This is a genomic window from Streptomyces hygroscopicus subsp. hygroscopicus (assembly GCF_001553455.1).
Classification (GTDB): domain Bacteria; phylum Actinomycetota; class Actinomycetes; order Streptomycetales; family Streptomycetaceae; genus Streptomyces; species Streptomyces hygroscopicus.
The window spans coordinates 1-48,859 of record NZ_BBOX01000153.1; the positions used below are offsets into that span (position 1 = coordinate 1).

The following is a 48,859-nucleotide window of genomic DNA, read 5'->3' on the forward strand; positions in this document are numbered from 1 at the left end:
CGGACCGTCGGGTGCGGGCAAGTCCACCCTCGGCCGACTGCTCGCCGGGATCGACGCGCCGCGCACCGGTTCGGTGACCGTCGGCGGGGTGCCGCTCGCCGGGCTCTCCCCGGAGCGGCTGCGCGGGCAGGTGGCCCTGGTGACCCAGGAGACGTATGTCTTCTCCGGGACACTCCGGGACAATCTGCTCATCGTCAGGCCCGAGGCCGCCGACGCCGAGCTGGAGCGGGCCCTGGACGCGGTCGGGGCCCGGGAGTGGGCCCTGGAGCTGGGGCTGGACGCACGGGTGGGGGCGGGCGGCGCGGCCCTGGCGCCGGACCGGGTCCAGCAGCTGTCCCTGGCCCGGCTGGTCCTGGCCGATCCGCACACCCTGGTGCTGGACGAGGCCACGTCGCTGCTCGATCCCCGTGCGGCCCGCCGCTTGGAGCGCTCCCTCGCGGCCCTGCTCGAGGGGCGTACCGTCATCGCCATCGCGCACCGGCTGCACACCGCGCACGACGCCGACCGGGTGGCGGTCATGGCGGACGGGCGGATCAGCGAACTCGGCACGCACCACGAACTAGTGGCGCGCGGGGGTGCGTACGCCGCGCTCTGGGAGTCCTGGCACGGCCGCGCATGAGGAGGTACGGATACGGGCGGCCCGAGGTGCGTACGGCGGTCCCCGGCCTGCGTACGGAAGTCCCTGGCCTGGCGTGTGCATGGCCGGGGCGCACCTGGCGTGTGTACGGCCGGGGCGTACTTGGTTTGCGTAGGGCCGTCCCTGGCGCGTGCATGGCCGGGCCGCAGCTGGTTTGCGTACCGGTCGCCCCTGGGCTGGCGTGTGCGCGGCTGGGGCGCACCTGGTTTGCGTACGGCCTTCGCGTACGGCCGTACCTGGACGTACCCGGCATGTGCGCGGCCGTCCCCGGCGTGTGCATGGCTGCGACGTGCGTACGCCGCTGATGGCTCACGGGTCCGGCGCCACCCGCCCGCCCGGCCGACCGTGACCGCGCAGGAGAGGGCGACGGACCGTCGGCCTCTCCAGCGCATGAGGGGCCACGGCCGTTCACCGGCGTGTGGTGGTCACCCGCCCTCCACGACGGTGATCTCGACCCCCTGGGCGCGCAGCGCCCGGATCTCGGCCGCGTCGGCGCCGCCGTCGGTGACCAGGGTCCAGCCGGGCGGCAGCCGCACCCAGGTGTGGAAGGGGCGGCGGCCGATCTTCGCGGAGTGCGCCAGTACGTACACCGTCTCCGCCCGGCGGGCCATCAGCTCCTTCAGCCGGGTCTGGCGCAGGTCCGCCTCGCAGATGCCGTGCTCGGCCGTCACCCCGTCGGCGCCCAGGAAGACCCGGTCGAACGTCATGCGTTCCAGAGCGGCCTCGGTGAGCGGGCCGAGGAAGCTCTGGCTCAGCGGTCGGAGCGTACCGCCGAGACATTCCACCCGCACGGTCTCCACATCGGCGAGCTCCTGGAGTGCGGTGAGCCCGGTCGTGGCCACCGTGAGCTCCTCGGCGGTGCGCAGCTCATGGGCGAGGGCGCCGACGGTGGACCCGGCGTCGAGCAGCACCGTCTCCCCGGTGCGGACCGTCGACGCGGCCCACCGCGCGATGGCCCGCTTGGCCTCGAACGCCTCGCCGGTGCGCTGGCGCAGCGATGCCTCCGGGTGGGCGACCAGGGCCATCGCCCCGCCGTACGTCCGCGCCAGCCGCCCGTCGGCGGTGAGCTGGGCGAGGTCACGGCGGATGGTGGAGGCGGTGACGCCGAAGGTGCGGGACAGCTCCTCCACGCTGGTCAGGCCCGTGGTCGTGGCGAGGTGGACGATCTGGTCGCGCCGGGCCCGCGCTCCGTTCACCGGCATATCACTCGCGTTCCTCAACGGGGGCTCGATGTCAGCGGGCGGGGGTCGGCGCCATCTCGGCGGCCTGCCGCAGCGCCTCGATCATGCTACCGGCGTCGGCCGTGCCGGTACCGGCGATGTCGAAGGCGGTGCCGTGGTCGACGGAGGTGCGGATGACGGGCAGACCCACGGTCAGGTTGACCCCGGCCTCCAGGCCCAGCACCTTGACCGGGCCGTGCCCCTGGTCGTGGTACATCGCCACGATCAGGTCGTAGTCGCCGCGCCCGGCCAGGAAGAAGGCGGTGTCGGCGGGAAGCGGGCCGCGGGCGTCGATGCCGTCGGCGCGCAGCACCTCCAGCGCGGGCACGATCTTCTCCTCCTCCTCGCCGTAGCCGAACAGGCCGTTCTCCCCGGCGTGCGGATTGATCCCGCACACCCCGATCACCGGCTCCGGGGTGCCGGCGCGGACCATCGCCTCGTGGCCGCGGCGCACGGTGCGCTCGACCAGGCCCGGCTCGATCTTCCGCACCGCGTCGATGAGTCCGATGTGGGTGGTGACGTGAATGACCTTCACGGTGGGGGTGGCCAGCATCATCGACACCTCCTCGACCCCGGTGAGCTGGGCCAGCAGTTCGGTGTGGCCGGGGAAGACATGGCCGCCCGCGTGCAGCGCCTCCTTGTTGAGCGGCGCGGTGCAGATGCCCTGCACCTCACCGTTCATGGCGAGTTCGGCGGCGGCCCGTACGTACTGGTAGGCCGCGTCCCCGGCCACCGGGGAGAGTTCGCCCCAGGGCAGGTCGGCGGGGAGCAGCCCGAGGTCGATGACGTTGATCCGGCCCGGGGTGAACACCGCCTCACCGGGCGTGGCCACGGTGACGACCTCGCAGCTGACGCCGCGCAGCCGGGCGGCCTGCCGCAGCCGCTCCGCGTCCCCGATCACTACCGGGCGGCAGCGCCGCAGGGTGTCCTGGTCGAGCAGCGCGGGGACGACCACCTCGGGGCCGATACCGGCGCCGTCGCCCATGGTGACCGCGATGAGCGGAATCGCGGCATCCGCGTCCGCACCAGCGGCCCCGGTGGGGGCGAGGTTGGTGGAGGGGTTCATGAGGTGACCTTCCGTTCGGTCGGGTGGGGGCGCAGCGCCTGGACGATGTGGCGCAGGGAGTCGGGATCGCCGAAGCTGCCCGGTCGGGTCACGACGGATCGGCCGTCGGGGGTGGAGAGGTGGACGGCGCCGTGGTGCACCTGGCCGACCGGGTCGAGCTCGGTCACCGCCAGCGCGTCCAGCACCCGGCGTGCGGTCTCACCGCCGGTCAGGACGAGGTCGAGGGCGCCGGGGTGCGCGGCGACGGCGTCGCGGACGGCGCGGGCGAGGCCGTGCACCAGCCGCCGTGCGGACGGCCGTTCCGGCCCCCGGTCCGGCCCCCGGTCCGGCTCTGTGTGATCCGGGCCCGCGGGATCCGGTTCTCTGAGATCAGGTCCTGCGCGATCCGGTTCTCTGAGATGGGGTTCCGTGGGATTCGGACCCGTGTGATCCGGACCCGCGCAATTCGGACCCGTGGGATTCGGACCCATGCGATCTGGTTCCGTGCGGTCGTCGGCTCCGCCGCCGGACGGTGGTGTCGCGGCGGACAGGGGGCCGCGTGCGGTGGCCTCGGGCGCGGGACGGGGCGAGGGGAGGGCCGCCGCGCCGGGCGCCGGGGCGGCGGTGGGCGTGTGCGGCGTCGCCGGACCGGGAGCCGCCGGCGGGGGGCCGGACGGGGCGGAGAGGGAGACGACCGTGACCGGGGCCGTCATCGGGGGCAACCGCACCGGGGGGCCGTCCGCCATCAGCGCGTCGAGCGGGAGCGGGTGGTGGATCGCTCCGTCCTCGACCAGGCGTCGGATCTGTTCCACGGCCGCCGGTTCGGCCGTGCCGACGACGACCAGCACTCGGCGGCCGGGGCTCGGTGACGGTGGGGTGGCGGGGAGGGCGCCGGTGTCTGGCCCTGGTGACGGTGGGGTGGTGTGGGACGCGGTGTCCGGCCCTGGTGGCGGTGGGTTGGCGGGGGCCGCGGTGTCCGGTGGCGGCGCCTGGTTGGTGGCGCCTGGCGTGGTGTTCGTCGTCGCGCGGGTGGCCGCGTGGGCCGCGGTGTCTCGTGGCGGTGCGGGGGTGGCCGCGGTGGGCGTGGTGCTCGGTGACGGTGGGGTGGCGGCGGGGGCGGCGGTGCCCGGCCCTGGTGACGCCGGGTTGGCGCGGGACGCGGTGTCCCGTACGGGCGCCTGGTTGGTCGCGCCCGGCGTGGTGCTGGTCAGCGCCGAGGTGGCCGTGCCGGGCGTGGTGCTCCTCGGCGCCAGGGTGGCCGCGCGGGTCACGGTGGGCGAGGGCGTCGCCGCCAGCCGGCGGCCGAGGGCCAGCGCCAGTCCGCCGGAGCCGACCAGCCGCAGGCGTGGCCCGACGGCGAGCGACGCCTCGACGATCGCGTCCAAGTCGGCGTCGGTCTCCGCGTCGCACACCGCCACCCGTCCGTCGTCCGTGGCCGTCCGCAGCGCGGACAGCAGCCAGTGGCCGGGAGCCCGTACGGTGCTGAGCGGGATCGGCGTGGTGGGGAGCCCGTCGAGAGCCTCCGCGATCGAACGCGGCGCGGGCGTGGCCTCCAAGCGCCATGCGTCGCTCTCGTGGAGCGCCACCCCGTTGACGTACACCACCCCCGAGCGCACCACGCGCCCGCCGACCGGCAGCGCGGGGGCGAGGACCACGCCCGCGCCGTCCTCGGCGAGCGCGCCGATCTCGGCGGCGAGATTGCCCCGCAGCAGTGAGTCGATCTTCTTGAGGACCAGGGTGTCCCCGTCGGGCGAAGACAGCCGCAGCGCGTCGCGGACCGCCTCGGCCGCCTCGGCGGCCGGTCGATAGCGGGAGTCGAGGTCCAGGACGGTCGCCTCGCCGGGGTGTGGCGGGCGCGATGCCGCCAGCGCATCGTTGTGCCCATGTGGCGGGTGCGCCGCCGCCGGCGCACCGCCGTCCCCCTCGCCGGGGTGTGGCGGGTGCGCCGCTGTCGGCGCACCCCCGTCTCCTTCGCCGGGACGTCGTGGGCGCGGCGCCGCCGGCGCACCGCCGTCCCCCTCACCGGACCTGCCAACGAGCAGAACCCGGCTGCGTGTTGTGCGCGAGTGAAGGGCGGCGGCCGTCTCGGCGGCGCCGGACAGGTCATCCGCGATGGCCAACAGCATCCGACCGGTCGTCATGCCGGTACCTCCTCGAATGACCATGACGGGCGGGGTGATCCGACGTCGTGGACGTCGGCTCCGCGGTCTCGATGATGATGACATACGTTGCGCGAAGTGCGCGAGGAGTATTGCGTAAATCGCGCAGTCGTGTCACGGTGACCGCCGCGACACCTTGACCCGTACGGCCCGCCAGCCCGGCGCCGCACGGGTCGAGCGAGCCGGTCGCTCGCCTCAGAACCGCCGAGAGGTCAACGATGACCCGTATCGAGACCCGTATCCCCTTCGGCCCGGCCCTCAGCCGCCGGTCCGTGCTGCGCCTGGGAGCAGGCGCTTCCGCAGGTATCGCCCTTGCCCCGCTCGCCGGGTGCGCGGGTCCCACCGGCGCCCCCGGGCCCGGCGCCATCAGCCTCGGGCTGAACCGCTCGCTGGTCAGCCTGGACAACAAGCTCAACCAGTTCGACGCGGCGGTCACGGTGCAGCGTGCGGTGCGCCAGGCGCTGACCCGGATCGGCAAGGGGCTCCGGCCCGAGCTGGTGCTCGCCGACCGCTTCGAGATGACCGAGCCCACCGCCTGGACGGTGCGGCTGCGCCGGGGGGCCCGCTACTCCGACGGCACTCCGGTCACCGTCAAGGACGTCTCGACCGCGCTGAAGATGTACGCGGGCGTCAACGGCTCGTTCATCGTCGGGCTCTTCCCCGAGATGCCCACCGTCGAGCCGGTCGACGAGCGCACCTTCCGGCTGCACACCGAACGCCCGGTCCCCATCCTCGACCAGCTGATGGCCAACATCCTGATCAGCCCCGCCGCCGCGAACCGGCCCGGGGAGCTGTCCGGCGGTGTCGGCTCCGGCCCGTACGTGGTCACCTCGGCCAACTCCGGCACCGGGGAGTACTCCCTGGCCGCCAACCCCCGGTACTGGGGGCGGCGCCCCGCCGTCGAGCGGGTCCGGGTGCGCTTCGTCCCCGAGGAGTCCAGCCGTGTCGTCGCCGTGCGCAGCGGTGAGCTGGACGTCATCGACACCATCACCCCCGACTCGGCCGAGCAGCTCAAGGGGCTGCCGGGGGTACGTCTGGACCGCACCTCGGGCACCCGTGTCAACCAGCTGTTCTTCAACTTCCGCAAACCGCGCGGCCATCCGCTGGCCGATCCCCGGGTGCGCGAGGCGCTCAGCTACGCCATCGACGGCGAGTCCCTGGTGCGCGATGTGCTCACCGGTTCCGCCCAGCAGGCCGAGGGCGTGGTCCCGCTCGCCCTCAAGGGCTCGGTGCGCACCGGCCGTTATGTCCATGACCCGGGCAAGGCCCGCAAACGCCTCGCCGCGCTGGGCGCGAGCGATCTCAAAGTGAAGATCATCTGGGAGTCCGGGGAGTTCCCCGCGGACACCTCGGTGATGGAGGCCGTGCTGGAGATGCTGCGCGCGGTCGGCGTCCGCGCCACCCTCCAGCAGTTCGAACCGGGCGGCGACATCCTGCAGTGGCGGCAGGGCCGCCGGGGCGACTGGGACGTCCTCGGCAACGGCTTCTCCGTTCCCACCGGCCACGCCTCCACCAGTCTCCAGGGCATGTACGGCGGCACCCCGGAGAAGGAGAAGACCCGGGACACCTACCAGGGCTACGTCTTCCCCGAGATCGCCGCCCGGCTGGCCGACGCCTCCTCGGAAACCGACGAGAAGGCGCGGAACGAGAAGCTCGCCGCCGTCCAGAAGCGGATCTGGGACACCCGGCCCTGCCTGTGGGCCTTCGTCCCCGATGTGGTGCTGGCCCGCCGCACCCGGGTGCGCGACGTGGGCCTGCTCCAGCTCAACTCCTACGACCTCGCCGCCGTGCGGCTGGAGGGCTGAGCCGTGACCCGCTATCTGATACGCCGCCTGGGCCAGAGCGTCCTGACCGTCTTCCTGACCCTCTCCACCGTCTTCGTACTGGTCCGCATGGCACCCGGCGACCCCGCCTCGGCCCTGGCCGGGCCCAACCCCACCAGCGCGGACCTCGCCCGGATCCGCGAGCAGTTCGGCCTCGACCGTGGACTGCTCACCCAGTACGGGGTCTTCCTGCGCGATCTGTTCACCGGCGACCTCGGCACCAGCTACTCCTTCCACGCCCCGGCCCTGGACGTGGTGCTCGACCGGGTGCCGTACACCATCACCCTCTCCCTCTCCGCGATCGCCCTCACCGCGCTGGTGGCCGTGCCGCTGGGCGTGTGGATGGCCCGCCGCGCCGACACCAAGCGGGAGCTGGGCGCCAATGTGCTGACCATCGCCGGGCAGTCCATGCCGGACTTCTGGATCGGTGTGATGCTGCTGACCGTCTTCGCCGTGCTGGTGCCGGTGCTGCCCGCCTCCGGCTTCACCACCTGGGGCGGACTGGTGCTGCCCACCGTGACGGTGGCGATCCTCCAGATGGCGCTGATCTCCCGGCTGGTCCGCCGTGAGATGGTGGCGGCGCTCGCCTCGCCGTACGTCACCGTCGCCCGCTCCCGCGGTGTCTCGACCCGGGCACTGACCTGGCGCTACGCCATGGGCAACTCCGCCATTCCGGTGCTCACCGCGCTCGGCACCCGCTTCGCCGCGATGCTCAACGGCGTGGTGGTGGTCGAGGTGGTCTTCGGCTGGCCCGGTGTCGGCTCGCTCGTCGTGCGCGCCCTGGAGACCCGCGACTATCCGCTGATCCAGGCGACCGTCCTGGTCACCGCCGCCCTGGCGGTCCTCGTCCAACTCCTCATCGACCTGGCCTACCCGCTGCTCGACCCGCGGGTGCGCCTGGGAAAGGCGGCCTGAGATGAAAGGCGCCCCCGAACCCCCGGCCGCCGCCGAACCCCCGGCCGTCGCCGGGACCGGCCCCGCGCCCCGCCCCAGCGCGGTCACCGCCAGGGACCTGGCCCGTGCCACCGCCACCCGGCGCCGCCGCGGCGCGCGCCTCAAACTGTGGGTGGGCGCGGTGTGCACCCTGCTGGTGGTGGTGCCCGTGGCCCTCGCCCAGGTGCTGCCGCTGCCCGGCGCGAACGACCAGGACCTCTCCCGGCGGCGGCTCGCCCCGCTGACCGACGGCCATCTCTTCGGCACCGACCAGCTCGGCCGCGATGTGCTCTCCCGGGTGCTGCACGGCGGCCAGGTGTCGCTGTCGGTCGGCGTGCTCGCCGTCGTGGTCTCCGGCCTCATCGGCGTCGTCGCGGGCGCCGCCGCCGGGTACTACGGCCGCTGGGTGGACACCGTCGTCTCCCGGCTGCTGGAGGCCCAGATGTCGCTGCCGCTGCTGATGATGCTGCTGCTCGTCGTCGCCCTCTTCGGCCCCTCCGTCACCGTCATCACCTGCGTCATCGCCATCGCCCAGTGGCCCGAGGTGGCCCGGCTGACCCGGTCGCTGGTGCTGGTCGAGCGGGAGAAGCCGTACGTGGCCGCCGCCCGGGTGCTGGGGCTGCCCCGGATCGCCGTCCTGACCCGCCACGTCATCCCCAACATCGTCCGCCAGGCGTCGCTCGTGGTCCTGCTGCTGCTCGCCCAGGCGGTGCTGCTGGAGAGCGCCCTCAGCTACCTCGGCGCCGGTCCCCAGCGGCCGTTCGCCACCTGGGGCCGGATCATCTCCGACGGCCAGGACTACATCACCACCTCGTGGTGGCTGGTGACCCTGCCCGGCCTCGTCATCGTGCTGCTGGTGGTCGGGGTCAACCTGCTGGGCGACGGACTGCGCGACCGTACCCGCCGACGTGCGACGGAGGGCTCCCGATGAGTGACACCAGCGCCACCACCCCCCTGGTGGAGGTCGAGGACCTGCAGATCGAGCTGATCACCGACCGCGGTGTGGTGCGCGCGGTCGACGGGGTCGGCTTCACCATCGGCGCCGGCGAGACGGTGACCATCATCGGCGAGTCCGGCTCCGGGAAGTCCACCACCGCGATGGGACTGCTGCGGCTGCTGCCCGAAGGGCTCGCCGTCCTCTCCGGAACGGCCCGGATCTCCGGCGCCGACGTCATCGCCGACCCCGAGGCGGCCGGCCGGATCCGCGGCCGCGGGGTCTCCCTGATCCCCCAGGACCCGATGACCGCGCTCAGCCCGGTGCACACCATCGGCCGCCAGCTGGGCGAGGCGCTCCGGCTGCGCCACCCGGGGATGTCCCGCGCCGACGCCCGCGCCCGGGGCGTCGAACTGCTCGGCCGGGTACGGATCCCCCACCCCGAGACCCGCTGGGGCGCCTACCCCCACCAGTTCTCCGGCGGCATGCTGCAACGCGTCCTCATCGCCATCGCGCTGGCCGCCGAGCCCGAGCTGCTGGTGGCCGACGAGCCGACCTCGGCGCTGGACGTCACCGTCCAGGCGGGCGTCCTCGACCTGCTGATGGAACTCCAGGAACGCACCGGTGTGGGCATCTTGATGATCACCCACGACCTGGGCGTGGCCCGGCTGGTGTCCGACCGCATCCACGTGATGCGCGGCGGCCGGTTCGTGGAGTCCGGACCGGTCGAGCAGATCGTGGACCACCCCCGCGAGCGCTACACCCGCGACCTGCTCGCCGCCGTGCCCACCCTGGGCCCCTGGGACGAGGCCCCGGCCGCCGCTGCCGCCAAGGAGGCGCTGTGACCACACCCCTGCTGGCCGTCGAGGACCTGGTGGTGGAATACCCGGTCGCCGGCGGTGTCTTCCGCGCGGTGGACGGCGTCAGCTTCACCGTGCCGCCCGGCGGCGCGCTCGGCGTCGTCGGCGAGTCCGGCTGCGGCAAGTCCACCATCGCCCGCTCCATCGTCCGGCTGCTGCGCCCCACCCGGGGGCGGATCCTGCTGGACGGAACCGATATCGCGGGCCTGCCCGAGCGGCGGCTGCGCCCGCTGCGCAAACGGGTGCAGATGGTCTTCCAGGACCCCTACGGCTCCCTGGACCCGCACCTGACGGCCGAGGAGATCGTGGCCGAGCCGCTGCGGCTGAACGGCATGCGCTCCCGGGCCGAACGGGCCCGCCGCGCCGCCGCCCTCATCGACCAGGTGGGGCTGGACTCCACCGCGCTCCGGCGGCGCCCCGCCGAGTTCTCCGGCGGCCAGCGCCAGCGGATCGGCATCGCCCGCGCCCTGGCCAGCGGCCCCGAGCTGCTGGTGTGCGACGAGGCCACCTCCGCGCTGGACGTGTCCGTCCAGGCCCAGGTGCTCCAGCTGCTGCGGGAGCTCCAGGCCGAACAGGGCCTCGCCTGCATCGTCATCTCCCACAACCTCGGCGTGGTCCGCGAGATCAGCTCCGAGGTGGTGGTGATGCGCGGCGGGCGGATCATCGAGTCCGGGCCGACCGGCACGGTGCTCTCCGCGCCCGCCCACCCCTACACCAGGGCGCTGCGGCGGGCGGCGCTCGACCCGACGACCATGCGGGGACGCAAACCGCGCGCCCTCGTGTCCGCGATCGCCAGCGACCAGGAACCAGGAGCAACGCAGTGAACGCGCATGCGCCCCAGCCCCACACCACCCCCCAGGAGACGCCCGGCGGGACCGCCCTGCCGGGGATCCCGGTGCCGCTCTCGCGGCTGGTGCTGGGCACCATGACCTTCGGTGACACGGTGGACCGCGCCGGCGCCGCCGCCATGCTGGACACCGCGCTGGACGCCGGGGTGACGGGGGTGGACACCGCGAACGCCTACGCGGGCGGCAGCACCGAGACGATCCTGGCCGAACTGCTCCCCGGCCGCCGCGACCGCGTGGTGCTCGCCACCAAGGCCGGGATGCCGCACCCCGACACCGGCGACCACGCACCGCTGTCCGCCCGCGGGATGCGCGCGGCCCTCGAAGGCAGCCTGCGCCGCCTGGGCACCGACCATGTGGACCTGTTCTACCTGCACCAGCCCGACCGCTCCACACCGCTGGAGGAGACGCTGGGCACGGTCGCCGCGTTCGTCGCCGAGGGCAAGATCCGGGCGCTCGGCGTCTCCAACTACGCCGCCTGGCAGATAGCCGAGGTCAGCCACACCGCCGAGCGGGTCGGCGCGCCGCGCCCGGTGGTGGCCCAGCAGCTGTACAACCTGCTGGCGCGGCGGATCGAGGAGGAGTACCTGGAGTACGCGGCCACCAGCGGACTGCGCACGATGGTCTACAACCCGCTGGGCGGCGGGCTGCTGACGGGACGTCACCAATTCGCGGAACAGCCGCGGTCGGGCCGGTTCGGCGACTCCCGGCTGGCCGCCATGTACCGGCAGCGCTACTGGGACCCCGGGCTCTTCGAGGCCGTGCGGAGCCTGTCCCGGATCGCCGAGGAGGCGGGCATCCCGCTCGTCGACCTCTCGCTGCGCTGGCTGCTCGGCCGGGACGGGGTGGACGCGCTGCTGCTCGGCGGCTCCCGTGTGGAACACCTCCGCGCCAACCTCGCCGCCGCGACCGCGGGACCCCTCCCGGTGGACGTGACGGCGGCGTGCGACGAGGTGGGCGCCACGCTGCGCGGCCCGATGCCCGCGTACAACCGCTGACCGCCCCGGCACCCCGCCGCCCCGGCCGGACCGCGCACCGGAAGGCGCCTCGGCAGCGGCGGGGAGCCGCGCACCCTCCGGCCCGCGACCGACCACGACCGCACCACCCACCGCTGAGGAGAACCCGTGTCCACCGATATCCGCGCACAGGCCGACGGCCGGCTGCGGCCACGGCCCGGCGATCCGGCCCGCCTCGAGGCGTTCCTGCCGGCGCCCGCCGTGCAGAACCACGCCGCCAACCTCACCGTGCTGCCCGGCGGGGACCTCGGATGCGTGTGGTTCGGCGGCACCCAGGAGGGCGTACCCGACATCTCCGTGTGGTTCTCCCGGCTCGCCCCGGGCTCCGACACCTGGACGCGGCCGGTCCGGCTCTCCGACGACACCACCCGCTCGGAGCAGAATCCGCTGCTGTTCCCCACCCCGGGCGGTGAGCTGTGGCTGCTCTACACCGCCCAGCGGGCGGGCGACCAGGACACCGCGGAGGTCCGGCTGCGGGTGTCCGCCGACGCGGGCGCCACCTGGGGCGAGCCGCGCACCCTCTTCCCGGCCACCGCGGCGGGCGGGGTGTTCATCCGTCAGCCGGTGGCCGTACTGGAGTCCGGGCGGTGGCTGCTGCCGGTGTTCCACTGCGTGGCCACCCCCGGTGTGAAATGGGCCGGTGACCGTGACACCAGCGCGGTGATGATCAGTGACGACCAGGGCGGGACCTGGCGCGAGCGGCCGGTGCCGGGTTCGACCGGCTGTGTGCACATGAACGTCCACCAGCTGCCGGACACCACCCTGCTGGCCCTCTTCCGCAGCCGCTGGGCGGACGCGGTGTACCGCTCGCACAGCACCGACGGCGGGGAGACCTGGAGCGAGCCGGTCCGCACCGAACTGCCCAACAACAACTCCTCGGTGCAGTACGTCCCGCTCGCCGACGGACGGCTCGCCCTGGTCTACAACCACAGCAGCCGGGCGGACGCCACGGCCCGCCGGGTCTCCCTCTACGACGAGATCGACGACGAGGGGCGGGCCGGAGAACCCCCCGCCCCGCCCGCCGCACACGACGACACGGCACCCGGCGCCTTCTGGGGCGCGCCCCGGGCCCCGATGACCCTCGCCCTCTCCTCCGACCAGGGCCTGACCTGGCCGGTACGGCGCGATCTGGACACCGGCGACGGCCACTGCCTGACCAACAACTCACGCGACCGGCTCAACCGCGAGCTGTCCTACCCCACCGTCCGGCAGGGCTCCGACGGCACGCTGCACATCGCGTACACCTACCACCGCCAGGCCATCAAGTACGTGCGGGTCGCCCCCGATTGGGCGGCCGGTGTCTGAGCCCCGCCACGCCGTGGTCACCGGTGTCAGCTCCGGTATCGGCGCCGCCGTGGCCGCACGGCTGCTGGACGAGGGCTGGCGGATCACCGGGATCAGCCGCACGGCCCCCGCGCCCGCGGGTCAGGGGCTGCGGTGGATCCCGGCCGACCTGTCCCGGCCGGAGCGACTCCCCGGGGCGCTCGCCCCGGTGTCCGCGGTGGACGCGATCGTGCACGCGGCAGGGGTGCAGCGCTCGGCGCGGCTGGGCGAACTCGACGCCGGGGACGGCTCCCTCATGTGGCGGATCCATGTGCAGGCGGCGAGTGTCCTGGTCGACACGCTGGTGGACCGGGTCGTGGACGGCGGCCGGGTGGTGCTGGTGGGCAGCCGGACGATGACGGGTGTCCCGGGCAAGAGCCAGTACGCCGCGACCAAGGCGGCGCTGCCCGCCCTGGCCCGGTCCTGGGCGGCCGAGCTGGCGCCCCGGGCGGTCACGGTGAACGTGGTGGCACCGGGACCGACGGACACTCCCATGCTGCGGGACCCCGGCCGCAGCCGCACCCCGCCGGTGATGCCACCGCTGGGCCGGCTGGTCCGTCCGGAGGAGGTGGCGGGGCTGACGTCGTTCCTGCTGGGGCCGGAGGGCGGCGCGGTCACCGGGCAGACGCTGGTGATGTGCGCGGGCGCCTCACTCTGACGGGCGTCTCAGGGGCGTCTCACACCGGTGGGCGCCGCACCTCGGTGGGGTTCCACCCGGACGGTGTCTGACTCCGGCGGTGTCCGACTCCGAGGGCGTCTGACTCCGGCGGACGTCTCACCTCGACGGGGCCGTCAGGGGCGTCTCACCCCGACGGGCGTACGACTCCGAGGGGCGCCTCACACCGAGGTGCGTCTCACCTCGACGGGCGTCTCACTCCGACGGCGGCGGGGTGCCGGGCCGGGCGAGTGCCAGCAGCCTCGCCGCGTCCCCCGGCCGGGCCTGGAGCGAGGGCAGCAGCAGCGTCCACAGGTCGGCCAGATGGTCCTCGACGAGCCGCCGCCCGTCGAGCGCCTCGGACACGGTGTGCAGCCCGAAGAAGGCGCAGACGACGGTGCGGGCGGCGGGCAGCGGCTCGACGTGCGGCGCCAGATCGCCATCGGCCCGCGCCTTCTCCAGCATCTGCCCCACGGCGTCGATCCACCCCACGAAGGGCGGTGGCATGGGCGCCTCGATCAGGCTGCGCTCGGCCCACAGCCGGGCCCCGGCCCGGACCACGATGTCATCGCGGAAGGCGCGGGCCACCGCGAAGCTGAGCCGGACGAGTTGCTCCAGGGGAGGCACATCCAGGGCGGTGTACCGCTCGATCAGCGGGGGCCAGGTGGCGAAGTGTTCCTGCACCACGGCGAGGGCGAGCCTTTCCTTGCTCGTGTAGTGGAAATAGATGGCGCCGCTGGTGTGACCGGACCGGGAGGTGATGTCGCTGATGCTGGTCCCGGCGTATCCGCGTTCATCGAAGAGGAACGCGGCGGCCTCCAGAAGGGATCGGCGTGTTTGCGCGGCCCGTTCTTGCACGTGTTCGCCGTCCTTCAGCAACCTGTCGGATGTGACGGGGAGAACTTAGCGGACTTTCGGCCTGTGATGGTGATGAGGCGAGATAGGTCAAACATTATTAGTATTTTATGGTGATCGTTCGTGAGGCTCATGGCCTTTCGGAGCCGCCCGGTCCCGGCGGGCGGCCGCTGAGCTGGTCCCGCACGGTGGCGCGGGAGGCGGTGCACCGGGTCTCGGTGGCCGAGGTGCTGCTCACCGATGTGCGTACGCAGGGTGACGGCCGGTTCGAGGCCGCCGCCCAGTGGCCGAGGTCCCATCCCACCTTCCCGCACGGCGGAGACGGCCGGCACCATCCGCTGATGATCGCCGAAACCCTGCGCGAGCTGGGGATCTACATCCCCACGCGGTACTACGCGGTGCCCGCGGGGGCGCATTTCCTGATCCGGGACATCTCCTACCGGCTGGACCCCGAGAGCGAGCCGCGGGCGCCGTACGGTGCCTCCGACATCACCTGCCGGGCCGCCGTGACCGACGTCCGCACCACGCCCTGCGGACGCTTCGTCTCCGGGATGCGGCTGGATGTCGTGCTCTCGGCGGGCAGCAAGCTGTTCGCCTGGGCCGGGGGCACCGCGCGCTTCCTCGACGGCACGACGTACGCGCAGACCCGGGCCGCCGCCCACGGGCACACCGCGCGCCGCAGACTGCGCGCCGCGGTGCGGCCCTCACCTGCGCAACTGGCCGTTCCCGCGGCCCGGGACGTGCTGGTGGTGCGGGACGGGGGAGTGGTCTACCTCGACCCCGCCGACCCCCGGCACCCGTTCTTCTTCGACCACTGGAGCGACCATGTGCCGGGCCTGGTGCTGCTGGAGGGCGCCCGCCAGGCCGCCGCACTGGCCACCGGCGGGGCCCTGACCCGGCCCGTCGCGTGCCGGATGAAGGCCATTCGCTTCACCGAGTCGATTCCGCCGGCCGTGGTCGAGTGCACCTCGCACGGCAGAACCTGCGTCTTCCGGCTGCGCCAGGCCGATATCTGCACGGCGGTCGGAGTGCTCCAGTACCTCTGACCGGCGACCCGCTGGTACGGCGAACACGCCGTACGACGAACGCGTGGGCGGTGAACTCCCCGGCGACGAACGGACAGACGACGAACGGACAGACGGCGAACGGACTAAGCGACGAACAAAACGCCGACGCTCCGTGCCCCCTTGCTTACTGCGGGTCATCAAACTAACGTAGTGATCGTTATGTTTCGGGCAGGCGATTCTCCGGCCTGTACGACAGCAGCGGTCGGCGCACAGCGCCCTTTCCGAGCCGCCAGGACATTCCCACTGCGCAGCTCCCCGCAGGTACAGGCATCTCCCTGCGCCGATTCCTCCACCTCCCATGGAACGGCAGGCAGATGACAGCCGAAAAGCTTCTCGGATGGACCCCAGCCGCCATCGTCTTCGACTGCGACGGCACCCTGATGGATTCCGAACGACACTGGGAAGAGGCGCGCGAAGTGGTGCTCAGAAAGCACGGCGCCACCCCCGACGAGGACATCGCCCGGCGCACGAAGGGGCTTCACTACACCGAATGCGGCCGGATGCTGGCCGAATTCGCCGGGCGCCCCGAACTCGCCGACCAGATGACCGAACAACTCCTGGACGTCTTCCGGCGGCTGGTGGCCGAGGACCCGGTCACCATGCCGGGCGCGCCCCAACTAGTCGCCAAGGCCGCCCAGTTCGCGCCGCTGGCCGTGGCCAGCAACTGCCCGCGGGACGTCGTGGAGGACGGGCTGGCCAAGGCCGGGCTGCTGCGGTACTTCGGCCATGTGCTGGTCCCCGAGGGCGAGGTGCGGCCCAAACCGTATCCCGACGTCTATCTGGAGGCCGCCCGGCTGTGCGGTGCGGCCCCCGAGGACGCCCTGGCGGTGGAGGACTCCCACTGCGGGTTTCTGTCCGCCTCGCGCGCCGGGCTGAGAGTGCTCGGCGTCGGGCCGCGCAAACCGGTGGACGAGCCCCCGCCGTTCGATGTGTGGGTCTCCACCCTCGCCGATCCGGAGCTGGTCAAGTGGGCGGACGCGCAGGCGGCCTGACCGGCAGGCGGGCTGACGGGCTGATGGGCTGACGGGCGCCCCGCCTGGTCGGCGGGCGCCCGGGTCACCGCTTCCCGTCGTGCCCGGCGTGGTGCGACGAGCCGTCCATGCCCGCCATGTCGTCCATCCCGTCCCCCGGCTCCGTCCCGTCCCCGGAGCCGCCGTGGGACATGGACATCCCCTTCTCGAGAAATCCGCCGAGCTTCTCGCGCAGGGGCTCCAGCGAGTTCATGGACAGACCGGTGACCGACCAGCGCTTGCCGACCAGGTATGTGCCCCCGTAGTCCTTCGACGTCGCCAGCCAGTCGCGCTGCCCCTTGTCGGTGGCGAAGGTGACCATCGTGAACCGCTTCCCGCCGGACCCGCAGGCTCCCTGGCGCAGCTCCTCCGCCTCGGTGATCACCGTGGCGTCGCAGCCGATGGCATCGGCGATCTTCGTGAGCGGGGCGGGGGTGCCGGGCGCGGCGAACGCCTTGGCGGCGGAGGAGGTCTTCTCCTGCCCGTGTCCGGCGCCGTGCGCCGGACCGCTTCCACCGCAGCCGCCCAGGAACAGCAGGGCCGCGCAGACCGCGGTGGCACGGAGTGCGAGTGACATGTCAATCTCCCGTAGAAGTCCGGCGGGGCGGCCCGGGCTCTCCCGGCCTCGGGCCCCCGCCGCGGTGGGCCGTCATGCGGTCCTGTCCTACTGGCCCGCCTTCTTGCCCTTGTCGGTGACCGCGAACCAGGTGCCCTTCACGCCCTGGCCGTTGATGTCTCCGGGCTTCTTGTCCCCGGTGAAGGTGTACAGCAGCCAGCAGTCGAACGCGGCCTGCCGGGTGCCGTCGGGGCGCTTGAAGGACGTGACCTTCGCGGCGTCGACCCCGGCGACCTTGGTGGTGTCCACGGCCTTGACGGGCTTCCAGGTGTCCAGGCAGGCGCCGAGGCAACCGGTCTTCATCGGCCAGGCGCTGTCCTTGTCGAACCGGTAGACGGTCATGCCCTTGCCGTCCACGATGATCTTGCCCAGCTCGGCGTTGCTGTTGACCATCAGCTGGAGGCTGTCGTCCGCGGCGGCGGAGGTGCCGGCCGGCTTCCCGTCGGGCGCCAGCGCGTTCCACGTACCGCCCACGCCCTGGCCCTTGGTGTCCCCCGGCTTGGTGTCGCCCGCGAAGCGGTAGACCGGCCAGCCCGCCAGCGTCAGCTGCTTGGTGCCGTCGGAGCGGGTGACCGAGCCGAGTTCGCCGGCGTCGATACCGGCGGTGGCCGCGGCGTCGTCCGCGGGCACCGCGGGCCACTTGGTGGCGCAGTCGTCGTTGCAGGTGGACTTGGCCGGCTTGGGGGTGTCCTCGTCGAACCGGTAGAGCGTCCAGCCCTTGCTGTCGGTGACGAAGGAGCCGAGGGCGGCGTTCTCCTTGACCGCCAGCCGCTTGGCGGGCCCGGTCCGCCCGGACTCGCCATCCGCCGCGGCACCGGTGTCGCCGCCCGCCTGGTACCCGCCGGAGGCACCGGCCACCGCCCCGGCGCCCGCCGACGCGGAGGCCCCCGCACCCACGGTCTGGCTGCCACCCGCCGGCTGCACATCGGCACTGCCCGCCGTGTTGTCCTTGCCGCTGCCGCACGCCGCCGTCAGCAGAACCATCGCTACCGACACCCCGGCGAACGCGATGTGACGCCGCTTCTCCATGACCATTCCTCTGCAATCTCGATCGGTCCGGCGGTGATTGCGCCGACGCCATGTGCATACGCAGCTCCCGCCGGGCGACGTTCAGCGGCTCCGTAATTTGTCACCGGACGCACAAAACGCCGGATCGCCGAACACCCGGCGGCCGGTGGCCGTTTCCCATGGCCGTCGGCCGCTGGGCGGCGCGGGGTGTCGGGCGGCGCGGGGTGCCGGATGGCGCGGTGTCTTCCTCGCGTTACTCCTCGATGCGCAGCGCCAGGGCGGGGCAGCGGCGGACCGCGCGGACCGCCTGCGCCCGCAGCTGCCGGGGCACGTCCATCGTGGCCGAGGCCGGATAGCCGTCGATGCCCAGCGTCAGCACCTCGGGCGGCAGGATGTCCGCGCACAGCCCGTGGCCCTGGCACAGCGACCAGTCCACCAGGAGCTTCTCCACCGGCCTCCGCTGGGGGCGCTCGGTGCGCGCCGCGGGGCTCGACGGGGCAGGCGGCAGGGCGGGCGGCAGCGCGTCCTCCGGCAGCGGCAGCACACCCAGCGTCGGACGTCCGCAGCCGGCGCCGAGCGCATGGGCCTCGAACTCCTCCGGGAACGCGTCCAGCGCGGTGGTCACGAAACCGGCGGTGCCGTCGGGATGGCTACAGGCCCCGCGCTTCCTCACCGAGGTGACGTAGGCGCGCACCTTGTCGATCGCGGACTGTCCGCCACCGCGCTCCACCTGGCCGATGGCGTCCGCGAGCGCCGGCAGCCCGATGAAGCAGGGCCCGCACTGACCGGCCGTCTCGGCGGCCAGCCAGCGGGCCACCCGCGCGGTCTCGCCGAGCGGGCAGGTGTTCTCCGGGATGGGCAGCACCGCCCCGGCGCCCAGCCGGGCGCCGTACTTCTTCATGGACTCCCGGGAGATGGTGGCGGCGTTGATGCTCCCCGGGTCCAGCCACTTGCCGTGATAGCCGCCCACCAGGACCGCCTGGCCGGGGGTGAGTCCGCACAGCTCCAGGACGTAGGTCAGCGGCACCCCGGTGGGTGTCTCCATCACGTACTTGCCGCCGACCGTCAGCAGCGTGGTGCCCGGTTCGGTGGGCAGCCCCACCGAGCGGTACGGCAGGGCGCCCATCCGCGCCGCCACGGCGAGCTGGGCGAAGGTCTCGGTGTTGGACAGCAGGGTGGGCAGACCGCTGAGCCCGCTGTCGCTGGTCCTGATCTTCCGGCCGTTGGGGATGGCCGGTGCCCCGCTGATGCCGTTGATGACGGCGCCGCCCTCACCGGCGACGAACCGGTCCGGAGTGCGGTTCACCGAGACCGGGACCCCGCTGGGACCGCGCTCTGCGATCGCGGCGGCCAGCGACTCCTCGACGTCCGGGCGGTGCACCGCGATGGCGACCTCCTCGGCGCCGAGCGCCTCGGCGGCCAGCACGGCGCCGTCGATCACCAGATGCGGGGTGTGCAGCAGCAGCGCGGTGTCCTTGAGACAACTGGGCTCGCCCTCACTGCCGTTGACCACGACGGCGCAGCGGCCCTCGCGCCGGCCGGCCGACTCCACGACGGCGGAGACCTTCTTGGCGAAGGGGAAACCGGCGCCGCCGCGGCCGCGCAGATCGATGTTCTCCGCGAGCGCCACGAGTTCGTCCGCCCGCAGGGCGGGCATGGTGCCGTGTACGGTCAGATGGCCGACCCGGTCGAGCCGGTACACCTCGTCGAGCCCGGCCAGCAGCCGGGGTGGATCGACACAGGCGAGTCTGGGTTTGGTCGTGATCACCGGTCCCACCCGCGCGAGGCACCCAGCGGCTGGCTGTCACGCCGGCCGGACTCGGCCGAACGGGGGCGCGGCACAGTGGGTTCGGCCCGCCGGGTCCGGCCCTCCCGCAGGCTGCGGGCGGGTGGGTTCCTGACCTCGATGCCGTCCGCCCGGTCCAGGTCCTGGCGGCGCCGGGTGACCAGTCGCAGCCACAGCGCGACGGCGACACCGGCCAGGGCCGCGATGTAGCCGTAGGTGGCCCAGGTCTTGGCGGCGCGTCCGGCCTTCAGCCCGTGGATCAGCGCGGCGCACCACGCGGGGTAGGCGCCCACGTGCAGCGCCCGCCACCAGCGGTACCGCCAGCGGGAGTTGCCGGCCGAGGCGAACGAGCTGCGCACCGCACCGGTCACCGCCGCGATCACGAACAGATAGCCGGCGATGGTGCCGAGCCCGATCAGCACCGGCTGATTTGCGTCAGCGAACGGTAACACCACGGCCGCGGCGTCGGTGTGGCTCTCCGCGATCTTGACCCAGATGTGAAGGAGGAGAAACAGCAGACCGGCGACCGCGGCCGCCCGGTGGATGGCCTGGGCGATCAGCCGCTGGTTGGTGTGCAGGATCAGCTGGTCGGTCGCGGCGAGCCCCCACAGCACCGCCGAGGTCAGACAGACCAGCGCGAGCACACCCGCGCCGAAGTCGAGGAACGCGAAGGTCTGGGAGAACGCGCCGGCGTCCCACGCCACGTACAGGGACAGCGCCGCGGAGCCGATAATGGCATACATCCGGATATTGCGTGGCCATCCGATCCCGGGCTGGTCGCGCTGCCGGGACCGGCGAGCGGCCCGTCGTCCGCCCCGGGCTCGGCGTCCCCCGTGGCGCCCCTGTGCGGAGGGGGCCGGCATGTGGGGCATGGACATGGGAGCCTCCCGATCGCGCGGATCCGCGCGGGTGACGAGATACGTCAAAGTCGTCTTGGGGGCAGCAGCTTCTCGGAAGTACACGTGATCTCCATAAGTTTTGTCGTAACGTGACAACTTCTCGTGGACGCACCCTGGCCACGCCGCCCCCGGCTGATCCACTGTCATCCCGATGGCAAAGAACCGGCAAAGCGCCGGGACCGGGAGGGGCCGGGGTCCTCTATGACGTAGCGGAGGACCCTCGACTCCCCGACCGGTACTGGACGAACCGGTGACGGAGGCAACCTCCACGGACCTGACCGACCCCCCAACGGCCAGGTCTCCCCCCGGCAAGAACGAGGTAATGATGGGCGAACTCGTGAATCGCATCTGGTCCCGCCCCCGTGGCGAGTGGACCCGCGTTCTGCGCAATGAACTCCCGTCCCTGGCCGACGAGGTGGTTGAGAACCTTCGGCACGGAATTCCGGGATTCGCCGCACTCCTGGAGCACTCCGAGCGGGACACGGTCCGACGGGGAGTCGAGCAGGCTCTCCTGACCGCACTCGGCCACCGCAAGCCGGGCGAGGAAGGCACCGGCGAACCCGCCGCCTCCGCCGCCCCCGGCGAGGAGGCGCTGGCCGAGGTGGCGCCCGAGCGGGCCCGCCGCGAGCTGTTCGAGGCCCTCATCGGTGAGGTGGCGGTCCCCGAGCGCACCCTGATGGAGCTGTCCCGGGCCGCCCGGTGGCCGCTTCCCGAAACGGTGCAGGCGATCGCCCTGCCCACCCCCGGCGAGGCGCCGCAGCTGGCCGCCGTGCTGGGAGACACCCTCATCGGCGCGGTCGGCGACGACCTGTGCCTGCTGGTCCCCGACCCGGACGCGGACCCGGGACCCGCCCCGGAGCCCGGCACCGCCACCGCCCAGGACGGCGACCGGGAGCCGGAGCGGGAGACCCCCGCCACCCCCGCCGAGCCCGGCACCCGGGCGGCGCTGGAGAACGCGCTGCGCGGCCGCACCGCCGCGGTGGGCCATGCGGTGCCCCTGGGCGACGCGGCCTCGTCGGTGCGGTGGGCGCGGCGCCTGCTGACCCTGACGCCCGCCCGCTCCGGCCCGGAGGCCCGGGTCCTCTTCGTCGACGACCACCTGTCGATGCTGCTGCTCCTGCAGGACGAGTCGCTGGTCCGGGCGCTGGCCGCCCGGTGGCTCAAACCGCTGGTCGGGCTGACCCCCCGGCAGAGCGAACGCCTCCAGATGACGCTGCTGGCCTGGCTGGAGGGCGGTGGCGCGCCGGAGGCGGCCAAGGCCCTCAAGGTGCATCCGCAGACCGTGCGGTACCGGCTGCGCCAGATCGAGAAGCTCTTCGGACCCGGGCTGCGGGACCCCCGCATACGCTTCGAGCTGGAGATGGCGTTGCGCGGTCGCAGGCTGATGGCGCAGATGGACCGGATACGGCGCCACGCGTCCCGGGTGAGCCGCCGGGCCCGTACCGGTGCGCCCCCTGGTGTCCGGCCGCTGGGCATCGCCCGGGAGGCCCGGGTCAACGGACTCTGACCGGCGGACGGTGAACCGCCGGCCGCGCTCACGCGGTCGGCGGTTTCCGCTGCCGGGCGGCCGGTCCGGGCGCCTGCCGGGCGCCTGCCGGGCGGCGGTGGCGGACCGCCGGAGCCGGGCGGTTCAGCCCCGCGACCCGGCGGGCGAGGCCGTACCCGAGGCAGTACCCGAGGCCGCGGGCGACGCCGTCCGCAGGGCGGCGTTCAGACCGGCCAGCTCCTGGTGGGCGTGGGAGCAGAAGGCGCAGTCGGCCAGATGGCGCGCCAGCGCCCGGCCGCGTACCCCGCCGTGGCGCACCGAGGCGCCGAGCAGACCGCTGTAGTGCCGGCACCGGTCGTCGCGGGCCGACTCCAGATGGGCCCGCAGATACGACTCCCGCAGGCCCTCGCGGGCCCGGAAGGCCAGGGAGGTCAGGCCGCTGGGGGAGAGGCCCAGGGCCACGGCCGCCCGGTGCGGGGGCTCCTCCTCGACCAGGGTCAGCCACAGCACGGTCTGCCAGCGCTCGGGAAGCGCGCGGAAGCCGCGGATGAGCAACCGGCGGTCCTCCCGGGCCACCACACGCTGCTCGGGATCGGCGGTGGCCGCGTGCTCCCGCCAGAACGCGACGTCGGCGGTGAGCAGCACCCGGCGCTCCCCGGCGCTCCATTCCATCGCCGTATGGCGCACCACGGTGAGCAGATACGGCCGCCAGGGGCCCCGGGGGCCGCCCCCGGACCGGACGGCCCGGAAGGTGCGGAAGAACGCCTCGGAGGTCAGGTCCTCGGCGTCGTGCGGGTCACGGCAGCAGGTCCGGGCGTAGCGAAGCGTCGCCGCGTGGTGGCGGCGGTAGAGCAGGTCGGCCGCGGCGGGGCTGCCGCCGCCCGACCGGTAGCCCGCCACCAGCCGCCGGGTGAGCTCCTGGTCCGGAACGGGGCCGGCCGGTCGGCCGGCCGGCCCCGGGCCCTGGAACCCCTCGGGGTCCGGATGACCCGCCGGGGGAGGACCGGTGTCCGCGGCGTCGTCTGCGGTCCCGTGCGCGTGGGGAGTGACAGCGCGGCGCGCGCCGGCCTCACGGCCGGCGCGCGCCTGGTGAACCCGTTCCATCAGCCGCACTGCTTGCCGCTGTTGATGCAGTCCACCGCCTTGTTCATCAGGTCGTCCGACATCACGTTGATGAAGTCGTCGTGGTCGGTGATGGGCTTGTGCAACTGCTCGGGGAAGCCGTCCACGGCGAACGGGGTGTTGGCCGGCACGTCGTAGGTGATGGTGTTCACCAGCTGGGGGATGGCCCGGAAGCCGCCCGGGCAGGAGCCGTCCTCGGCCGCGAAGGCCACGTGGTCACGGTGGTTGGCGCTGTCGATGTTCTTGCCGTCCCAGCAGCTCTGGAAGTCGAAGGTGCGCGTGACGGAGCTGCCCTCGGGGCACAGCGGGTACTTGTCGGTCAGCTGCCGGTCCTCGAAGCCGGTGCAGCTCCAGGAGGCGTTGGCGTTGGCGTCGCCGCCGGTGAACGCCTTGGCGTCACCGGTGATGATCCGCAGGAACTTCGGCATCGCGGTGACCTTGCTCCGCGGGTTGCCCTTGAACTCGATCGTGGAGCTCTTGGGGGTCAGGATCGTGCCGACGTTGCCTTCCTGCCCGCCGCCGAGCTGGCCGGCGTCCGCCTCGTCCTTGCCGTCCTGGGCGCGGACGACCGGCCAGTAGTAGGTCGACTTGTCGCCGTTGGCGCAGGAGGTGCCGCCCTGCTCGAAGGTCCGGTTGTCGGCGAAGGCGTCGTTGCTGTCGTTGCCCACGTAGTCGTGTGTGTGGTGGGCGCCGTTGCCCACACCGGGCGCGACGATGACGTTGTCGCTGTTGCGCAGGGCCGGGTCGCCGACCCCGCAGTCCGTGGTGAAGGTGCCGGTGGAGCCGTTCTCCTGGGCCCGCGGCGGCTGCTGGACGTTCGGCCGGACCTTGGTGATGTCGACGAAGTCGTCCTGCGACGGCCCGTTCCCCGCCTGGCCGCCCGCGTTGCCGGGCACCTCGTTGGCGCCCTCGCCGCCCTGCTGGTTGCCGCCCTGTTGCCGACCGCCCGGTGGCCGGCCGAACCGGCCCTTGCCACCGCCCGCGGCCGTGGCGACCTCCTGCCACCTGCAGTCGGCCATGCCCCGCAGCCGGGAGCCGTCCCCGCCCATGGCCGCGCCGATGGTGTGAAGCGTCCGCGAGCGCTCGTCGTTGAGCTGGGAGAGCACCGCGTCGCTCGAGCCCTGCCGCTGGTTCATCCGCCGGTACGCCTCGGCCACCTGGTTGTCCAGCTCGGCCAGGTTCTTGTCGACCTCGGGCCTGGCCTTGGCCGGCACCCCGCTCAGCTTCTGGCCCACATCGGGGCACTGGATCGTCCCCGCCTTCGCGGCCACGGTGCCGTGGCGGCCGGAGCCGCCCTTGTCGCCGTGGGCGGACGCGTTCGCGGCGACGAGCGCGGCCCCGCCACCGCCGAGCGCCAGAGCGGCGACAATGGCGACGGTCTTGTTGGTGAACCGCCCGCGTTTGTGGGTCTGTTGCCTCATGAGATCACTTCACTTAGTCGTTAGAGGGCGTCGTAGTCGACAAGCCCGGTGTCCTCGAGGACCGTGATGTGGTCGAGAACGATGGCATTGGCCCTGGTGGCCAGAGATCTGACCATGGAGTTGCGGCTCTCGGCCCGTACCTGCGCCACAAGGTTGAACACCTTGCCGTGCGCGGCGCGCAGCCGGTTCGCGAACACCCGCTCGAACTCGGCGCTGCTGCCTGCGCCCGTCATCTCGTCGAGCCAGCCCTGCTGTTGCGCGTTGGGCTGGGTGGGCAACTGGATGCCGAGCGCCCGGCCGACCTCCTCGGACCGGCGGTCGAGCTCGGTATGCCCCTCGATGAGATGCTCACCGGCGGTCTTCACGGCCTCCCGGTCGCCACGTTCCTGGGCGAGGCGCCCCGCGGGGAGCTCCCACGTCCCGGCGAGCCTGACCTTGCGGACGAAGTCCCGGTCGGTGACCGTGAGCGGTCCGTACTGCGTGCTGACCGTCCCACCGCCGTCGTCCGTGACGCCGTTGCGCAGCACTGCCGCGCTGCTCTCACCGAACAGCGACACCGGAATGAGGATCGACGCCAGGGTGACGGCGAGCGCACCGATGATGAGCCCGGTGCCGATGGTACGGCTGGAGGCGATGGATCTGGTGAGGTGTGCTGATCGCACAGCGCCCTCCTCGGTTCGGAGTGACACCGGACGCTAGTGCCTCGTGTGGGCCGTTCGTGGAGACCTCATCACCAGTGAATAAAGCCGGGACAGAGATCATTACCTGCTGGTACTCTGCGCGGCCGCCCTCATCAGGCACCGCCGGGAAATTTCCCCGCCCCCGGATGAACAATGCGCCGGGCGCCTGCGTACGACAGGGAGAACCCGGTGGACGGCCGGACCCGGAACGACCCGCCGCACACCGTCCCGACGACCCGGAGGCGCTCCGCCGTGCACGTGACAGCGAGGAACCCCACGCCCGCCAGGCCCCGTCATCCGCTGAGCGCCGAGGTGGGACGCGGCGACTGCCGGTGCTGCCGCAGTCTGCCCTCCAGGACCCGGGCGTCGGGGTGGTTCAGCTCCCGGAGAATCTCCAGCGCCGCCCTCCAGTCGGCGAGGGCGGTGGCCACGTCGCCCTGGGCCAGCCGGGTGTCCCCCTGGTGGATCAGGGTGTCGGCCTCCAGGTACCGGTCGCTGATCTCGCGGTAGACGCCGAGCGCCCGACGGTAGGAGGTGAGGGCCTGCTCGTACCGTCCGAGGTGGTGGTACGCGTAGCCCACGCTGTCCAGCGCGGCGGCCTCGCCGGCCGAGTCGCCGATCCGCCGGTGCAGTTCGACGGCCTGCCGGCAGCGGGCCAGGGCGTGCTCGTACTCACCGCGCAGTACATGGGTCCAGCCGATCTCGTTGAGCACACTGGCCTGTCCGCTGAGGTGTGCCGAGGCGTGGTAGAGGCCGAGCGCGGGACGGTAGTGGTCCAGCGCCCGCTGGTGGCGGCCCTGGGTGTTGCAGAGGAAGGCCAGGGCGCGCAGGGTGCGGGCCCGGCCGTCGCCCTCGTCCAGCTCCGCGAACAGCTCCAGGGCCCGCTCCAGATGTCCGTACGCCTCGTCGTAGCGGCCCAGCCGTCCCTCGGCGAACCCCAGGGTGCGGTGGGCGTGTGCCTCGCCGAGCCGGTCGGACAGGGACCGGGCCGCGCCCAGCGCGGTGCGCTGGATGGCGGCCTGCTCCTGCCAGTGGCCGCGCCGGTCCAGGAAGAGCTCCAGCGTTACGGCCAACTGCCAGGACTGGGCGGGGAATCCGTGGTCGCGGGCGTGCCCGACGGCCGACAGCAGCACGGCCCGCTCGGCCGAGAGCCACGCCTCGGCGCGGTCCTGGCTCCCCAGGTGCTCGGGTCCGGCGTCGGGCCGGGGCGGGGACAGGGGCAGCGGCTCGGTGCGGTGCGGGGCGAGCAGGGTGGCGGCGGTGCGCGCGGTGTGCAGGTAGTGGTCGAACATCCGGTGCCGGGCGTCCCGGCGGATCTCCTCCGCGTCGTGGTCCCGCACCAGCTCCATGGCGTAGGCGCGCAGCAGATCGTGGAAGGTGTAGCGGCCCGGGGCGTGTTCGCACAGCAGATGGGCGCCGGTGAGCGTGGCCAGCAGGGCGCGGGTGACGCGCAGCGGAAGCCCGGCCACGCTCGCGGCCGCCGCCGTGGAGACCTCGGGGCCCGGATGCAGGGCCAGCAGCCGGAACAGCCGGGCGGCCTCCGGGTCCAGGGCCCGGTAGGACCAGGAGAAGACGGTCCGCGCGTCGGTGCTCGGATCGGCGCCGGCGAACGCGTCGAGGTTCCCCTGGCCCTCCAGCAGCTCCGCGGCGACGGAGGACAGGGGAAAGGACGGACGGGTCGCGGCGCGGGCGGCCACCACCGCCAGCGCGAGCGGCAGCCGTCCGCACAGCCGGACGATGGTCGCCACCGCCCGCGGCTCCGCGGCGACCCGGTCCGTGCCCAGCCGCCGGACCAGCGCCTCATGGGACTCGGCAGGCGACAGCGGCCCCAGCGTAAGGGGACGGGCCCCCTCGCCCGCGATCAGACCGTGGAGCTGATTGCGGCTGGTGACGATGGTCAGACAGCCGGGGGCGCCGGGCAGCAGCGGCCGGACGTGCGCTGAGTCCAGCGCATTGTCCAGCAGGACCAGCGTGCGGCGCCCCGCCAGCAGACTGCGGTACAGCGCGGTCTTGGCGTCCAGCCCCGTGGGCACCCGGCTCGGCGGAACGCCCAGCGCGTGCAGGAACGACCGCAGCGCCTCGTTCGGCGACATCGTCGAACCGGTCGGGTCGAAGCCGCGCAGATTGGCGTAGAGCTGCCCGTCCGGGAAGCGGTGGGCGACGCGGTGGGCCCAGTGCACGGCCAGGGTGGTCTTGCCGACCCCGGCCATTCCGTCGATCGCGCTGATCACCAGGGGCGCCGGAGACCCGGTGTCGGCGCCCTCGGGCAGCAGGGCGCCGACCCCCGCGAGTTCCGCCTGCCGACCACTGAACGCGGGTAAGTCGGGCGGAAGTTGGGCGGGCCGGACCGCCGGGGCGGTGGCCGGCGCCGCGGGATCGCCCGGCTGGACCGGCGCCACGGGATCGGTGCGGGCCGGTGGCGCGGGGTCCGTCCGGGCCGGTGGCCCGGGGGCGTCCCGGGCCGGCCGGGGCAGCAGCCGGCGGTGGGCGGCGCGCAGTTCGGGGCCGGGCGTGACGCCGAGCTGCTCCGCCAGCCCGTCCCGCGCCGCCGAGAAGACCTCCAGCGCCTCGGCCCGCCGTCCGGTGGCCGCCAGCACCTGGATCAACCGGGCCTGAAGGGTCTCGTCCAGGGCGTGGTGGGCGGCGAACTGCTGCAGCACGGTGGGGAGTCGCTCCGGCACCCCGGAATCCAGCGCCGTCGTGGCGGCCTCCTTCGCGACGGCCAGAAGCTCACGGTCGACACCGGAGAAGACGGGGTGCGCCTGGATGTCGGCGGGGACCCCGGTGGCGGTCGGCCCCTGCCACAGGGCCAGTGCCTGGGTGAAGAGGCCGGCCGCCCGCTCCGGCTCCCCCGCGGCGGCGGCGTGCCGGGCCGTCTCCCCCAGGTGCCGGAAGCGCAGCAGGTCCAGTGCGTCCGCGTCGGCGTTCAGCCGGTAGCCGCCCGAACGGCGCACCAGCCGGCTGCCCTCCGCCCGCGCCGGCAGACCGGGCTCCAGCAGCCGGCGCACCGATCCCACATGGCGGTGGACCACGTTCACCGCGGTGCTCGGCGGATCCTGCGCCCAGAGAACATCGACGATCTCGCTGAGCGCCACCGGTTGCCCCGCCCGCACCAGCAACAGCGCCAGCAGGGCCCGCTGTTTGGGCGGTCCCAGCTCGAGTTCGACGTCATTTCGCCATGCCCTGACCGGGCCTAACACCGTAAATCGCACAAGTGGGGATCGTAGTCGAGCCCGTTTCGGGCACGGCGCTCTTCCGGCCGGGCCGCGTCGTCAGTCTTTCGTCACTCAATCGGCGCCGGGCCTTTTCTACTGTCGCGGCACCGACACATCAGCCCCGGGGGGAAACGGGACGATGAACATCCGCGTGACGACCGACGCCGACGCCTACGTGACGACGCTGTACCAACGACACGGCTCGGCGCTGCACCGCTGGGCGACCCGGATGCTGGGCGGGGACTGGCACCGGGCCGAGGACATCGTGCAGGAGGTGGCGATCCGCGCCTGGCAGCGCCCCATGGACGTGGGCCCGATGGACCACACCGCACGTCCCCGGCTGCTCACCGTGGCCGGCGACCTGGTGACCGACGGCCACCGGACTCGGCCGGAGCCGCCGGTGGAGAGGGCCGACGAGGCGGAGCTGGCGCGGCTGGCGGTGCCGGACGCGGCCGATCAGACGCTCACCGCCCAGGTGGTGATGGGGGCGATGGGCGAACTGGCGCCCCGCCAGCGGGAGGTGCTGCTGCACCTGTACTACCTGGGCCACAGCGTCGGCCAGGCGGCCCGTGCGCTCGGCGTCCCTCCCGGAACCGTGAAATCGCGGACGTACTACGCGTTACGGGCGCTGCGCGAGGCCCTGCGGGAGCGTGGTGTCACCGCCTGCTGAGCACCACGTCGTCGGCCGTGTTCGCCGCCCCCGTACCCTCGGAGACGATCTACCGACCGGCGTCATGTGTCCGACCCCCAGGAGGTCCACCCCGCCATGCCCGAACTGCCCTTCCCCTTCCCCGCGGACGACCGCACCCTCAGTCCCCATACCGGCTACACCCGCGCCCACTGGGAGGCCGCCGCCGACGGCCTGCTGCGTGCCGCCCTCCGCTACGCCACCCCCGGACACGGCCTGATCGACCTGCCCGGCCCCCCGTCGCTGTCCGGTGTGCGCTCCGACGGACTCGAAGGGTTCGCCCGCACCTTCCTCCTCGCCGCCTTACGCGCCGCCGGGGCCGAGGGCAGCGACCCGCACTCCATCCTTGAGCGCTACACCGCCGGGATCGCCCGCGGCACCCTCACCCCCGGGCGGGACGACGCCGAGTCCTGGCCGCTGATCGGCGATTTTCCCGCCCACGGCCAGCCCATGGTGGAGTCCGCGTCCGTGGCCCTGGGGCTGCGGCTGACCGCGCCGTGGACCTGGCAGGCCCTGCCGTCCGACGCCCAGGACCGCACCGAGGAGTGGCTGCGCGGCGCGTTCCGCCACCAGCCCGCCCCCAACAACTGGTACCTCTTCCCCCTCACCGTCGCCGGTTTCCTGGAGTCCGTCGGACGCGGCGACGCCGAGACGGCCCGCGCCATCGACCGGGGGCTCGACCTCCTGGAGGGCTGGTACCGGGGCCAGGGCTGGTACTCCGACGGCGACGGGCGGTCGTTCGACCACTACAACGGCTGGGCGCTGCACATGTACCCGCTGCTCCACGCCCATCTCGCCGGCGACGGCGCGCTGCTGGACCGGCTCGGCCCCCGGCTGCACACCTTCCTCGAGAGCTTCTCGCTGCTCTTCGACGCCAACGGCGCCCCCCTCCACTTCGGCCGCTCCCTCACCTACCGCTTCGCCGCCGGTGCCTCGGTGGCCCTCGGCGCCCTCACCGGCCACACCCCGCTCGCCCCCGGGGCCACCCGCCGCATCCTCAGCGGCGCGCTGCGCCACTTCCTGGACCGCGGGGCGCTGACCCGGGACGGGGTGCTGAGCCTGGGCTGGTACGGGCCGCAGGCGGCCACGCTGCAGCGCTACTCCGGGCCCGGCTCGCCCTACTGGGCCTCGAAGGGGTTCCTCGCCCTGCTGCTGCCGCCCGACCACCCGGTGTGGACCGCGCCCGAGGAGGCCGCGCCCGCCGAGGGGCCGGACCGGGCGCTGGCGCTGCCCGCCGCCGGGTTCCTCATCCAGACCACCGGACGGGACGGGCTGGTGCGGCTGCACAACCACGGCAGCTACTCGTGGGGCGCCGACAGCGCGCCCGACCCCCTCTACGCCCGGCTCGCCTACTCCACCCGCACCGGTCCCACCAGCGCGGACAACATCCCCGACAACCACATCGCCGTCGAGGTGCGCGGAGCGCGCAGCTACCGGCCGCGCATCCAGCCGCTGGCCGCGGGCCCCGACTGGATCGCCTCCTCCCAGGCCCCGCTGTTCCCCGCGGGCGGCCCCATCCTGCCCTCGGCCCGCATCGACAGCCTCACCCTCGTCCGCGGCAGGCTCGAAGTGCGCGTCCACCGCACCGTGGGCGTCCCCGCCGGAACCCCGATCCACCACAGCGGCTGGGCCGTCGCCGTGCCCCCGGGCACGGAGGCGGAGACCGAGCGGGGCCCCGAGATACGGCTGGCCGGGGAAGAGGTGACCGGCCAGCTCCTCGGACTGCACGGCTGGCGGACCGCCACCGCGGTCAGGGCGCCGCAGGGCACCGCGTACGGGCCGTGGGCCCTCGTCCCCGAACTCACCGGCACCGTGGGCGAGGACCCCGCCGGCACCGTCTTCGTCGCGCTGGCCTCGCTCACCGGGGAACCCGACCCGGCCCCCCTCGCCGGTCTCGCCACCGCCGAGGTGACCGGACTGACGGTCACCGTGCGGCTGCCGGACGGCGGAGGCGTCGTGGTGGACTTCGGCGCGGGCGAGGCGCCCACCGTCACGGAGGTGGACGTTCGGGCTGATCGCTGAGCCCTATGGTCCGGGCTGATCGCTGAGCCCCCATGGTCCGGGCTGATCGCTTGGCCCCACCGTCCGGGCTGATCGCTTGGCCTGATCGCTTGAGCTGATCACTTGAGCTGATCACTCGGGCCCTGGGCACCGGGGGCGCGGGAGGCGCCCCCGTAGGAGGTGCTCTCCTCGATGGCGCCGCCGAACTCGTCCCGGAGGGTCTCCATGTTCTTCCGGGGCGAGGAGGAGAGCACCCAGCGGTTGCCGACCAGATAGACCCCGCCGTACATCTGGGCGGTCTCCAGCCAGTCGCGCTGGCCCTTGGCGGTGGCGAAGTCGAGGAACACGAACTTGCCCTTGGCGCTCTCGCAGACGGCCTGGCGGTAGTCGTCGACCTTGGTGGTGAACTCGGGCTCGCAGCCGGCGGCCGAGGCGAGCCGCTCCACCCGTGCGGGCCCCGGTGCGGGGCCCGCGCTGGCGCCGGGCCGAACGGCGTTCCTCCCGGTCTCCGCGTTCCTCCCGGTCTCCGTCCCGGCGTCCGCCGTGCCGCCCCCGCCCCCTCCGGCGCATCCGGCGACGGCCAGCAGCGCGCTCGCCGCCGCCGCGAGCGCCATCGCCACCGCACCCGGGCCGCGGCGGCGCGGGGCGCGTGCGGCGGTCCGGACCGACCGTGGTGCGTCGGCGGTGGCGGTGGCGTCGGTGGCGGTGGCGCTCGCGGTGGCGGTGGCGTCGGTGGCATCGTTCATGAGGGGCCCTCTCGCATCGGATCCGGGAGCGGCCGGCGGCGGCCGTCACATCTGGTGCGTCCATCGCATGCACGGATACGGACGGGCCGAGCCGGTCGTTCATCCACCCTGGCTCCCTGGCTTCCGGAATAGAAGGAGATAGTTTACGGTTCAACCAGTCATCGGTGGCCGACCGACCGCTGAACATCGCAAGTGAGGAGACCGCCATGCCCGCCATCACCGTCGAGAACACCCTGCGGCTGCCCCGCGTCCCCGCGCCGGATCCGCAGACCGCCCCGCCGCGCCCGGTCCGCTCGGTGACCAGTGCGCCGAAGGGCTTCGAGGGGGAGGGGTTCCCGGTCTACCGGGCCTTCGCGGGCGCCTCGCTGCGCGACCTCGACCCGTTCATCCACATGGACCAGATGGGCGAGGTGGAGTACGCGCCGGGCGAGCCCAAGGGCACCCCCTGGCACCCCCACCGCGGCTTCGAGACCGTCACGTACATCATCGACGGCCAGATGGAACACCAGGACTCCAACGGCGGCGGAGGGCTGATCGCCGACGGTGCCACGCAGTGGATGACCGCCGGCGGCGGCATCCTGCACATCGAGACGCCCCCCGAGCACCTGGTCGTCTCCGGTGGACTCTTCCATGGCATCCAGCTGTGGGTGAACCTGCCGCGGGCCAACAAGTGGAACCCGCCGCAGTACCAGTCCATCGAGGGGGCGCAGACGGCGCTGCTCTCCTCCCCGGACGGTGGCGCGCTGCTGCGGGTGATCGCCGGTGAGGTCGCCGGACACCAGGGACCCGGTGGCACCTTCACCCCGATCACCATGATCCACGCCACGCTGAGCCCGGGTGCCCGGCTCGACCTGCCCTGGCGCCCCGACTTCAACGCACTCGTCTACTCGCTGTCCGGACGCGGTACGGTCGGCGCCGAGGAGCGCCCGCTGGACGCCCATGAGCTGGCCGTCTTCGGGCCGGGCGGTGCGCTGGGCGTGGCCGCCACCGAACGCCCGGACAACCGGACCCCCAACCTCGACGTGCTGATCCTCGGCGGGCGCCCGATCCGCGAGCCCGTCGCGCACTACGGCCCGTTCGTGATGAACACCAAGGCCGAGATCGCCCAGGCGATCGAGGACTTCCAGAGCGGCCGCCTCGGCGTCATCCCCGCCGAGCGCATCCCGCACACCCACCCCGGAGAGGAGAAGCCGTGACCTCGTACGTTCCGGTCGCCGAGGTCCCCGAGGAGACCACGGCGGAGCGCTGGGAGCGGGCCGGGCTGTTCTTCGACGCGAAGGAGTACGCCGAGGCCGCCCGCATCCTCGCCACCGTCGTCGAGGACGAGCCCGGCCAGGTGGCCCCGCGGCTGCTGCTGGCTCGTGCGTACTACCACTCGGCCCAACTGCGGTGTGCCGAGGAGGAGTTGCGCGAGGTGATCGCCCGCGATCCGGTCGAGCGCTACGCCCATCTGATGCTGGGGCGCACCCTCCAGCGCCAGGGCCGCGACGCGGAGGCGGCGGGAGCCCTGCGGATGGCGGACGCGCTCGCCGGGGACTTCGGCGAACGGAGCTGACGCGCCCCGCCGCGTGCCCGGCACACCGAGTGGTGTGCCGGGTGCCGGGTGCTCGGCACGTGGTGTGGTGTGCCGCTTGCCGGGTGCCCACCGCACCGCATGATGTGCCGGGTGCCGCGTGCTCGCCACGCCGCGTGCCCACCGCGCCGCACGGTGTGCCACGCCGCGTGGTGTGCCGTGTGCCCGCCGCGCCGAGTACCCGGTGTGCCGTGTGCCTGGCGCACCGCCTTGCCTGGCGCACCGTCGGAGCCGCCGGAGTCGCCGGAGTCGCCGGAGTCGCCGGTGGCGTCGTGGCTGACGGTGCCGTTGAAGTGGCCGGTGTCATCAGAACCGTCGGAGCCGCCGGAACCGCCGGAGTGGCCGAATCGACGGAGCCGCCGGAACCGCCGGAGTGGCCGGAACCGTCGGAGCCGCCGGAGCCGCCGGTGCCGGCGCAGCTGACGGAGGCCGGAGGTGCCCCGGACGTGAGTCCGGGGGTGCCTCGGCGCGTCGTCAGCCGTGAACGGGCAGCCGCGCCCCGCTCACCGTGGCCTGTGCCCGAGCGGCCAGGGCGCGGCGGTCGTCCGCGCCGTGTTCGGGCCGCAGCGGCCGGTGCACGGCCACCCGCACCGTGAGCCCGTCGGCGCGGAGCACCCTCCGCAGCGAGGTGCCGAAGTCGTCCTCGCCGACGAAGGCGGCCACCGTGGTCGGGGTGGTGTGCTGGACGTAGTCCAGCGTCACCGGGCGCACCGGGGCGCCCGCGTCCAGCGCGGCCTGGAAGGTGGCCCGCCGGAAACTGCCGCCCGTCCCCGCACACCAGGTGATGCCCTGCGGGAAGACCATCACCGACCGGCCCGCGCGCAGCCGCGCCGCCATCTCCCGTACGGTGCAGGGGAGTTCGCGCAGCGACGCGCGGTCGATGTAGAGCGTCCCGGCCCGGGTGGCCAGCGGACCGACCAGCGGCCAGCCCGCGATCTCCCGCTTGGCCAGCATGACCACCGGCTCGACCGCGAGCAGCGCGATGACGTCCAGCCAGGAGATGTGATTCGCCACGATGAGCGTGCCGGTGCCGCCCGGGGCGCTCAGCGTGGTGCCGCCCGTCACCTCCAGCCGGACGCCGAGGGCGTCCAGCAGCGCCGCCGCGCGGGCGCGCAGCGTCCCGGGCTCGGCGATCCGCCGGCCGCACAGCAACGCGTCCACCACCGACCGGCCGAAGACCGCGGCCCGCCGGGCGACCCGGGTGGCCGGGACGCGCTCGGCGGCGTGGGTGACGCAGCCGGTGGTGCACGGGGACCAGGCCGCCCAGGCGTGCGTGGCGGGCAGGCTCATCCCGAGGGAGACGGTCACCGGGGCTCACCCAGGAAGTAACGGCGGTAGCGGTCGTTCATCCGCGTGGTGTCCAGCAGCACGAAGAAGTCGGCGTCGTTGAAGGCCCGGTCGTGCTGCGGTGACCCGCACATCCAGGCGCCGATCCGCAGATAGCCGCGGAGCAGCGGCGGCAGTTCGGCATAGCTGGGCTCGCCGTCCAGCGGCCGCGAGGGTATCCAGGGGTCGTGCGGATGGACCCGCAGCTCGGGCGGGGCGGCGTGCTTGGTGCTGCCGAGCAGCCAGGCGTTGGCGGCGGCCCGCTCGCCCCCGGCCAGCGGAACCGAGGCGCAGCCCGCGAGGTAGCGATGGCCGGACAGCAGGACGTAGCGGGCCAGCCCGGCCCACATGAGGTTGATCACGGCGCCCGAGCGGTGGTCGGCGTGCACACAGGCCCGGCCCGCTTCGACCATGGACGCCCGGACCTCGGCCGGGACCCCGCGCAGATCGAACTCGGTGTCCGAGTAGAGCCGCTCGCTGCGCCCCGGGGGAAGCAGCCGGTAGGTGCCGACCACGGTGTCGGTCGCCGTGTCCGTGACGATCAGATGGTCCATGACCTCGTCGAACTCGTCCACGTCGCGGCCGTCGACCGCCGCGTCCAACCGACCTCCCCGCTCCTGGCCGAACACCTGGTAGCGCAGCCGCTGCGCGGCGTGGACCTGCTCCCGGGTGTGGGCGATGGAGGTGACGTAGGAGCTGGTGGACGCCGTCGCCGTGGTGGACGTCGTGAGCACGGGCATTCCTGTTCTCCGTTCGGGGGAAGTCAGGAGCTGTGGGGACTGGGGAACAGCGGAGGAAACGCCTCACTCGCCGGTGCGGTACGCGGAGGCGGCGCGTACCGCGGGCGTTCCCCAGTCTTGCCGTGGCGACGTACGTCACCGTGTCCGCGTGGTGATTCGGCGACTGCCAGTCGATGACGAACACATGCCGCGGCCCGGCCCGTGGTTACGGAGCGGTGGTGCCGGTGGCACCGGTGGCACCGGTGGTGCCGGGGCCGGGGCCGGGGCCGGGGCCGGTGTCGGCGTCGGCACCGGTCCGCAGCGGGAAGCCCAGCGCGTGGGCCGCGGCGGCGGGGGTGGGCTGGGACCAGTAGTCGCTGACGGCCTGGGCCGAGGACAGCGAGCGGGTTTCGGCCAGGTCCAGATAGAGGACGCCGTCGAGATGGTCGGTCTCGTGCTGGACGATCCGCGCGGGCCAGCCGGTGAACTCCTCGTCCAGCTCCCGCCCCGTCTCGTCCTGTCCGCGCAGCCGGATCCGGTCCGGGCGGCTGACCACGGCCTGCCAGCCGGGGATGCTCAGACACCCCTCGAAGAACGCGGCCCGGCCGTCGCCGACCGGTTCGTAGGCGGGATTGACCAGGACCCGGTACGGCTGCGGCACCCGGCCCCGCACCTCCCGCACCTCGGCCGTCACCTCCGCCGGGTCCTCGATCACCGCGAGCCGCAGCGGCACCCCGATCTGCGGTGCGGCGAGCCCCACTCCGGGGGCGGAGTGCATCGCCTCCCGCATCGCCGCCAGCAGCCGGTCCAGCTGGTCCGTGGCCAGCTGGCCCTCGTACGGCAGGGCCGGTTGGCGCAGCACGGGGACGCCCGCCGCGATGATCGGCAGCGGGCGGGTCCCGGAGAGCAGTTCGTCGACGAGCTCGGACAGATTGGTGGTCGGCATGGGGACAGCCTGGCAAGACGATCACGCCACGGCAATTCCCGGGAGCGGGCCGGAGCGCCAGGGCCCTACCCGGCCACGGGCCGGGTAGGGCTCGCTGTCGGGCGCGGCTCGCTGTCGGGCTGGGCTCATCACCGGACTGGGCTTACCACCGGGCGGGGCTTACCACCGGGCTGGGCTCATCACCGGACAGGGCCCGCCGTCGGACAGGGCCCGCCGTCGGGCTGGGCTCACCGCCGGACAGGGTTCACCGCCGGACAGGTGCTCACTACCGGACAAAGGGTGAACCGGTCGCCGATGGGGTGCGTAGAGGCTGGTGAACCGCGGGGGAACTTCCCACGCCCCCGCGGCTCGGCCGAGCCCTCCCGGCTCGGTGGCCGCCGCTCCGCGGCGCTCTCCCCGTTGGGTCGGCGGGGCGGCGGCATCCTCCCGCTACCACGCGTCCGTGATGTCGTTTTCGTCCGGTGTGCATGGGTACCCGCTCGGCGCTCAGCGGTGGAGGTGATCCGCGTGCCGGGACGGGAACGAGCCGGACCGGCCGGAGTCGCCGACCGCCATCCGCGAGGCCGGCCGCACACGCATCCGGCGGGTTCGGGAGGAGGACGGATGAGCGCCCACGACGAACTGCCGCTCGCCGACTACGACCATCTTCCGCTCAGCAGTCTCCAGCACCGCGTCCGTGCCCTCACCGAGGAGCAGTTGCGGCAGCTGCTGGAGTACGAGCGCTCCCACGCCGACCGCCTTCCGGTCGTCGAGGTGCTCATGGCGCGGCTGTGCGGGCTGGAGGGCGGCGCCACCCCCTCACCGGGCGGGGCGGGCGCCGAACCGCTCCCCGAGCGGCCCGCACCGCCGCGCGGCGGCTCGCCGGTGACGCCGGAGACAGCGGCCGAGCCTAGCCCCCCGCCCCGCCACGGCCACCCCGACCACCCGGGGCAGTCGCAGTGAACAGCCGCCCCGCGGGTGAACCGGACCGGACCGGCTCGGGGGCCTGCGGGCCCGGGGACTCCGCGTCGGAGTTCGGCCGCGTCGTTCGCTCGCTTCGCCGAGCGGGGTCCGGCACGCCTAGCCCTGCTCGGCCCGCCCCTCCGGCAGCAGTCCACGGATGTCGCTCGGCAGCACGCCGTACAGCTTCTCCATCAGCTCCGGGTCCACGGCCGAGTCCAGCACCTCGAAGAAGGCAGCCGCCTCGCGCAGCGCCTCCTCCTCGGTGTGCTCGGTGCGCCAGGCGATCCGGCCCGCGAATCCGGTGAGGTCGAACCGCTCGCCGTGGTCCCGCCGATACGCCCGCTCCTCGGGCGTGCCCTCGTGCGAGGCGGCGATCCGGCGCAGGGGCTCGCCCGCCTCGAGCGGCAACTGGGCCGCCATGTGGTCCGCCAGCCCGCCCGGGATGCGTTCGGCGAGGGTTTCCAGCGTCGCTCGTACTGCCCGCTCGGCCGACTGCCGGTCGGGGAGCTGGGCCCGGGCCTGGACCAGGCCCGTCAGTTCTTCGTAGCGCATGGTCGGCGCTCCTCGTGGTCGGGTGCCCGGCTGCTGTGCCGAGTGCCCCGTGCCGTTCACTCAAACCGTAGCCGTAGCCGTAGCCGTAGCCGTAGGCGCGGTCGCGGGGCGCGGTCGCGGGCGAGCCTGGCCCGCCCGCCGCGGCATGGGGCGCACACTGGGCGCTGTGACGGGGAAGCGCAGCGCCGGGATTCTGCTGTACCGCGGTACGGGTCCGTCCGGCCCGGCCGTCGACGTTCTGCTCGCCCATATGGGAGGCCCGTTCTGGGCCAGAAAGGACGCGGGCGCCTGGACCGTGCCCAAGGGGGAGTACGACGAGGACGAGACCCCCGAGGCCGCGGCGCGCCGAGAGTTCGAGGAGGAGCTCGGCACACCACCGCCCGACGGTGAGCTGATGCCGCTCGGCTCGGTGACGCAGACCGGTGGCAAGATCGTCACCGTCTGGGCGCTGAAGGGCGATCTGGACCCGGCGGAGATCACCCCCGGCACGTTCACCATGGAGTGGCCGAAAGGGTCTGGCCGGATGAGGGCCTTCCCCGAGATCGACCGGGTCGCCTGGTTCGGTCCGGACGAGGCCCGCCGGAAGATCGTGGCGAGGCAGCGGGTCTTCCTGGACCGGCTCGAAGCGCTGGTCCAGGGCGCGGAGGGCGCGGGCCCCGCCGATGAGTGACCGGCGGCGAGTGACCGCCAACGAGCGACCGGCGGCGTGCTCCGGAACGAACGGAAACCCCACACGACCCGGCGCACTTCCGCGCCGGAGAGCCGCGCACCCCTCACCGTCCGCCGGGCGCGGCTACCGTGAAGAGAGTGAGGCCGTGCGGAATGCCGCGCCGAGCGCGGTGAGGCCGACGGAGGCACCGTGGGTATGGAGAGCGCCAGGAGTACGGAATACCCGCCCCGGCTGCGGCTGGACGAGCTGCTGGACGAGCTGCAGGTGCGCATCGACGGGGTGCGCGGCACCCAGGACCGGGTGCACAGCCTGCTGGAAGCGGTCCTCTCGGTGGGCCGGGAGCTGGATCTGTCGCATGTGCTGCGGAGGATCGTCGAGGCCGCCGTGGTGCTGGTGGACGCCGAATACGGGGCGCTGGGGGTGATCGGTGACGATCAGGGGCTGTCCGCGTTTCTGCCGGCAGGCGTCGACGGGGAGCGGAGCGAGTCCGCCGGGCCGCTGCCGTCCGGCCACGGCATCCTGGGGGAGCTGATCCGCCACCCCCGGCCGCTGCGGCCGGCCGAGCTCTCGGAGCATCCGGCCTCCGACGGCTTCCCGCCCGGCCATCCGCCGATGCACTCCTTCCTCGGGGTGCCCATCCGGGTGCGGGACGAGGTCTTCGGCAATCTCTACCTCAGCGAGAAGCGGGGCGGTAAGGAGTTCGACGGCGAGGACGAGGCGATGCTGTCCACCCTGGCCGTGGCCGCCGGAGTGGCCATCGAGAACGCCCGGCTGTACGAGGAGGCCCGCCACCGCCAGCGCTGGCTGGAGGCGAACGCCGAGGTCACCCACAGCCTGCTGTCCGGAGTGGACGAGACCAGGGTGCTGGAGCTGATCGTCGAACACGCCCGCCGGATCCTCGCCGCCGACCTGGGCGTGCTGATGCTGCCGGTGCCCGGCTCCGACGAACTCCAGGTGGCGCTGGCGGCGGGGACCGACGCCGAGGCCCACCGCGGTCTGGTGCTGCCCCGCGAGGGCACCTTCGGCGGGGCGGCCTTCACCGCCTCCGAGCCGGTCACCAGCACCGATGTCCAAAGCGACCCGCGGATCACCGTCGGCCCGCAGCGCTGGGCCGGGCTCGGCCCGGCCGTCGCGGTGCCGATGCGGACGAGCGACGGGGTGGGCGGAGTGCTCTCACTGGCCCGCACGGCGGACAGCGCCGCCTTCACCCAGATCGAGACCGACACGTTGCTGGGCTTCGCGGGCCAGGCGGCGATCGCCATGAAGCTGGCCGAGCGGCGGCGCGACGCCGAGCAGCTGGCCCTGCTGGAGGACCGCGACCGGATCGCCCGCGATCTGCACGACCTGGCCATCCAGCGGCTGTTCGCCGCCGGCATGACGTTGCAGTCCACCCTGCGCTTCGTCCAGCACCCGGAGGGTTCCGAACGGCTGCTGCGGGTGGTGGACGACCTGGACGACACCATCAAGATCATCCGGTCGACCATCTTCGGACTGCGCGCGCACGAGGCGGGCCCCGCCGTCCAGGGGCTGCGGGTCCGTACGGCCAAGACCATCGAGGAGGCCGTGCCCGCACTCGGCTTCACCCCCTCGCTGCGTACCGAGGGCCTGGTTGACACCGATGTGCCGCGCTCCGTCGCGGACGACATGGTCGCCGTCCTGGCCGAGGCGCTGTCGAACATCGCCCGGCACGCACGGGCCGACGCCGCCGAGATCTCGCTGGTCGTGGCGGCCGGCCGGCTGACCCTCACGGTCACCGACGACGGGGTGGGCATCCCCGAGGGCGGCCGGCGCAGCGGACTGCGGAACCTGGCCGAGCGCGCCGAACAGCTCGGCGGCCAGCTGGACCTCGACGAGCCCCCGGGCGGCGGCACCCGCCTGGTGTGGGCCGTCCCGCTGCCGGAGCGATGAGGCTGCCGGAGAGATGGGACACGGCGCCCGGCGCCGTGGGTTTCCGGTGTGCCGGGGTTCTGCGCCGCGGTGTCCCGCGTGTCCCCCGCCGTGGTCCGCGTGTCCCGCGCCGTGTTCCGCGTGCCCCCCGCCGTGTCCCGCGTGCCCCGCGCCGTGTCCGGGCCGTATCCGCGCCGTGTTCCGCGTGCTCGGGTTCCGCGCCGCCGTGTGCTTCGGATGAGGTGGGCTGCCGCACGGCGGGGGGCGGACATTACGTCGCCGGGCCGCCGCCGTCCAGCGCCCCGGCGGCCTCGCCGCGCGGAGTGGCCGGACCCATGGGCCCGTAACCGAGCCGGATCAGCATCTGCACATGGCCGGGTGTCCGGTGGGCGTCGCTCAGCGACCACCGCAGGTCGGGCCACTCCAGCGCCTGGTGCAGCAGGGACGCCCGGACCCCGTACGAGGTGGCCAGCAGCAGCACGTGTTCCAGCGCCTGCCCGGCCCGCAGCCAGTCGGTGCGCCGGTCCTGGGCCGTGGACAGCACGGCGATGGCCGGGCGGCTCTCGAACACCGCGGCGGGCGGATGGCCGTCCCGGCGGCCGTCCGCCCCCTGGCCGAGGTAGTCGCGCATCGGCAGCCGCCCGGTGGCGTCGCGGGGGCCGAGGGCGGCCGGGGGGATTCCGTACGGCCCGGTGTCCCGGACCCAGTCGCGGCTCTCCGCGCGTCGGCGCGGATCCCCGCAGGTGCGCCGCTCCGCCTCGGCGGTCAGCCGCAGCAGTCGTGAGGTCTCCCCGGGAGCCGCCAGACGGAGCGTGGCGCCGTTCGCCCGCGCCGCCTCCGTCAGCTCGCCCAGCACTCGGGCCGGCAGCCGGCGCCCGGAGAAGGGGGCGCGGCTGCTGTGCCGCCGCCAGATGGCGTCGTACAGCCCGTCGTACAGCCCGCGCTGGGGGCCGGGGCGCGGGCCGTCGTACGAGCCGGGGCGCGGGCCGTCATGCGGCCCGTCGTGCGGGCCGGGGGCGACATGCGGGGCGTCGTATGAGCCAGGGGCGACATGCGGGCCGTCGTACGAGCCGGGGTGCGGGTCGTCATGGGTTCCGGCGCCGTCGCCGGGCGAGGCGCCCAGGCCCACCGTGGCCAGCAGGTCGGGCTGTGAGCGGTGCGGCAGCAGCCGTACCACCGGCTCCCAGCCGAAGTGGGCCACGGCGACCCGCAGATTGAACACGGCGGCCCCGGCGGAGACGCTCAGCCCCCGGCCCATCGGGTCGGTGTACCGCAGCCCCCGCTCCGGGGCGGCCCGCACCTCCAGGGCGACGGTGTCGGGGTTCAGCCGGTAGCGCCACGGCTGGGTGTTGTGCATCGACGGAGCCGCCACGGCCGCCGAGATGAGCTTCTCCAGGATCGCCGCGTCCAGCGCTGCGGGCTGCATGGGGTCCCCTCCTCGCGGTGGGCCGTCAGTGGTGCGGGGCCGTGCGTCCCGGCCCCGGGCTCATCCCGGGTGGTCGTCGGCCGGGTGCGGGGCCGAGTGGGTCGCCAGCACCGCCGCCTGGACCCGGCGTTCCACGCCGAGCTTGGCCAGCAGCCGGGAGATGTGGTTCTTGACCGTCTTCTCGGACAGGAAGAGCCGCTTGCCGATCTGCCGGTTGGTGAGCCCCTCGCCGATCAGCACCAGGATCTCCCGCTCGCGCGGGGACAGCCCGGCCAGCACCTCGTCCCTGGGCTCCTGCGGGGCGGCCTCCCCCCGCAGGGTGCTCATCAGCCGGGCGGTGGTGGCCGGGTCCAGCATCGACTGGCCGGAGGCGACCGTGCGCACCGCCGAGACCAGGTCCGACCCCTTGATCTGCTTGAGCACATAGCCGGACGCCCCCGCCATGATCGCGTCGAGCAGGGCATCGTCGTCGTCGAACGAGGTCAGCATCAGACAGGCCAGACTCGGCATGCGTGAACGCAGTTCACGGCAGACCGTGATGCCGTCCCCGTCCGGCAGCCGGACGTCCAGGATGGCCACGTCGGGCCGCAGCGCCGGGCCCCGGGCCAGCGCGTGGTCGACGGTGGCGGCGTCGCCGACCACCTCGATGTCCGGTTCGGCGTCCAGCAGGTCGTGCAGTCCGCGCCGGACCACCTCATGGTCGTCCAGAACGAACACCCTGATGGGTGTCGCCGGTGTCGCTCGTGTCTCGGTCATGGCTCTCGCACTGTTCGTCCGCCGTCCGCCGTACGCCATCCGCCCGGCCCCCGGTGGGAATCCTGGCGCAGCAGGTCAGGGCGGTACCAGGGCCGAACGGGCCCCGAAGAGGGCTGCCCGGCCCTCGTCCCGCCCGCCCCGCTCGTGCGACGGTCGCGGCATGGGCACGGAAGTGCGGGGGCGGCGGATGTGGCGGTGGCGGCATAACCCGCTCCGACGCCGCTCGGACGTGGTCGAAGCCTGGGTCGTGCTCGTCACCGGCCTGGTGATGGCGGTCGGCGGCCCGGCGGCCGGGGTGGCCGCCGGTACCACCGTGGACGCGTCGCTGCGGCAGGAGCGGGCGGACCGGCACCGGGTGCCCGCGGTGCTGAAGGAGGACGCGCCCGTCCCGCAGCCCGCCGCCGACGGGTCCACCACCGGCCAGGTGCGCGCCGTCGTCCGGTGGACCGGCCCGGACGGCACCGTCCACACCGGCGTGGCGCAGGTGCACCAGGGGAGCAGGGCGGGCACGGCGACCGAGGTGTGGACCGACGGCCGGGGCCGACTGGTCCAGCAGCCGCCCACCTCCGAGCAGATGGTGACCCGCGCGGTGCTCGCCGGGACGTCGGCCGCGGCGGGCGTGGGCGCGGTGTCGCTGGCCGGGCGCGGCGTGGTGCGCTGGCGGCTGGACCGCGCCCGCGCACAGGAGTGGGGACGCGCCTGGGCCGAGGTCGGCCCACGCTGGAGCCGCCACATCAGGTGACCGGCATCGCTGGACGCAGGGGGTGCCTCGGGTTGCCTGGGCGCCGGGGGCGCCCAGGGATCGTGTCCCTCGAAGAACTACGCGAACGCGCCGCCGCGCTGGACGCCGACGAGACCCAACCGTACCCATCGGGCGCGGTGGCCTGGATCTCTCTCGTGAAAACCGCGCTCGTGCCACGTGGCCGGGGGGCTTTCCGCCGGGCGCGCGAGGAACGACGCAAAGGACGCAACGGCCTGACGCTCATCGCGATAGCCGAACCTTCGGAGAAATCTAGAAAGGAAACCGACTTTGGGTCCCTTCACAACTGCCTCCGGTGCGCAGGGCATTACTTGCTCGCAAGTGCACCGTCTTGAGTTGCATTTGAGTCATGTCTCGCAGAAGATTCGTATACGCCGACCGTCGTGCTGCCCGCTTTTGCAGAGTGGTTGACGACCTGACCGTCAGGTATGAGGCCCCTCCCGTTGCGGCGGCGCCCACCAACGCCCCAAGCAATGCAGCTGACCCCTGGTCCATCAGTCCTCCGGTTTAACGAACCGCCCAACCGACAAGCCTATTGGGGATGCCATGCCGGGTCCACTTCCGAAGCGAAGTGATCAGAGCCGCAGACGTAACAAGGCCATGCCTGCCCACCTGGCAGGTGCGGGGGCTTCACGTGCTGCGCTGGTGACGGTCGTGCAACGGACTTCCCGGGGATGGCTGGGCGTGAGACGATGCCCGGGTGTCGAAGAATCAGCGTGATTCAGCACTCGTGTTGTGGGACGTGGACCACACCCTTGTGAGCATCGGTAGTGTTAGCCGAGTCATCTACGAGCATACCTTTAAGTCCGTAATCGGGCGCCCCCTCGGTCGGCTCGCGTCTATGACTGGCCGTACAGAACGTGCCATTATCATCGAGACTCTCGAATTGAATGATGTCGAAATCTCCCAAGCGACTATTTCTCGTTTTTACTCCGCCCTTGGCGTGGCCGCGCAGGAACTAGAAGGACGTATTCGCGAGTCTGGACATTCTTTGCCGGGGGCTGCTGATGCTATCTCCGCACTCCAGGATGGGCACATTGTGCAATCCGTGGTCACGGGAAATATTCGGCCCATCGCCAAGACGAAGCTTGGTGCGTTCGAACTCGCGGATAGTCTCGACCTCGAGGTAGGCGGCTACGGTGATGATGGGAGTGACCGGGCCGCTCTTGTTCGGCTCGCCCGTGAACGAGCCGAGGAAAAATACCGCACTTCCTTTGCTGGCAAGCGAACATTTGTCATCGGTGACACGCCCCATGACATTAAAGGTGCCCACGATGCCGGCGTATTTGCGGTCGGGGTGGCAACCGGAAGTAGTCCCATTGAGGTGCTAGAGGAGTGCGGCGCTGATTTGGTACTCGCTGACCTGACGAACATAGAGGCGCTACGTAGTGCAGTCTTCGACTCGCAGGAATGCCAGAGGCTCAGGTGAGGGTCTGGGTGGTCGTGCGGTATTTTTCCCTGAACTCAATGACGCTGGGGACTCTGCTGTACGGCGCAAGTGACGCCTCGAATTCCCCTAGCCGTTCAGCGACGCGTGCTGAACCAATCGTGCTGCTCAGGCTCAGTGCGTGACTTCCGGTCTGGCATGCTTGCTCAACTTCCCTATCAAGGAGATAGCACTTGGCAAGGCGAGCGAGGTAGTGGACTCTGTCGCGAACTCGGTTGGGGGCATGGATGCTCAACAGGCCGATGGCGCTGGTAAGTGAAGTGACTGCTTTCTGGCTCATCCCGAGGTCGAGATAGGAAGCCCCCTCCTGCGCGGCTACTTCAATAGAATCAACGTAAGAGACATAGTGTGGTTCCTGTAGGTTTCCCGCCTTATCGAAGTCATTTCTTGCGGCTTCCAGTGCTTTCCGGCACGATGCTTCGTTCCCCAGGCTCGCGTATGCTCTCGCCAGCCTCGTGCCGAGCATCGTTCGAATAAGCGGCGTTAGTTGGCCTCGGTCCAGCGAAATTGCTTTCTGGGCGAGTGAGAGGGCGGGCGCTTTACGCCCTCGATAAGTTTCCTGCAAACTCGCATAGGCAAGCGCACTAGCCTTTAGTCCCGGGTTGTCGGCCTCGTGTCCGACTCGTACGGCCTCATTGAAGTAGTTTCTTGCGGCGGCGTGATTGTTCCCATCAAGGGCTAGCCATCCCGCCATCTGATTGAGCTGCCCGAATACGAGCAGTCCGGCATTGGGCTTTTCGTGTACGCTCACAGCCATCCGGGCGACGTAGCGTGACAGAGGAAGAAAGAGGCTGTCGCCGCCCATTTCGTCATCGAGATGAAGGAACATCTTCAGCAGATGGTCGCCACTCTCTTCGAGTGTCACCCCATCAAACGGAGAAATTCCGAACGTCGGAGCGTTCACCGCGTCTTTGGCGTCGTCAGCGACAATGCGTCCGGCGCTTTTTTCCGAGTCAGAAATTTTAGGCGATCCGTGCCCCTGGGTACTGCCGCTCAATTTGCCAGCTTTGTCAACGATTTTGCCGTCAGCGCCAAGCAAAGCATCAAGTGATGCGGCCAATTCGGCGGATGGAAGCTGTTTTCCGGAAAGCACGCGGGATAGGAACGCGTGGTCGTAGTTCATGGCCCGTGATGCCGCCCGGATGCTCAGCTTCTGCTCACGCAGTGATGCCCGGACCATATGAGTGAAGTCCCCGCCGCTGCTCATGAACCCATCGTACGAGCCCCCGTCACCAACAGTCACCAGTCACCAGTCACCGCCGAGTAGCAGTCACCACTCAGTCACCAGTGAGTCACCGCTCAGAGTAAGGCGAGCCCGGAAGACTCGGCAGGCATAAGTCGCCCCCGTGGTCGTCCTACCGACCCGGGGGCGCGGACCACCTGATCACCCGAGAGAGGCAGGCAGCCGTGAGCAAGAGTAGCCACGGTCACCCGAACGTGGGCACGCTGGTGGGAGATACGGCCATCGATTGTGTAGGCGTCTACATGGGCCAGAAAGGGCCGTACGCCATGCCGCACACGGTCGCCGGAGGCAAAAAGCGGGAAGTACGACCGGCAGAACTTCGTTCTGCGTCGGAGGTGAGCCGTGCCTGAGCGCGAAGTCTCCGAACATCCTCGTACCGCCGACATTGAACAACTCCAGTCGGCGTACCTCATGCATCGGGCCGAGTGCGAGACGTGCACGCCCGACCAGTCGTGCGGCATAGCACGACGGCTGGAAGAGGCACGGCGTACGGCAGGGGCATCATGACGACGAACTGTGCACAGTGCGCCCGCCTGGAGCGCGAGAAGGAAGCGGCGCGCAAGGTCGGGGACCTGAGCAAGGTCACCGACTGTGCCGTGTTACTGAGGCGACACCCGGGCCACGGCAAGCGGAACGCTCACGTGGGACGGGGGACGTCGTGACTCGGGCGGTCTACCGATTCCGTGAGTTCCAACTCATCCCCGATACCGAGCCCGACGCCGCACCGATCACGTACGTCATGCGGTGCGCGGTGTGTGAGCAGGCCGGAGAGCCCAACGATGACCAGGCCGCCGCGCATACGTGGGCGAACGGCCACCTGAAAGCGAACCCGGAGCACTACACCTATAGGGAGATCATTACCCGCCCCTGCCGGTTCGAGCCGGGAGCGTGGCAGTGAGCCGAACCATCCTGCGAGGTACGGATCTGGTGCTCAGCGCTGAACGTGCGGAGGGAGCGCCGGACGGGATCTATCTCTCGGAGTGCATGACGTGCCCCGCCACCTCGGGACGGGTGGACAGCGACCCCGGTCCCGTCGCCCGCTGGGCCATCCTCCACACCCAGCAACACGGACTGAATCATGGCCAGTTCCTCGTGACCGTTGAGCGACACTGGCGCGTAGACCCCGTGCACCCCCCGGACCGACACGGCACGGCCACGCCGCCCCCGGCCCGTACCGCCAGCCGGATGCCCGCCACGCACCGCGCCCCCGGATGCTGGGGCGCCTGCTGGCGGCGCACCAGGCACACCATCAGCGTCGCCGGATCATGGACGAGGTTGAACAGATCATCGAACCGGCGGCCGGAATCGGCCGCCGCCCATCGGTGAAGCTTGGTCTGCATCTCCGCTACCTTCGCCCCCGAGCTGATCGGCCCAGGAACGCAGGCGTCGCCGTTCGGCGTCGCATCTCGCGGCATTGCAGTCCCTCCCTCCTTGAAACCACTGCCGCCCTTCCCCCTGTGACCGGCTCTCCCGGACTCCGAGTACTACGGCGGCTCCGCCCCACCCGACCCGTTCAGCGGTCGGTGCACCTATCCCCGCCCGACGGCTGGCCGCCGGCGACCGGGGAACCGGACTCGGGTGGTTCCCGTGTTCACTGCGATTCGCTCAGCGAAGGAGGAGCCCGACTGTGCCCCGGTGGCCTCGCCATGGGTACGCCGCAGTCCTTCCCCATGACCTCCCAGACGGCGGTACGAGACCCCCTGGAAGTTCCCCACCAACCGCAGTGGGTGCGCTCCACGCCCGGCCCAGATCCGCCAGGTTAGAGCCGGTGCCCGGTGTCGAGGGCTTAACAACGTCGGTTCCTCGCGTACTCCTCTTCGCCACGCTCGCCGGACCCGAGCCATCTGGCAGTGCTGGCCCGTCCCGGCTTTGTCGAGGCCGCTCCCGCCCTTCCCGGCACCACCCGGATCAGGCTGCCTCCAGCTTCACCCTCCTGCTGCGACAGGACGGCGGTGGTGGTCTTTCACCCCCACTCGAATCACAGCGCCTCACGGCGCAACGTACCGCTCGGGCACGTCCCGAGATCCACCAGAGCTAAAGGGCTCTATGCCTTCTGAGGAATCAGTTGTCGCACTTCAGCGATGAGTCAATGACCGTCGCGGTCTCTCCTCTTCCGACGGGCAGATGGCTGCCTTCGAAGCTGTACTTGGCCTCACTCAGGGGGTCAGCACCCCTACCAAGCGGGGGTTGCCCCCATTACCTGCCGTGCCTCCACTGCGTAGCGTGATCGTCGTTCCCAGTTCTGTTCGATTCGATGGAGGAATAGCGACAATGAGGTACAGGCATCGTCGGCGGGGTGGCCAGCAAGGGAAGCGCCTCGTGGCCCTGGCGACGGTCACCGCGGCGATTGTTACGGGGGTGATGGTGTCGGGAAGTGGGCCGGCCGTCGCGCACGCAGTGGTGGAGCCATCCGTTCGCAGCGCCACCGCGTCACTGCAAAGTGACCTCGAGAAATATCTGGACACTCAGGGCACTAAGGATCATTTCTCTGCGGTCTCCCTTCGGGTGACCTATGCCGATCAGCGACCTGATATCTCGGTCGATGCGGGGACGTCCCGCTAT

At 72.5% G+C, this 48,859-nt stretch carries 43 protein-coding genes and 1 pseudogene; 24 read left to right on the forward strand and 20 right to left on the reverse strand.

Features of this window, described 5'->3' with window-relative positions; all coding sequences use genetic code 11:
* Nucleotides 1–619: ATP-binding cassette domain-containing protein (locus AXW62_RS17365; RefSeq protein WP_159060905.1), on the forward strand; the 619-nt coding region annotated here is incomplete at its 5' end.
* A 443-nt stretch (nt 620–1,062) separates the two neighbouring features.
* On the opposite strand, the gene AXW62_RS17370 is transcribed toward AXW62_RS17365, so the two are convergent.
* The 3 genes from AXW62_RS17370 to AXW62_RS45855 are packed head-to-tail and all read right to left on the reverse strand — an operon-like array spanning nt 1,063 to nt 5,043.
* Nucleotides 1,063–1,839 carry a DeoR/GlpR family DNA-binding transcription regulator gene (locus AXW62_RS17370; protein WP_060945329.1) on the reverse strand — a complete coding sequence of 259 codons (777 nt, stop codon included), beginning with the start codon at nt 1,837–1,839 and terminating at the stop codon, nt 1,063–1,065.
* A gap of 31 nt (nt 1,840–1,870) precedes the next feature.
* Complete coding sequence (gene pdxA / locus AXW62_RS17375; RefSeq protein ID WP_060945330.1) at nt 1,871–2,923, reverse strand: 4-hydroxythreonine-4-phosphate dehydrogenase PdxA; 1,053 nt, start codon at nt 2,921–2,923, stop codon at nt 1,871–1,873.
* Complete coding sequence (locus tag AXW62_RS45855; RefSeq protein WP_060945331.1) at nt 2,920–5,043, reverse strand: four-carbon acid sugar kinase family protein; 2,124 nt, start codon at nt 5,041–5,043, stop codon at nt 2,920–2,922. Before AXW62_RS45855 ends, pdxA begins: the two co-directional genes overlap by 4 nt.
* Nucleotides 5,044–5,279: 236 nt before the next feature.
* On the opposite strand from AXW62_RS45855, the gene AXW62_RS17385 reads away from it, so the two are divergent.
* From AXW62_RS17385 to AXW62_RS17420, 8 genes are all read left to right on the forward strand, one after another.
* Complete coding sequence (locus AXW62_RS17385; RefSeq protein ID WP_060945332.1) at nt 5,280–6,866, forward strand: ABC transporter substrate-binding protein; 1,587 nt, start codon at nt 5,280–5,282, stop codon at nt 6,864–6,866.
* Nucleotides 6,867–6,869: 3 nt separating this feature from the next.
* Nucleotides 6,870–7,799: an ABC transporter permease gene (locus AXW62_RS17390; RefSeq protein WP_060945333.1), complete on the forward strand. Its 930-nt coding sequence runs from the start codon at nt 6,870–6,872 to the stop codon at nt 7,797–7,799.
* A gap of 1 nt (nt 7,800) precedes the next feature.
* Nucleotides 7,801–8,748, forward strand: a complete 948-nt coding sequence (locus AXW62_RS17395) for an ABC transporter permease (protein ID WP_060945334.1) — start codon at nt 7,801–7,803, stop codon at nt 8,746–8,748.
* On the forward strand, nt 8,745–9,596 hold the full coding sequence (locus tag AXW62_RS17400; protein ID WP_060945335.1) for an ABC transporter ATP-binding protein: 852 nt from the start codon (nt 8,745–8,747) through the stop codon (nt 9,594–9,596). Before AXW62_RS17395 ends, AXW62_RS17400 begins: the two co-directional genes overlap by 4 nt.
* Nucleotides 9,593–10,435, forward strand: a complete 843-nt coding sequence (locus AXW62_RS17405) for an ATP-binding cassette domain-containing protein (RefSeq protein WP_060945336.1) — start codon at nt 9,593–9,595, stop codon at nt 10,433–10,435. Before AXW62_RS17400 ends, AXW62_RS17405 begins: the two co-directional genes overlap by 4 nt.
* Nucleotides 10,432–11,454 carry an aldo/keto reductase gene (locus AXW62_RS17410; protein ID WP_060945337.1) on the forward strand — a complete coding sequence of 341 codons (1,023 nt, stop codon included), beginning with the start codon at nt 10,432–10,434 and terminating at the stop codon, nt 11,452–11,454. Before AXW62_RS17405 ends, AXW62_RS17410 begins: the two co-directional genes overlap by 4 nt.
* Nucleotides 11,455–11,580: 126 nt before the next feature.
* The gene (locus AXW62_RS17415) at nt 11,581–12,777 is read left to right on the forward strand and encodes a sialidase family protein (RefSeq protein ID WP_060945338.1); all 1,197 of its coding nucleotides are present in this window, start codon (nt 11,581–11,583) and stop codon (nt 12,775–12,777) included.
* A complete protein-coding gene (locus AXW62_RS17420) occupies nt 12,770–13,453 on the forward strand; it encodes an SDR family NAD(P)-dependent oxidoreductase (protein ID WP_060945339.1) in 684 nt (227 codons plus the stop codon). The genes AXW62_RS17415 and AXW62_RS17420 overlap by 8 nt, the downstream gene beginning before the upstream one ends.
* Before the next feature lie 213 nt (nt 13,454–13,666).
* On the opposite strand, the gene AXW62_RS17425 is transcribed toward AXW62_RS17420, so the two are convergent.
* Complete coding sequence (locus AXW62_RS17425) at nt 13,667–14,308, reverse strand: ScbR family autoregulator-binding transcription factor (RefSeq protein WP_060945340.1); 642 nt, start codon at nt 14,306–14,308, stop codon at nt 13,667–13,669.
* A 107-nt stretch (nt 14,309–14,415) separates the two neighbouring features.
* Between AXW62_RS17425 and AXW62_RS17430 the strand changes: the two genes are divergently transcribed.
* The gene (locus tag AXW62_RS17430; protein ID WP_060945341.1) at nt 14,416–15,351 is read left to right on the forward strand and encodes a ScbA/BarX family gamma-butyrolactone biosynthesis protein; all 936 of its coding nucleotides are present in this window, start codon (nt 14,416–14,418) and stop codon (nt 15,349–15,351) included.
* Between the two features lie 335 nt (nt 15,352–15,686).
* Entirely contained in the window at nt 15,687–16,364 is a 678-nt protein-coding gene (locus AXW62_RS17435) for an HAD family hydrolase (RefSeq protein WP_030828956.1), read from the forward strand.
* Nucleotides 16,365–16,428: 64 nt separating this feature from the next.
* Here AXW62_RS17435 and AXW62_RS17440 read toward each other — a convergent pair whose 3' ends face one another.
* From AXW62_RS17440 to AXW62_RS17455, 4 genes are all read right to left on the reverse strand, one after another.
* Nucleotides 16,429–16,959 carry a hypothetical protein gene (locus tag AXW62_RS17440; protein ID WP_060945342.1) on the reverse strand — a complete coding sequence of 177 codons (531 nt, stop codon included), beginning with the start codon at nt 16,957–16,959 and terminating at the stop codon, nt 16,429–16,431.
* An 87-nt stretch (nt 16,960–17,046) separates the two neighbouring features.
* Nucleotides 17,047–18,027: an SCO0930 family lipoprotein gene (locus AXW62_RS17445; protein WP_060945343.1), complete on the reverse strand. Its 981-nt coding sequence runs from the start codon at nt 18,025–18,027 to the stop codon at nt 17,047–17,049.
* Nucleotides 18,028–18,259: 232 nt separating this feature from the next.
* Complete coding sequence (locus AXW62_RS17450; RefSeq protein WP_060945357.1) at nt 18,260–19,774, reverse strand: NADH-quinone oxidoreductase subunit NuoF family protein; 1,515 nt, start codon at nt 19,772–19,774, stop codon at nt 18,260–18,262.
* A complete protein-coding gene (locus AXW62_RS17455; RefSeq protein ID WP_244503112.1) occupies nt 19,771–20,535 on the reverse strand; it encodes a ferric reductase-like transmembrane domain-containing protein in 765 nt (254 codons plus the stop codon). Before AXW62_RS17455 ends, AXW62_RS17450 begins: the two co-directional genes overlap by 4 nt.
* 478 nt (nt 20,536–21,013) lie before the next feature.
* Here AXW62_RS17455 and AXW62_RS17460 point away from each other — a divergent pair, with 478 nt between their 5' ends.
* A complete protein-coding gene (locus AXW62_RS17460; protein ID WP_079115660.1) occupies nt 21,014–22,198 on the forward strand; it encodes a PucR family transcriptional regulator in 1,185 nt (394 codons plus the stop codon).
* 123 nt (nt 22,199–22,321) lie between these two features.
* Here the strand turns inward: AXW62_RS17460 and AXW62_RS17465 are convergent, their stop codons facing one another.
* The 4 genes from AXW62_RS17465 to AXW62_RS17480 form a co-directional block, all read right to left on the reverse strand.
* Complete coding sequence (locus AXW62_RS17465) at nt 22,322–23,077, reverse strand: RNA polymerase sigma factor (protein WP_252368635.1); 756 nt, start codon at nt 23,075–23,077, stop codon at nt 22,322–22,324.
* A gap of 203 nt (nt 23,078–23,280) precedes the next feature.
* Nucleotides 23,281–24,720 carry a DUF1996 domain-containing protein gene (locus tag AXW62_RS17470; protein ID WP_060945345.1) on the reverse strand — a complete coding sequence of 480 codons (1,440 nt, stop codon included), beginning with the start codon at nt 24,718–24,720 and terminating at the stop codon, nt 23,281–23,283.
* A gap of 20 nt (nt 24,721–24,740) precedes the next feature.
* Complete coding sequence (locus tag AXW62_RS17475; protein ID WP_030828981.1) at nt 24,741–25,382, reverse strand: DUF4142 domain-containing protein; 642 nt, start codon at nt 25,380–25,382, stop codon at nt 24,741–24,743.
* Nucleotides 25,383–25,693: 311 nt separating this feature from the next.
* Nucleotides 25,694–28,612, reverse strand: coding sequence for an AfsR/SARP family transcriptional regulator (locus tag AXW62_RS17480; protein ID WP_060945346.1), 2,919 nt, complete (start codon nt 28,610–28,612; stop codon nt 25,694–25,696).
* A 142-nt stretch (nt 28,613–28,754) separates the two neighbouring features.
* Between AXW62_RS17480 and AXW62_RS17485 the strand changes: the two genes are divergently transcribed.
* Together AXW62_RS17485 and AXW62_RS17490 are read left to right on the forward strand one after the other, a co-directional pair.
* Nucleotides 28,755–29,285, forward strand: a complete 531-nt coding sequence (locus AXW62_RS17485; protein WP_060945347.1) for a sigma-70 family RNA polymerase sigma factor — start codon at nt 28,755–28,757, stop codon at nt 29,283–29,285.
* 96 nt (nt 29,286–29,381) lie between these two features.
* Nucleotides 29,382–31,325 carry a DUF2264 domain-containing protein gene (locus AXW62_RS17490; protein ID WP_060945348.1) on the forward strand — a complete coding sequence of 648 codons (1,944 nt, stop codon included), beginning with the start codon at nt 29,382–29,384 and terminating at the stop codon, nt 31,323–31,325.
* Between the two features lie 98 nt (nt 31,326–31,423).
* Here AXW62_RS17490 and AXW62_RS17495 read toward each other — a convergent pair whose 3' ends face one another.
* Nucleotides 31,424–32,050 carry a hypothetical protein gene (locus AXW62_RS17495; protein ID WP_060945349.1) on the reverse strand — a complete coding sequence of 209 codons (627 nt, stop codon included), beginning with the start codon at nt 32,048–32,050 and terminating at the stop codon, nt 31,424–31,426.
* Between the two features lie 206 nt (nt 32,051–32,256).
* Between AXW62_RS17495 and AXW62_RS17500 the strand changes: the two genes are divergently transcribed.
* Both AXW62_RS17500 and AXW62_RS17505 read left to right on the forward strand, forming a co-directional pair.
* Nucleotides 32,257–33,246, forward strand: coding sequence for a pirin family protein (locus tag AXW62_RS17500; protein ID WP_030828997.1), 990 nt, complete (start codon nt 32,257–32,259; stop codon nt 33,244–33,246).
* Nucleotides 33,243–33,605, forward strand: coding sequence for a tetratricopeptide repeat protein (locus AXW62_RS17505; protein ID WP_060945350.1), 363 nt, complete (start codon nt 33,243–33,245; stop codon nt 33,603–33,605). The genes AXW62_RS17500 and AXW62_RS17505 overlap by 4 nt, the downstream gene beginning before the upstream one ends.
* A gap of 492 nt (nt 33,606–34,097) precedes the next feature.
* Here the strand turns inward: AXW62_RS17505 and AXW62_RS17510 are convergent, their stop codons facing one another.
* The 3 genes from AXW62_RS17510 to AXW62_RS17520 form a co-directional block, all read right to left on the reverse strand.
* A complete protein-coding gene (locus AXW62_RS17510; protein WP_252368636.1) occupies nt 34,098–34,931 on the reverse strand; it encodes a lysophospholipid acyltransferase family protein in 834 nt (277 codons plus the stop codon).
* Complete coding sequence (locus tag AXW62_RS17515; RefSeq protein ID WP_060945351.1) at nt 34,928–35,689, reverse strand: GNAT family N-acetyltransferase; 762 nt, start codon at nt 35,687–35,689, stop codon at nt 34,928–34,930. Before AXW62_RS17515 ends, AXW62_RS17510 begins: the two co-directional genes overlap by 4 nt.
* Nucleotides 35,690–35,894: 205 nt before the next feature.
* Nucleotides 35,895–36,614, reverse strand: a complete 720-nt coding sequence (locus AXW62_RS17520) for a peptide deformylase (RefSeq protein WP_079115661.1) — start codon at nt 36,612–36,614, stop codon at nt 35,895–35,897.
* Between the two features lie 603 nt (nt 36,615–37,217).
* On the opposite strand from AXW62_RS17520, the gene AXW62_RS17525 reads away from it, so the two are divergent.
* Nucleotides 37,218–37,556, forward strand: a complete 339-nt coding sequence (locus tag AXW62_RS17525; protein ID WP_030829018.1) for a DUF8129 domain-containing protein — start codon at nt 37,218–37,220, stop codon at nt 37,554–37,556.
* Between the two features lie 117 nt (nt 37,557–37,673).
* Here the strand turns inward: AXW62_RS17525 and AXW62_RS17530 are convergent, their stop codons facing one another.
* On the reverse strand, nt 37,674–38,108 hold the full coding sequence (locus AXW62_RS17530) for a DUF2267 domain-containing protein (protein WP_060945352.1): 435 nt from the start codon (nt 38,106–38,108) through the stop codon (nt 37,674–37,676).
* Nucleotides 38,109–38,274: 166 nt separating this feature from the next.
* Between AXW62_RS17530 and AXW62_RS17535 the strand changes: the two genes are divergently transcribed.
* Nucleotides 38,275–38,778 (forward strand): NUDIX hydrolase, encoded by a 504-nt coding sequence (locus AXW62_RS17535; protein WP_060945361.1) that lies wholly within the window; start codon nt 38,275–38,277, stop codon nt 38,776–38,778.
* 195 nt (nt 38,779–38,973) lie between these two features.
* On the forward strand, nt 38,974–40,686 hold the full coding sequence (locus AXW62_RS17540; protein WP_060945353.1) for a sensor histidine kinase: 1,713 nt from the start codon (nt 38,974–38,976) through the stop codon (nt 40,684–40,686).
* 250 nt (nt 40,687–40,936) lie between these two features.
* Here AXW62_RS17540 and AXW62_RS17545 read toward each other — a convergent pair whose 3' ends face one another.
* Both AXW62_RS17545 and AXW62_RS17550 read right to left on the reverse strand, forming a co-directional pair.
* Nucleotides 40,937–42,091: a nitroreductase family protein gene (locus AXW62_RS17545; RefSeq protein ID WP_060945354.1), complete on the reverse strand. Its 1,155-nt coding sequence runs from the start codon at nt 42,089–42,091 to the stop codon at nt 40,937–40,939.
* Between the two features lie 60 nt (nt 42,092–42,151).
* Nucleotides 42,152–42,847 (reverse strand): response regulator, encoded by a 696-nt coding sequence (locus AXW62_RS17550; protein WP_030829042.1) that lies wholly within the window; start codon nt 42,845–42,847, stop codon nt 42,152–42,154.
* A gap of 160 nt (nt 42,848–43,007) precedes the next feature.
* On the opposite strand from AXW62_RS17550, the gene AXW62_RS17555 reads away from it, so the two are divergent.
* Both AXW62_RS17555 and AXW62_RS41075 read left to right on the forward strand, forming a co-directional pair.
* Nucleotides 43,008–43,589: an Rv1733c family protein gene (locus AXW62_RS17555; RefSeq protein WP_030829045.1), complete on the forward strand. Its 582-nt coding sequence runs from the start codon at nt 43,008–43,010 to the stop codon at nt 43,587–43,589.
* A gap of 718 nt (nt 43,590–44,307) precedes the next feature.
* The gene (locus AXW62_RS41075; RefSeq protein WP_079115662.1) at nt 44,308–45,036 is read left to right on the forward strand and encodes an HAD family hydrolase; all 729 of its coding nucleotides are present in this window, start codon (nt 44,308–44,310) and stop codon (nt 45,034–45,036) included.
* Here the strand turns inward: AXW62_RS41075 and AXW62_RS41080 are convergent.
* A complete protein-coding gene (locus AXW62_RS41080) occupies nt 45,029–46,261 on the reverse strand; it encodes a helix-turn-helix domain-containing protein (protein WP_252368637.1) in 1,233 nt (410 codons plus the stop codon). The two genes, AXW62_RS41075 and AXW62_RS41080, sit on opposite strands and share 8 nt — an antisense overlap.
* Before the next feature lie 694 nt (nt 46,262–46,955).
* Here AXW62_RS41080 and AXW62_RS47455 point away from each other — a divergent pair.
* The 3 genes and pseudogenes from AXW62_RS47455 to AXW62_RS45115 form a co-directional block, all read left to right on the forward strand.
* Nucleotides 46,956–47,195: a DUF7848 domain-containing protein gene (locus AXW62_RS47455; protein ID WP_060945355.1), complete on the forward strand. Its 240-nt coding sequence runs from the start codon at nt 46,956–46,958 to the stop codon at nt 47,193–47,195.
* Nucleotides 47,192–47,623, forward strand: a complete 432-nt coding sequence (locus tag AXW62_RS47460; protein WP_442267815.1) for a DUF7848 domain-containing protein — start codon at nt 47,192–47,194, stop codon at nt 47,621–47,623. The genes AXW62_RS47455 and AXW62_RS47460 overlap by 4 nt, the downstream gene beginning before the upstream one ends.
* A gap of 993 nt (nt 47,624–48,616) precedes the next feature.
* Nucleotides 48,617–48,859: pseudogene (locus AXW62_RS45115) on the forward strand (serine hydrolase domain-containing protein); the annotation flags it as partial.

What these genes read in the sequence shown, in the direction of transcription:
- AXW62_RS17370 (WP_060945329.1), bottom strand. Translation starts at nt 1,839, where the DNA reads ATGCCGGTGAACGGAGCGCGGGCCCGGCGCGACCAGATCGTCCACCTC.
- pdxA (WP_060945330.1), bottom strand. Translation starts at nt 2,923, where the DNA reads ATGAACCCCTCCACCAACCTCGCCCCCACCGGGGCCGCTGGTGCGGAC.
- AXW62_RS45855 (WP_060945331.1), bottom strand. Translation starts at nt 5,043, where the DNA reads ATGACGACCGGTCGGATGCTGTTGGCCATCGCGGATGACCTGTCCGGC.
- AXW62_RS17385 (WP_060945332.1), top strand. Translation starts at nt 5,280, where the DNA reads ATGACCCGTATCGAGACCCGTATCCCCTTCGGCCCGGCCCTCAGCCGC.
- AXW62_RS17395 (WP_060945334.1), top strand. Translation starts at nt 7,801, where the DNA reads ATGAAAGGCGCCCCCGAACCCCCGGCCGCCGCCGAACCCCCGGCCGTC.
- AXW62_RS17400 (WP_060945335.1), top strand. Translation starts at nt 8,745, where the DNA reads ATGAGTGACACCAGCGCCACCACCCCCCTGGTGGAGGTCGAGGACCTG.
- AXW62_RS17430 (WP_060945341.1), top strand. Translation starts at nt 14,416, where the DNA reads ATGGTGATCGTTCGTGAGGCTCATGGCCTTTCGGAGCCGCCCGGTCCC.
- AXW62_RS17435 (WP_030828956.1), top strand. Translation starts at nt 15,687, where the DNA reads ATGACAGCCGAAAAGCTTCTCGGATGGACCCCAGCCGCCATCGTCTTC.
- AXW62_RS17440 (WP_060945342.1), bottom strand. Translation starts at nt 16,959, where the DNA reads ATGTCACTCGCACTCCGTGCCACCGCGGTCTGCGCGGCCCTGCTGTTC.
- AXW62_RS17445 (WP_060945343.1), bottom strand. Translation starts at nt 18,027, where the DNA reads ATGGAGAAGCGGCGTCACATCGCGTTCGCCGGGGTGTCGGTAGCGATG.
- AXW62_RS17455 (WP_244503112.1), bottom strand. Translation starts at nt 20,535, where the DNA reads ATGTATGCCATTATCGGCTCCGCGGCGCTGTCCCTGTACGTGGCGTGG.
- AXW62_RS17460 (WP_079115660.1), top strand. Translation starts at nt 21,014, where the DNA reads ATGATGGGCGAACTCGTGAATCGCATCTGGTCCCGCCCCCGTGGCGAG.
- AXW62_RS17470 (WP_060945345.1), bottom strand. Translation starts at nt 24,720, where the DNA reads ATGAGGCAACAGACCCACAAACGCGGGCGGTTCACCAACAAGACCGTC.
- AXW62_RS17485 (WP_060945347.1), top strand. Translation starts at nt 28,755, where the DNA reads ATGAACATCCGCGTGACGACCGACGCCGACGCCTACGTGACGACGCTG.
- AXW62_RS17490 (WP_060945348.1), top strand. Translation starts at nt 29,382, where the DNA reads ATGCCCGAACTGCCCTTCCCCTTCCCCGCGGACGACCGCACCCTCAGT.
- AXW62_RS17495 (WP_060945349.1), bottom strand. Translation starts at nt 32,050, where the DNA reads ATGAACGATGCCACCGACGCCACCGCCACCGCGAGCGCCACCGCCACC.
- AXW62_RS17500 (WP_030828997.1), top strand. Translation starts at nt 32,257, where the DNA reads ATGCCCGCCATCACCGTCGAGAACACCCTGCGGCTGCCCCGCGTCCCC.
- AXW62_RS17515 (WP_060945351.1), bottom strand. Translation starts at nt 35,689, where the DNA reads ATGCCCGTGCTCACGACGTCCACCACGGCGACGGCGTCCACCAGCTCC.
- AXW62_RS17520 (WP_079115661.1), bottom strand. Translation starts at nt 36,614, where the DNA reads ATGCCGACCACCAATCTGTCCGAGCTCGTCGACGAACTGCTCTCCGGG.
- AXW62_RS17525 (WP_030829018.1), top strand. Translation starts at nt 37,218, where the DNA reads ATGAGCGCCCACGACGAACTGCCGCTCGCCGACTACGACCATCTTCCG.
- AXW62_RS17530 (WP_060945352.1), bottom strand. Translation starts at nt 38,108, where the DNA reads ATGCGCTACGAAGAACTGACGGGCCTGGTCCAGGCCCGGGCCCAGCTC.
- AXW62_RS17540 (WP_060945353.1), top strand. Translation starts at nt 38,974, where the DNA reads ATGGAGAGCGCCAGGAGTACGGAATACCCGCCCCGGCTGCGGCTGGAC.
- AXW62_RS17545 (WP_060945354.1), bottom strand. Translation starts at nt 42,091, where the DNA reads ATGCAGCCCGCAGCGCTGGACGCGGCGATCCTGGAGAAGCTCATCTCG.
- AXW62_RS17550 (WP_030829042.1), bottom strand. Translation starts at nt 42,847, where the DNA reads ATGACCGAGACACGAGCGACACCGGCGACACCCATCAGGGTGTTCGTT.
- AXW62_RS17555 (WP_030829045.1), top strand. Translation starts at nt 43,008, where the DNA reads ATGGGCACGGAAGTGCGGGGGCGGCGGATGTGGCGGTGGCGGCATAAC.
- AXW62_RS41080 (WP_252368637.1), bottom strand. Translation starts at nt 46,261, where the DNA reads ATGAGCAGCGGCGGGGACTTCACTCATATGGTCCGGGCATCACTGCGT.